The 57,554-nt window shown below is 51.1% G+C and carries 54 protein-coding genes and 2 pseudogenes (1 of these 56 cut by a window edge); 31 read left to right on the top strand and 25 right to left on the bottom strand.

The genetic code is table 11. The features are described 5' to 3' along the window. Positions 1–616: 616 nt before the first annotated feature. The 5 genes from cmoB to EAH77_RS17325 form a co-directional block, all read right to left on the bottom strand. On the bottom strand, positions 617–1,588 hold the full coding sequence (gene cmoB, locus EAH77_RS17345) for a tRNA 5-methoxyuridine(34)/uridine 5-oxyacetic acid(34) synthase CmoB (RefSeq protein ID WP_140474062.1): 972 nt from the start codon (positions 1,586–1,588) through the stop codon (positions 617–619). Then, positions 1,585–2,328 (bottom strand): carboxy-S-adenosyl-L-methionine synthase CmoA, encoded by a 744-nt coding sequence (gene cmoA, locus EAH77_RS17340; protein WP_140474061.1) that lies wholly within the window; start codon positions 2,326–2,328, stop codon positions 1,585–1,587. Before cmoA ends, cmoB begins: the two co-directional genes overlap by 4 nt. A gap of 138 nt (positions 2,329–2,466) precedes the next feature. Then, on the bottom strand, positions 2,467–2,865 hold the full coding sequence (locus tag EAH77_RS17335) for an MAPEG family protein (protein ID WP_140474060.1): 399 nt from the start codon (positions 2,863–2,865) through the stop codon (positions 2,467–2,469). A gap of 212 nt (positions 2,866–3,077) precedes the next feature. Next, positions 3,078–3,896, bottom strand: coding sequence for a DUF72 domain-containing protein (locus tag EAH77_RS17330; protein ID WP_140474059.1), 819 nt, complete (start codon positions 3,894–3,896; stop codon positions 3,078–3,080). A gap of 89 nt (positions 3,897–3,985) precedes the next feature. Beyond that, complete coding sequence (locus tag EAH77_RS17325) at positions 3,986–4,561, bottom strand: hydrolase (RefSeq protein WP_140474058.1); 576 nt, start codon at positions 4,559–4,561, stop codon at positions 3,986–3,988. A 357-nt stretch (positions 4,562–4,918) separates the two neighbouring features. On the opposite strand from EAH77_RS17325, the gene aspS reads away from it, so the two are divergent. The 6 genes from aspS (at position 4,919) to ruvB (ending at position 10,300) form a co-directional block, all read left to right on the top strand. Beyond that, entirely contained in the window at positions 4,919–6,727 is a 1,809-nt protein-coding gene (aspS, locus tag EAH77_RS17320) for an aspartate--tRNA ligase (RefSeq protein WP_140474057.1), read from the top strand. Beyond that, entirely contained in the window at positions 6,727–7,173 is a 447-nt protein-coding gene (gene nudB, locus EAH77_RS17315) for a dihydroneopterin triphosphate diphosphatase (RefSeq protein ID WP_140474056.1), read from the top strand. Before aspS ends, nudB begins: the two co-directional genes overlap by 1 nt. A gap of 19 nt (positions 7,174–7,192) precedes the next feature. Then, entirely contained in the window at positions 7,193–7,936 is a 744-nt protein-coding gene (locus EAH77_RS17310) for a YebC/PmpR family DNA-binding transcriptional regulator (RefSeq protein WP_140474055.1), read from the top strand. A 109-nt stretch (positions 7,937–8,045) separates the two neighbouring features. Then, positions 8,046–8,567, top strand: a complete 522-nt coding sequence (ruvC, locus tag EAH77_RS17305) for a crossover junction endodeoxyribonuclease RuvC (RefSeq protein WP_140474054.1) — start codon at positions 8,046–8,048, stop codon at positions 8,565–8,567. Between the two features lie 105 nt (positions 8,568–8,672). Beyond that, positions 8,673–9,287 carry a Holliday junction branch migration protein RuvA gene (ruvA, locus tag EAH77_RS17300; protein ID WP_140474053.1) on the top strand — a complete coding sequence of 205 codons (615 nt, stop codon included), beginning with the start codon at positions 8,673–8,675 and terminating at the stop codon, positions 9,285–9,287. An 8-nt stretch (positions 9,288–9,295) separates the two neighbouring features. Further along, positions 9,296–10,300, top strand: coding sequence for a Holliday junction branch migration DNA helicase RuvB (ruvB, locus tag EAH77_RS17295; RefSeq protein WP_140474052.1), 1,005 nt, complete (start codon positions 9,296–9,298; stop codon positions 10,298–10,300). A gap of 102 nt (positions 10,301–10,402) precedes the next feature. Here ruvB and znuB read toward each other — a convergent pair whose 3' ends face one another. Together znuB and znuC are read right to left on the bottom strand one after the other, a co-directional pair. Next, positions 10,403–11,188 carry a zinc ABC transporter permease subunit ZnuB gene (znuB, locus tag EAH77_RS17290; protein WP_140474051.1) on the bottom strand — a complete coding sequence of 262 codons (786 nt, stop codon included), beginning with the start codon at positions 11,186–11,188 and terminating at the stop codon, positions 10,403–10,405. Next, the gene (znuC, locus tag EAH77_RS17285; RefSeq protein ID WP_140474050.1) at positions 11,185–11,943 is read right to left on the bottom strand and encodes a zinc ABC transporter ATP-binding protein ZnuC; all 759 of its coding nucleotides are present in this window, start codon (positions 11,941–11,943) and stop codon (positions 11,185–11,187) included. The genes znuB and znuC overlap by 4 nt, the downstream gene beginning before the upstream one ends. Before the next feature lie 95 nt (positions 11,944–12,038). Between znuC and znuA the strand changes: the two genes are divergently transcribed. From znuA to lpxM, 3 genes are all read left to right on the top strand, one after another. After that, on the top strand, positions 12,039–12,971 hold the full coding sequence (gene znuA / locus EAH77_RS17280; protein WP_140474049.1) for a zinc ABC transporter substrate-binding protein ZnuA: 933 nt from the start codon (positions 12,039–12,041) through the stop codon (positions 12,969–12,971). A 20-nt stretch (positions 12,972–12,991) separates the two neighbouring features. Then, positions 12,992–14,308 carry a murein DD-endopeptidase MepM gene (mepM, locus tag EAH77_RS17275; protein WP_140474048.1) on the top strand — a complete coding sequence of 439 codons (1,317 nt, stop codon included), beginning with the start codon at positions 12,992–12,994 and terminating at the stop codon, positions 14,306–14,308. Positions 14,309–14,488: 180 nt separating this feature from the next. Continuing rightward, positions 14,489–15,460 carry a lauroyl-Kdo(2)-lipid IV(A) myristoyltransferase gene (lpxM, locus tag EAH77_RS17270; protein WP_140474047.1) on the top strand — a complete coding sequence of 324 codons (972 nt, stop codon included), beginning with the start codon at positions 14,489–14,491 and terminating at the stop codon, positions 15,458–15,460. Between the two features lie 74 nt (positions 15,461–15,534). Here lpxM and EAH77_RS17265 read toward each other — a convergent pair whose 3' ends face one another. From EAH77_RS17265 to EAH77_RS17240, 6 genes are all read right to left on the bottom strand, one after another. Further along, entirely contained in the window at positions 15,535–16,758 is a 1,224-nt protein-coding gene (locus EAH77_RS17265) for an MFS transporter (RefSeq protein ID WP_140474046.1), read from the bottom strand. Between the two features lie 87 nt (positions 16,759–16,845). After that, positions 16,846–19,227, bottom strand: a complete 2,382-nt coding sequence (locus EAH77_RS17260; RefSeq protein ID WP_140474045.1) for a GNAT family N-acetyltransferase — start codon at positions 19,225–19,227, stop codon at positions 16,846–16,848. Between the two features lie 10 nt (positions 19,228–19,237). Continuing rightward, on the bottom strand, positions 19,238–20,542 hold the full coding sequence (locus EAH77_RS17255) for a lysine N(6)-hydroxylase/L-ornithine N(5)-oxygenase family protein (protein ID WP_140474044.1): 1,305 nt from the start codon (positions 20,540–20,542) through the stop codon (positions 19,238–19,240). A 12-nt stretch (positions 20,543–20,554) separates the two neighbouring features. Next, a complete protein-coding gene (locus tag EAH77_RS17250; protein ID WP_140474043.1) occupies positions 20,555–22,099 on the bottom strand; it encodes a pyridoxal phosphate-dependent decarboxylase family protein in 1,545 nt (514 codons plus the stop codon). A gap of 634 nt (positions 22,100–22,733) precedes the next feature. After that, positions 22,734–24,176, bottom strand: coding sequence for a pyruvate kinase (gene pyk, locus EAH77_RS17245; protein WP_140474042.1), 1,443 nt, complete (start codon positions 24,174–24,176; stop codon positions 22,734–22,736). A gap of 73 nt (positions 24,177–24,249) precedes the next feature. Further along, the gene (locus EAH77_RS17240) at positions 24,250–25,119 is read right to left on the bottom strand and encodes a MurR/RpiR family transcriptional regulator (RefSeq protein ID WP_140474041.1); all 870 of its coding nucleotides are present in this window, start codon (positions 25,117–25,119) and stop codon (positions 24,250–24,252) included. Between the two features lie 359 nt (positions 25,120–25,478). Between EAH77_RS17240 and zwf the strand changes: the two genes are divergently transcribed. From zwf to EAH77_RS17225, 3 genes are all read left to right on the top strand, one after another. Then, the gene (gene zwf / locus EAH77_RS17235) at positions 25,479–26,954 is read left to right on the top strand and encodes a glucose-6-phosphate dehydrogenase (protein WP_140474040.1); all 1,476 of its coding nucleotides are present in this window, start codon (positions 25,479–25,481) and stop codon (positions 26,952–26,954) included. 10 nt (positions 26,955–26,964) lie between these two features. Further along, complete coding sequence (gene pgl, locus EAH77_RS17230) at positions 26,965–27,660, top strand: 6-phosphogluconolactonase (RefSeq protein WP_140474039.1); 696 nt, start codon at positions 26,965–26,967, stop codon at positions 27,658–27,660. 181 nt (positions 27,661–27,841) lie between these two features. After that, entirely contained in the window at positions 27,842–28,483 is a 642-nt protein-coding gene (locus EAH77_RS17225; RefSeq protein ID WP_140474038.1) for a bifunctional 4-hydroxy-2-oxoglutarate aldolase/2-dehydro-3-deoxy-phosphogluconate aldolase, read from the top strand. Positions 28,484–28,543: 60 nt separating this feature from the next. Here EAH77_RS17225 and EAH77_RS17220 read toward each other — a convergent pair whose 3' ends face one another. Then, positions 28,544–28,888, bottom strand: coding sequence for a RidA family protein (locus EAH77_RS17220; RefSeq protein ID WP_140474037.1), 345 nt, complete (start codon positions 28,886–28,888; stop codon positions 28,544–28,546). A 142-nt stretch (positions 28,889–29,030) separates the two neighbouring features. Here EAH77_RS17220 and EAH77_RS17215 point away from each other — a divergent pair, with 142 nt between their 5' ends. From EAH77_RS17215 to rnd, 11 genes and pseudogenes are all read left to right on the top strand, one after another. After that, positions 29,031–30,944 carry an ATP-dependent DNA helicase gene (locus tag EAH77_RS17215; RefSeq protein ID WP_140474036.1) on the top strand — a complete coding sequence of 638 codons (1,914 nt, stop codon included), beginning with the start codon at positions 29,031–29,033 and terminating at the stop codon, positions 30,942–30,944. A gap of 90 nt (positions 30,945–31,034) precedes the next feature. Continuing rightward, the gene (gene tsaB / locus EAH77_RS17210; RefSeq protein WP_140474035.1) at positions 31,035–31,736 is read left to right on the top strand and encodes a tRNA (adenosine(37)-N6)-threonylcarbamoyltransferase complex dimerization subunit type 1 TsaB; all 702 of its coding nucleotides are present in this window, start codon (positions 31,035–31,037) and stop codon (positions 31,734–31,736) included. A 63-nt stretch (positions 31,737–31,799) separates the two neighbouring features. After that, positions 31,800–32,420 carry a Slp family lipoprotein gene (locus EAH77_RS17205; RefSeq protein ID WP_140474034.1) on the top strand — a complete coding sequence of 207 codons (621 nt, stop codon included), beginning with the start codon at positions 31,800–31,802 and terminating at the stop codon, positions 32,418–32,420. A 430-nt stretch (positions 32,421–32,850) separates the two neighbouring features. Next, the gene (locus tag EAH77_RS17200) at positions 32,851–33,126 is read left to right on the top strand and encodes a tlde1 domain-containing protein (protein ID WP_140474094.1); all 276 of its coding nucleotides are present in this window, start codon (positions 32,851–32,853) and stop codon (positions 33,124–33,126) included. Next, positions 33,107–33,373, top strand: coding sequence for a hypothetical protein (locus EAH77_RS17195; RefSeq protein ID WP_140474033.1), 267 nt, complete (start codon positions 33,107–33,109; stop codon positions 33,371–33,373). The genes EAH77_RS17200 and EAH77_RS17195 overlap by 20 nt, the downstream gene beginning before the upstream one ends. A gap of 1 nt (position 33,374) precedes the next feature. Then, positions 33,375–33,501 (top strand): annotated as a pseudogene (locus tag EAH77_RS17190) (type VI secretion system tube protein Hcp); the annotation flags it as partial. A 361-nt stretch (positions 33,502–33,862) separates the two neighbouring features. Continuing rightward, positions 33,863–34,114, top strand: coding sequence for a hypothetical protein (locus EAH77_RS17185; RefSeq protein ID WP_140474032.1), 252 nt, complete (start codon positions 33,863–33,865; stop codon positions 34,112–34,114). Next, positions 34,095–34,385: a hypothetical protein gene (locus EAH77_RS17180; RefSeq protein WP_140474031.1), complete on the top strand. Its 291-nt coding sequence runs from the start codon at positions 34,095–34,097 to the stop codon at positions 34,383–34,385. Before EAH77_RS17185 ends, EAH77_RS17180 begins: the two co-directional genes overlap by 20 nt. 1 nt (position 34,386) lies before the next feature. After that, positions 34,387–34,643, top strand: a pseudogene (locus EAH77_RS17175) (type VI secretion system tube protein Hcp); the annotation flags it as partial. Between the two features lie 364 nt (positions 34,644–35,007). Further along, positions 35,008–36,705 (top strand): long-chain-fatty-acid--CoA ligase FadD, encoded by a 1,698-nt coding sequence (gene fadD / locus EAH77_RS17170; protein WP_140474030.1) that lies wholly within the window; start codon positions 35,008–35,010, stop codon positions 36,703–36,705. Positions 36,706–36,859: 154 nt separating this feature from the next. Next, positions 36,860–37,981, top strand: a complete 1,122-nt coding sequence (gene rnd, locus EAH77_RS17165; protein WP_140474029.1) for a ribonuclease D — start codon at positions 36,860–36,862, stop codon at positions 37,979–37,981. A gap of 365 nt (positions 37,982–38,346) precedes the next feature. Here the strand turns inward: rnd and minE are convergent, their stop codons facing one another. From minE to minC, 3 genes are read right to left on the bottom strand one after another with little or no spacing between them, the layout of a single operon-like run. Then, on the bottom strand, positions 38,347–38,616 hold the full coding sequence (gene minE / locus EAH77_RS17160; RefSeq protein ID WP_140474028.1) for a cell division topological specificity factor MinE: 270 nt from the start codon (positions 38,614–38,616) through the stop codon (positions 38,347–38,349). Positions 38,617–38,619: 3 nt separating this feature from the next. Further along, complete coding sequence (gene minD, locus EAH77_RS17155; protein ID WP_140474027.1) at positions 38,620–39,432, bottom strand: septum site-determining protein MinD; 813 nt, start codon at positions 39,430–39,432, stop codon at positions 38,620–38,622. Positions 39,433–39,456: 24 nt separating this feature from the next. Continuing rightward, positions 39,457–40,146 carry a septum site-determining protein MinC gene (gene minC, locus EAH77_RS17150; RefSeq protein ID WP_140474026.1) on the bottom strand — a complete coding sequence of 230 codons (690 nt, stop codon included), beginning with the start codon at positions 40,144–40,146 and terminating at the stop codon, positions 39,457–39,459. A gap of 136 nt (positions 40,147–40,282) precedes the next feature. On the opposite strand from minC, the gene EAH77_RS17145 reads away from it, so the two are divergent. The 5 genes from EAH77_RS17145 (at position 40,283) to EAH77_RS17125 (ending at position 44,170) form a co-directional block, all read left to right on the top strand. Then, positions 40,283–40,555: a YcgL domain-containing protein gene (locus tag EAH77_RS17145; protein WP_140474025.1), complete on the top strand. Its 273-nt coding sequence runs from the start codon at positions 40,283–40,285 to the stop codon at positions 40,553–40,555. Between the two features lie 120 nt (positions 40,556–40,675). Next, positions 40,676–41,848, top strand: a complete 1,173-nt coding sequence (locus EAH77_RS17140) for a lytic murein transglycosylase (RefSeq protein ID WP_140474024.1) — start codon at positions 40,676–40,678, stop codon at positions 41,846–41,848. 22 nt (positions 41,849–41,870) lie between these two features. After that, a complete protein-coding gene (locus EAH77_RS17135) occupies positions 41,871–42,527 on the top strand; it encodes a fumarylacetoacetate hydrolase family protein (protein WP_140474023.1) in 657 nt (218 codons plus the stop codon). 119 nt (positions 42,528–42,646) lie between these two features. Further along, complete coding sequence (locus EAH77_RS17130) at positions 42,647–43,096, top strand: YcgN family cysteine cluster protein (RefSeq protein WP_140474022.1); 450 nt, start codon at positions 42,647–42,649, stop codon at positions 43,094–43,096. Between the two features lie 615 nt (positions 43,097–43,711). Continuing rightward, on the top strand, positions 43,712–44,170 hold the full coding sequence (locus tag EAH77_RS17125) for a membrane lipoprotein lipid attachment site-containing protein (protein WP_140474021.1): 459 nt from the start codon (positions 43,712–43,714) through the stop codon (positions 44,168–44,170). A 73-nt stretch (positions 44,171–44,243) separates the two neighbouring features. Here EAH77_RS17125 and dsbB read toward each other — a convergent pair whose 3' ends face one another. Genes dsbB through nhaB form a run of 3 tightly spaced genes read right to left on the bottom strand, consistent with a single transcriptional unit; the run spans position 44,244 to position 46,539 of the window. Further along, entirely contained in the window at positions 44,244–44,774 is a 531-nt protein-coding gene (gene dsbB, locus EAH77_RS17120; RefSeq protein ID WP_140474093.1) for a disulfide bond formation protein DsbB, read from the bottom strand. Beyond that, entirely contained in the window at positions 44,758–44,910 is a 153-nt protein-coding gene (locus EAH77_RS25250; protein ID WP_162541441.1) for a hypothetical protein, read from the bottom strand. Before EAH77_RS25250 ends, dsbB begins: the two co-directional genes overlap by 17 nt. 51 nt (positions 44,911–44,961) lie before the next feature. Continuing rightward, positions 44,962–46,539, bottom strand: a complete 1,578-nt coding sequence (gene nhaB, locus EAH77_RS17115) for a sodium/proton antiporter NhaB (RefSeq protein WP_140474020.1) — start codon at positions 46,537–46,539, stop codon at positions 44,962–44,964. 241 nt (positions 46,540–46,780) lie between these two features. Between nhaB and fadR the strand changes: the two genes are divergently transcribed. Beyond that, a complete protein-coding gene (gene fadR / locus EAH77_RS17110) occupies positions 46,781–47,500 on the top strand; it encodes a fatty acid metabolism transcriptional regulator FadR (protein ID WP_140474019.1) in 720 nt (239 codons plus the stop codon). A gap of 81 nt (positions 47,501–47,581) precedes the next feature. Here fadR and EAH77_RS17105 read toward each other — a convergent pair whose 3' ends face one another. Next, positions 47,582–49,117, bottom strand: a complete 1,536-nt coding sequence (locus EAH77_RS17105) for a SpoVR family protein (RefSeq protein ID WP_140474018.1) — start codon at positions 49,115–49,117, stop codon at positions 47,582–47,584. A gap of 578 nt (positions 49,118–49,695) precedes the next feature. Between EAH77_RS17105 and EAH77_RS17100 the strand changes: the two genes are divergently transcribed. After that, positions 49,696–50,997, top strand: a complete 1,302-nt coding sequence (locus tag EAH77_RS17100; protein ID WP_140474017.1) for a D-amino acid dehydrogenase — start codon at positions 49,696–49,698, stop codon at positions 50,995–50,997. A gap of 7 nt (positions 50,998–51,004) precedes the next feature. On the opposite strand, the gene EAH77_RS17095 is transcribed toward EAH77_RS17100, so the two are convergent. Continuing rightward, positions 51,005–52,198: a multidrug effflux MFS transporter gene (locus EAH77_RS17095; RefSeq protein ID WP_140474016.1), complete on the bottom strand. Its 1,194-nt coding sequence runs from the start codon at positions 52,196–52,198 to the stop codon at positions 51,005–51,007. 151 nt (positions 52,199–52,349) lie between these two features. Further along, a complete protein-coding gene (gene nadE / locus EAH77_RS17090) occupies positions 52,350–53,180 on the bottom strand; it encodes an ammonia-dependent NAD(+) synthetase (protein WP_140474015.1) in 831 nt (276 codons plus the stop codon). Positions 53,181–53,669: 489 nt separating this feature from the next. Here nadE and EAH77_RS17085 point away from each other — a divergent pair, with 489 nt between their 5' ends. Beyond that, entirely contained in the window at positions 53,670–54,434 is a 765-nt protein-coding gene (locus EAH77_RS17085) for a DUF481 domain-containing protein (RefSeq protein ID WP_140474014.1), read from the top strand. 122 nt (positions 54,435–54,556) lie between these two features. Here EAH77_RS17085 and EAH77_RS17080 read toward each other — a convergent pair whose 3' ends face one another. Beyond that, positions 54,557–55,831: a YeaH/YhbH family protein gene (locus EAH77_RS17080; protein WP_140474013.1), complete on the bottom strand. Its 1,275-nt coding sequence runs from the start codon at positions 55,829–55,831 to the stop codon at positions 54,557–54,559. A gap of 34 nt (positions 55,832–55,865) precedes the next feature. Beyond that, positions 55,866–57,554, bottom strand: partial view of a protein kinase YeaG gene (gene yeaG, locus EAH77_RS17075; RefSeq protein ID WP_140474012.1) — the 3' portion only. It continues 246 nt past the right edge of the window; only the last 1,689 of its 1,935 coding nucleotides appear in the window; the start codon falls outside the window, past its right edge; the stop codon is at positions 55,866–55,868.

Raw genomic sequence — 57,554 nt, 5'->3', positions numbered from 1 at the left:
TGTATGCATATGCAGTGGTTTCAATAAGATATTGATACTTAAAAATAAATAAATTGAGAGATGAACGTGCAGCCCATCATTTTGGCGGGGCTTCTTTTATGCTCATTGGCTATATAGAGGTAGGGGGAGTGTAAAAACGTCATTCATAAAGAAAATTGAAGTTTAACCTCATGAAACGCGTTATTTACCGTGCCGCACTCGCATTTTTCCCATAGTTTGGCTATCTTAAATGCAAGGAATTATTTATCTTATGAGGATTGCAATAGGCATAGTCCTAATGCAGAAAATTTATGCCTGATATGCAAATTTATTGCGATAACTGTGGGGGCGGTAGTTTCACGGTGAGTAAAACTAAGCCGATGGACGTGGCGGTGAAATCTCTTATTTGCCGCAACTGCGGAACACCTACTCATGCAGATAGCGTCGTGGTGTTCACGGAGCATACCTGGATAAGCCTGCCACCCAGCGTTGATCACGATCCGGATACCGTCCTGCAGATGAGGTAATGGCTGGAACAGGGTTAAAACCGATTTCGAACAAAAAGAAAATGGCGGTTATCTCAACCGCCATTTTCTTTTGCGTGAGATTAATTGACTGACCGCAATAATGGCGTCATTTAAGGCTTACGGGCGATCAGCAGAGCACGGCGCGGGGCTGGATAACCCTCGATGGTTTTTCCCGGATCGTTCGGGTCGAGGAATTCAGCCAATGATTCGCTGGTCATCCAGTCAGTGCGGTGCTGCTCCTCCAGCGTAGTCACGCTGACATCGGCAATCCGCACATCCACAAACCCACATTTGATTAACCAGCCTTTGAGCGCTTCTGCGGAAGGGATGAAGTAGATATTGCCCATTTGCGCATAGCGGTCTCCTGGCACCAGTACTTGCTGACTGTCACCTTCCACCACCAGCGTTTCCAGCACCAGTTCGCCGCCATTCACCAGTTGGTTTTTCAACTGATAGAGATGATCCAGCGGGGAGCGCCGGTGGTACAACACACCCATCGAAAAGACGGTATCAAATGCGTTCAGTTCGGGAAGTTGCTCAATACCCAGCGGCAATAAATGTGCACGCTGATCGCCGCCCAGCAGCTTGCGTACCGCCTCGAACTGACAAAGGAAAAGCTGCATTGGGTCGATGCCGACCGCCAGATGTGCGCCCGCGCCAATCATTCGCCACATGTGGTAGCCACTGCCACAACCGACATCCAGAATCGTGCGGCCAGCCAGCGGGGAGATATGCGGCAATACGCGATCCCACTTCCAGTCCGAACGCCACTCGGTATCAATTTCCACGCCGTAGAGTGAGAACGGCCCTTTGCGCCATGGCATCAGGTTACGCAGCAGGTTTTCAACGCCTTCGCGCTGGCCCTGTGGCAAAGGTTCCAGCATGCTGGCACTGACGCTGTGCAGCAGATCCAGTTTCTCTGGTTGCATCAGCGGCAGACGTTCAACGGCGTTAAACCACATTTTGAACTTGCCGTGCAGTGACTCTTTCTGCCAGACCGTAAGTTGTGAAGGCAGGGTATTCAGCCATGGGCTGAGCGGGCCTTTGGCGATGCGTTGGTAGAAATCACCAAATTCGATCATTTTTCCTCTCCGGCCTTCAGTGCAATAAGCGAACCAAAGTTGAAGCACTGGAACCAGACTTCAGAATGCTCAAAACCGGCCTGTTTTAACCGTGCCTTATGCACGTCAACGGAGTCGGTCAGCATCACATTTTCCAGCATGCTTCGTTTCTGACTGATTTCGAGTTCGCTGTAGCCGTTGGCGCGCTTGAAATCGTGATGCATGTTGTAGAGCAATTCACCGACGTTTTTATCTTCAAAACTGAATTTTTCCGACAGCACCAGCGCAGCACCCGGACGCATCCCCTGATACACCTGATTGAGCAGACGTTGACGATCGTCGGGTTGCAGAAATTGCAGAGTGAAATTGAGCACGACCATGGACGCGTTGCTCAGTTCGACATCCAGAATATCAGCTTCAATGACGTTCACTGGCGTATCGGCCCGGAATGCGTCGATGTGGCGACGGCAGCGTTCGACCATGGCAGGAGAGTTATCGACAGCAATAATTTCGCAACCTGTGACGTTAATATTGCGACGCATCGAGAGCGTGGCGGCACCCAGCGAACAGCCCAGGTCATAAACCCGGCTGTCAGGCTGTACAAAGCGCTCGGCCAGCATACCAATCATCGAAATAATATTGGAGTAACCCGGCACGGAGCGCTGGATCATGTCGGGGAAGACTTCGGCAACGCGTTCATCAAACGTCCAGTCGCCGAGTTTGTCTATCGGTGCAGAAAAAAGTGTATCGTGGTTAGCCATAGTGCTGAGTCAGACCAAAAATTGAAGGGGAGTAATTTTGAGGGCAGATTTTAACAGAGTCTGCGGTGAGCAGATACCGGTAAAATGTGCCCGTCGTGCGCGGCCGCAGGGTTGTCGTGCGCTATTGTGGGTAGAAAGTTACCATCGAATATTCAGAAATTGCGACCATGGCAGATAAATAATATTCACGACCACCATCAGCAGCAGGGAAATATAGGTTGCTGCCATGCCGTTGCGACGCCAGGTAAATTCACGGTTTTTCAAACCGTAATAATGGAACAGGCGGCCAATGATCAGCATCAGCCCGCAGATATGCACCATCCAGGCCTCTGCACCGTTCATTTCCATCATAATCAGTAATAAACAGCCTATCGGCAGGTATTCCACTGCATTCCCATGGACGCGGATCGCTGTTTGCAATTCATACGAACCACCGTCACCCGTGGCAATTCGGTATTGCATACGCAGTCTGACAACATCAAAAGATAATTTAATTAATAACACTGCGGCGAGCACGACATATAACGCGCTGATCATTTTACAACCTCGAAATGACAGGATTAGCCAACGGCTCCGTTCACTTGATTGAGTAACTAAAAAGTGCCGGGCAGACAAGGCCGGTTAAGCAACGGGCAAATATCGCCTGTAACATGGCCTTAATAATAACGGCGTAACAAATGACTGTCTTGAGGAATAACCGTGATGGATGCAAAAACCGCATCAAAAAGCGGAAGGCTGAAACACTTTGCTCAGAAGAGCGAATCTTGCTCCGGCCAGTCGGGTGCTGGCGGCAGTTCGGGCAGGGCGATACGCAGCTGTTGCCACAGGTTTTGTGCCTGCTGGGGGGCGTCGCTGCAATCGGGCGTGTGGATAAACAGATAGGGGTTATGCCCCACGGCGCGCCACTGCTTGAGTTTGTCAATCCAGGCGATAAACAGTTTTTTATTGTCTTCAAGCACGTCACCACCGATGAACCGCACAATCGGACGATCGGCGGTGACCAGTGCGTGCACCGGCAACACCGGCTTTTTACGCTGGGCTTCACGCACGGCTTCGGTGTGGGGTTTGGCACTATGCACCGGACGGCTGTCGAGGATCGCGCGGTTAATGCCGCGCTGATGCAGTCCCTGATTCAGTAACAACTCGTCTTCCCCTTTGGCAAAAAACAGCGGATGACGCACTTCGACGCCGTAATTAAAACCTGAAGGTAGCGCGTCGAGAAAGTGCCATAACCGGTCAAGATGCGGCGGCGAAAAGGTCGCCGGAAGCTGCAACCATAATTGCCCGATGCGCTCGCCGAGCGGTTCAAGCGTGCGATAAAAGGTATCGACTTCTTCCTGGCAGTTGACCAACGCGGCTTTGTGGCTGATGGCTGAGGGAAATTTGAAACAAAAGCGGAACGTTTCCGGTGTCATGTCGCGCCAGCGCATGACCACCTCCTGTTTGGGCAGGGCGTAAAATGTGGTATTCCCTTCGACACAATTGAAATACCGCGCATAATCAGCCAGATCGCGCAACCCGATGCGTGCCCATGCACTGTGATGCCACTGTGGTAAACCAATATACATGCCGAAGATGATCCCATTGATAAAGAAACACCGCCCCGGTGGGCGGCATTAAGGAATGTTAAAACAAAGCGCGCTGAGTCAGGGTAGCGTTACTCTGGCAGAGCGGCAAGCACATCGGCAGTCGAACGCACACGGCTGATGCGGGGGAAAATGAACTGCATACTGGACTGATGATGTTCGTTGTTGTGCGCGCTGCACGCATCTTCGGCGATCACCAGCTCATACCCGTGTTCCCACGCGTTACGTGCGGTAGATTCCACGCCGATGTTGGTCGAAATCCCCGCCAGCACGATGCTTTTGATACCACGGCGGCGCAACTGGAGATCTAAATCAGTCCCGTAGAACGCGCCCCACTGACGTTTGATCACCAGCAAATCGCTATCAGTGACGCCCAGCTGTTCTGGAAATTCCCACCAACTCGCTGGCAGGCCGCCTTCTGGCGCCGCGGCTGGAATATCAACAGGTTGTTTCAGTGCTTCATCAAACGAGTTGGACCAGCCAACGCGCACCATCACCACCAGTGCACCCAATTGACGAAAACGGTTGCCGAGCGCAGTGGCGTTGTCCAGCACCTGTTGGGCGGTGTGCGGGCCACCGGCAAAAGGCAAAATACCTTTTTGTAAGTCGATCAACACCAGTGCGGTGGTTTGTGGGTCGAGTTTCATGGGTTTTGGCTCCCGGAGTTTTCAATGTAGACGGTGCGAGATAAGGGGCGAGGTCGTAAAATTCTTTGTCTGCTACCTATAAAAGCGCCTGGCGAGTTTATGCTAAGGCATGGGCTGGAATGTGGATAATTTTGTTAAATTATGTGTGGCAGAGGTTAACGATGTAAATCAGCGGCGTGCGGCGCGTCTTCGCTCTTATCCTGAGGAGGAAATTCCTTTATAATGACCGCCTTTTTTCGACCTGTAGAAAACCTATTCCGCGTGCCGCAGTTTTTTGCGAGTGAGCGACCAGAGTGAATAACCGTTTCTGTACCCGTGTGCCATGAGGCCGGGTAGTGGGATCAAAAGGATACCGTTATGCGTACTGTATATTGTGGAAAACTGAATGCGTCCAACGTGGGCCAGGAAGTGACATTGTGTGGCTGGGTTAATCGTCGTCGTGATTTGGGCGGTTTGATTTTCATCGATATGCGTGACCGCGAAGGCATCGTTCAGGTTTTCTTCGACCCGGATCAGGGAGAGGCTTACAAGTTGGCCTCTGAACTGCGCAATGAGTTCTGTATTCAAATTACCGGCACCGTGCGTGCGCGACCTGAAAGCCAATTCAACAAAGACATGGCAACCGGTGAAGTGGAAGTGTTTGCCAGCGGCCTGAACATCATCAACCGTTCAGAATCCCTGCCGCTGGACTCCAACCACGTCAACTCCGAAGAAGCGCGTCTGAAATACCGCTATCTGGATCTGCGTCGCCCTGAAATGGCAAATCGCCTGAAAGCGCGTGCAAAAATTACCAGCTTCGTGCGCCGTTTCATGGATGGACATGACTTCCTCGACATCGAAACCCCGATGCTGACCAAAGCCACACCGGAAGGTGCGCGTGACTATCTGGTTCCAAGCCGTGTGCATAAAGGCAAGTTCTATGCACTGCCACAGTCTCCTCAGCTGTTCAAACAGCTGCTGATGATGTCCGGTTTTGACCGTTATTATCAGATCGTAAAATGCTTCCGTGATGAAGATTTACGCGCTGACCGTCAGCCTGAATTTACCCAGATCGACGTCGAAACCTCTTTCATGAGCGCAGAGCAAGTGCGTGAAATCATGGAAAAACTGGCCCGTGAACTGTGGCTGGACATTAAAGGTGTGGAATTGGGCGACTTCCCGATCATGACTTTCGCCGAAGCCATGCGTCGCTATGGTTCAGACAAACCTGACCTGCGTAACCCGATGGAACTGGTTGACGTAGCTGACCTGTTCAAAGACATCGAATTCAAAGTGTTTGCGGACCCGGCTAACGATCCGAAAGGCCGCGTTGCAGCACTGCGCGTTCCGGGTGGCGCAACACTCAGCCGTAAACAGATCGACGAATACGCTAAATTTATCGAAATCTACGGTGCGAAAGGTCTGGCTTACATCAAAGTCAACGACATCACCAAAGGTCTGGAAGGCATTTCAAGCCCGGTTGCTAAGTTCCTGAACGAAGCGTTGTTGCTGGCGCTGATTGGCCGTACTGGTGCTCAAGATGGCGACATGATCTTCTTCGGCGCAGCCAGTGAGAAAATTGTGACTGACGCTATCGGCGCGCTGCGTCTGAAAGTGGGCCGCGACCTGAAAATCACCAAAGAAGAGATGTGGGCTCCGCTGTGGGTGATTGACTTCCCAATGTTCGAAGATACCGATGAAGGTGGCCTGTCAGCCATGCACCACCCGTTCACCGCGCCGAAAGAGATGACGGTTGAAGAACTGGCGGCGAATCCGGTTTCTGCTATCGCCAATGCCTATGACATGGTGATCAACGGTTACGAAGTGGGCGGCGGTTCTGTGCGTATTCACCGCAGCGACATGCAGCAAACTGTCTTCGGCATTCTGGGTATTAACGAACACGAACAGCGTGAGAAGTTTGGCTTCCTGCTCGATGCCCTGAAATACGGTACACCACCGCACGCAGGCCTGGCCTTTGGTCTGGACCGTCTGGTGATGCTGCTGACCGGAACCGATAACATCCGTGACGTAATTGCCTTCCCGAAAACCACGGCGGCCGCCTGTTTGATGACCGAAGCACCAAGTTTTGCCAACCCGGCATCCTTGCTGGAGCTGGGTATTGCGGTTGTTGCGAAAAAAGACGCAGCAAAAGAAGTGAAGCCGGACACAGATTCAGAGAATAACTGATGAGTCCTAAGCGTCCTGAGTCGATACTGTGCGTCATCTACGCCAGCAACACCGGCCGGGTGCTGATGCTTCAACGACGGGATGACCCGAATTTCTGGCAGTCGGTCACCGGCAGTCTGGAAGGAGACGAGTCCCCGGAAGAGACCGCGCAGCGTGAAGTGATGGAAGAGGTCGGTATCGATATTGCCGGTGAGAACCTCCCGTTACTGAACTGTCAGCGCTGCGTGGAGTTTGAGCTGTTTGCTCATTTGCGTTATCGCTATGCTCCCGGCGTGACCCGTAACAAAGAACATTGGTTCTGCCTGGCAATTGCTGAAGAACGGGATGTGGAAATCACAGAACATCTCGCGTATCAGTGGCTCGATAAACCCGCTGCGGCGGCGTTGACGGTGTCCCCGAGCAACCAGCAGGCGATTGAAGAATTTGTAACTATTGAGTCTGATTAGACTAACTGGAGATATTTGTATGGCAGGTCACAGTAAGTGGGCCAACACTAAGCATCGCAAAGCGGCGCAAGATTCCAAACGCGGTAAAATTTTTACCAAGATCATTCGTGAGCTGGTGACTGCCGCGAGACTCGGTGGTGGCGATCCAGGCGCTAACCCGCGCCTGCGTGCTGCAATCGATAAAGCGCTGGCTAACAACATGACCCGCGATACCCTGAACCGTGCCGTTGCGCGTGGCGTTGGTGGTGATGATGATACCAACATGGAAACCATCATTTATGAAGGCTACGGTCCTGGTGGTTCAGCCGTGATGGTAGAATGCCTGAGTGATAACCGTAACCGTACCGTAGCGGAAGTGCGTCATGCCTTCAACAAAACCGGCGGCAATCTGGGCACTGATGGCTCGGTTTCCTATCTGTTCACCAAGAAAGGGGTGATCACCTTCGCCCCGGGTCTGGATGAAGACACGTTGATGGAAGCTTCGCTGGAAGCCGGCGCAGAAGATATCATCTCTTATGACGATGGTGCGATTGACGTCTTCACTGCCTGGGAAAGTCTGGGTGATGTGAAAGACGCGCTGGAAGCGGCAGGCTTTAAAGCAGACTCCGCAGAAGTCACCATGATCCCATCGACTAAGGCCGATATGGATGCCGACACAGCACCAAAACTGCTGCGCCTGATCGACATGTTGGAAGATTGTGACGATGTGCAGGAGGTTTACCACAACGGTGAGATCTCCGACGAGATTGCAGAAACGCTATAACGCTCTATTCAGCCGGTGACCTGTTCACCGGCTGGCTATCAACAACCCCCTCTGCGGTTTATACTCCCCTTCATTCAGGCAAAACGACAATACAAGGCGTTGATTGGCTATGGCTATAATTCTGGGGATTGACCCCGGTTCACGCGTTACCGGCTATGGCATTATCCGCCAGACAGGGCGACAACTGACTTATCTCGGCAGCGGATGTATCCGTACGGTAGTGGATGACATGCCGACGCGTCTGAAGCTGATTTATGCTGGCGTCAGCGAAATCATTACCCAGTTTCAGCCTGATTTTTTTGCGATTGAATCGGTGTTTATGGCCAAGAATCCTGACTCCGCGCTGAAGCTTGGGCAGGCACGTGGTGCCGCGATTGTGGCGGCGGTGAATCAGGATTTACCGGTGTTTGAATATGCGGCCCGTCAGGTTAAGCAAACGGTAGTCGGTACCGGTGCGGCAGAGAAGTCGCAGGTGCAGCATATGGTCCGTTCATTGTTGAAATTACCTGCCAATCCGCAATCGGATGCCGCGGATGCGTTAGCGATTGCCATCACGCATTGCCATATGAGCCAGAACGCGATTCGCCTGAGCAGCGATAAATTACAAATGACGCGCGGCAGAATGCGATAGCTGTCTGAAAGCGATTAAGCTGGATATCCATCCAGCTTTTTTTATGATATAAACCTCGCTGTAAAGTCAGGTTTTTGGCTATCAAATCAATAGAGGAAGGTGACGGTGATAGGTCGACTCAGAGGTGTTATTCTTGAAAAACAGCCCCCATTGGTGCTGTTGGAAACTAACGGTGTGGGCTATGAAGTGCACATGCCGATGACCTGTTTTTATGAATTACCGGATCTGGGTAAAGAGGCCATCATCTTCACGCAGTTTATCGTTCGTGAGGACGCGCAGCTGTTATATGGTTTTAACGATAAGCAGGAACGTGCGTTGTTCCGTGAACTGATTAAAGTGAATGGTGTGGGGCCAAAATTGGCTCTGGCGATTCTGTCCGGTATGTCTGCGCAGCAGTTTGTCAGCGCTGTCGAGAAAGAAGAAATAACAACACTGATCAAATTACCTGGTGTGGGTAAGAAAACCGCGGAGCGGTTGGTGGTCGAAATGAAAGATCGTTTTAAAGGATTAAACGGTGATCTATTTAACAATAATACTGATATCTCGCTACCTGCATCGACGTCGCAAGCAAAAGAGTCTGATGCAGAAGGCGAGGCCGTCTCAGCCCTGATTTCCCTCGGGTACAAACCACCTGAAGCCAGCAGAATGATCAGCAAAGTGGCTAAACCGGGCGTGGATTGCGAAACGTTGATTAGAGACGCGTTGCGCGCGGCTCTGTGAGGTAAGAGATGATAGAAGCCGACCGTCTGATTTCACCTGATGTGATCACCGAAGAAGAAGTCATCGACCGGGCGATACGCCCCAAGATGCTTTCTGAATATGTCGGTCAGCCCCATGTCCGCTCGCAAATGGAAATATTCATTCAGGCGGCCAAACAACGCGGCGATGCGCTTGATCACCTGTTGATCTTTGGCCCCCCGGGTCTGGGTAAAACCACGCTGGCGAACATTGTTGCCAACGAAATGGGCGTGAATTTACGCACCACCTCTGGACCTGTGCTGGAAAAAGCCGGCGATCTGGCGGCGATGCTCACCAACCTTGAACCGCATGACGTGCTGTTCATTGATGAGATTCACCGTTTGTCACCAGTTGTCGAAGAGATTTTATATCCGGCGATGGAAGATTATCAGCTGGATATCATGATTGGCGAAGGACCCGCGGCGCGCTCTATCAAGCTTGATCTGCCACCGTTTACGCTGGTGGGGGCAACCACCCGTGCCGGTTCCCTGACATCACCGTTGCGTGACCGCTTCGGTATTGTTCAGCGTCTGGAGTTCTATCAGGTTGCTGATTTACAGCACATCGTCGGGCGCAGCGCCAATTGTCTGGGTTTGCAACTTTCCGAAGAAGGGGCGCATCAGATTGCCCGCCGTTCACGCGGTACGCCACGTATTGCTAACCGACTGCTGCGCCGTGTGCGTGACTTCGCCGAAGTCAAAGGCGATGGCACGATCAACGGTGATACGGCCAACGGCGCTCTGGATATGTTGGACGTGGATGCCGAAGGTTTCGATTATATGGACCGTAAACTGCTGCTGGCGATTATCGACAAATTTACCGGCGGTCCGGTGGGCCTTGATAACCTCGCTGCCGCCATTGGCGAAGAGCGTGAAACCATCGAAGATGTGATTGAACCTTTCCTGATCCAGCAAGGTTTTATCCAGCGCACGCCGCGCGGTCGTATGGCGACCAATCATGCTTATAAACACTTTGGTATGACGCGGCCCGAATAGGCCTCAAGTGCTGGCACATCATTAAAAAAGCGGACGCCACATTGGGCGTCCGTTTTTTAATGATGCTTAGCAGCAGGCAGCGATTTTCATAAAGAGACGGAGTTACGCCACCTGTTTTTTCGTCAGGCTCAGCATAAACATGATGGCCGCACTGAGCACGACCGACGGACCCGCTGGTGTGTCGTAAAACGCAGAGAAGGTCAGCCCGCCGGTGACGGCCAAAATGCCGACGGCAACAGCGGCCAGCGCCATCTGTTCCGGCGTTTTAGCGAAGCGGCGTGCGGTGGCCGCAGGAATGATTAACAGCGAAGTGATGATCAGTGCCCCGACAAACTTCATGGCTAAGCCGATGGTCAGCGCGGTAACCAGCATCAGAATAATGCGCGAACGCTGAAGATTTACACCGTCGACGTGTGCCAGTTCAGGGCTGATGGTCATTGATAACAGTGAACGCCATTGCCAGCACAGCACAGAAATCACAATCACTACGCCAACGCCAATCATCCAGATGTCGCTGAGGGTAACGGAGAGTAAATCACCAAATAGATAGGCCATCAGGTCAACGCGCACATTGGACATCAGGCTGACCACCACTAAACCCAGCGACAGTGCGCTGTGAGCCATAATACCGAGCAGGGTGTCGACGGGGAGATGGGGTTTACGCTCCAGAATCACCAGCAGCAGCGCCAGTAATAAGGTCACGACGATCACCGCGTAAAACGGATTCACGTTCAACAGCAAACCAAAGGCTACGCCGAGTAGCGAGGCGTGGGCGAGGGTGTCACCAAAATAAGACATACGGCGCCAGACCACAAATGAGCCGAGCGGGCCCGCCGCCGTTGCCAGCAGAATACCGGCCAACCAGCCGGGCAATAATAATTCAATCATGCGTCACGGCCTCCGGTATTACGCAAAATAACTTTTCCCTGTAAATCGTGACGATGATTGTGATGATGGCGATAAATAGCCAGTTGCTCCGCACCCCGGTTACCAAACATGGCAATAAATTCAGGGTGCATCGACACCACTTCCGGCGAGCCAGAGCAGCAAATATGTTCATTCAGGCATAAAACCTCGTCGGTTTTCGCCATCACCAGATGCAGGTCGTGGGAGACCATCAGCACCGCGCAGTCCAGTTCGCAGCGCAGGCTGTCAATCAGGTTATACAGCGCCAACTGGCCGTTAACATCAACGCCCTGAGTGGGTTCGTCGAGAACCAGAAGTTGCGGGCTGTTCATTAATGCGCGGGCCAGTAGAACGCGCTGGTTTTCACCACCGGAAAGTTTTTGCATCGGCTGGTCAAGCAGATGTGCGGCCTGCACGCGTTTCAGCGCCGGTAAGATATCCTGGCGTTTAACGCCTGGTTTCAGGCGCATAAAGCGGCTGACGGTCAGCGGCATAGTGGCATCAAGATGGAGTTTCTGTGGCACGTACCCAATGCGCAAATCGGATTGACGGGTCAGGGTGCCGCTGGTTGGCGCGACCAGGCCGAGCACCACGCGCACCAGGGTAGATTTCCCTGCACCGTTAGGGCCGAGCAGGGTAAGAATTTTGCCCGGTTGCAGCGTCAGTGAAATATCCGACAGCACGCGCCGGGAGCCGAAAGTGACCGAAATATTGTCTAGTGTGGCTAAAGTAGGCATGTCAGTGATGTCTTGCAGAACAAATCGAATGTTATAATATTGCGTTTTCGCATAAATAACCAGTTTTCACCTTAATGATGATGAGTTAACGCCAGATGATACAGAACATAAATACCGTTAAACGGATGCTATTAGCCGCTGCGTTAGTGTCTAGCTTTGCAGCAACGTCGGCCCATTCCGCAATCGTAGCGTCCGTCCGTCCGCTGGGGTTTATTGCTTCAGCCATTGCTGATGGCGTAACACCTACCGAGATCCTGCTGCCAGATGGTGCCTCGCCGCACGATTTTGCCCTACGCCCATCAGATTTACAAAAGATGCGCCGCGCAGATTTAGTGGTGTGGGTCGGGCCGGAGATGGAAGCGTTTATGACCAAGTCTGTCGCACAGTTGCCGCCAAATCGTCAGGTAACCATCGCCACACTCAGCACAGTTACACCACTTTTACAGAAAGGCGATCATGACGAGGATGCGCATGATCAGGGCCACGATGGGGCGCACGATGAGCACCATCACGGTGAATACAATATGCACGTGTGGATGTCGCCAGAGATTGCCAAACAGACGGCGATCGCAATTCATGCAAAGTTATTGGAACTAATGCCACAAAAGAAAGACAAATTAGACGCCAACTTAAAACAGTTTGAAGAAAGCTTGACAAAAGTTGACAAAAACCTTGGTAAGATGCTGCAGCCTGTGCAGGGTAAGGGATATTTCGTTTTTCATGATGCTTATGGTTATTTTGAAAAACATTTCGGCCTTTCGCCACTTGGCCACTTTACGGTCAATCCCGAGATTCAACCCGGTGCGCAGCGATTACATCTCATTCGAACTCAGTTGGTTGAGCAGAAAGCAGTCTGTGTTTTTGCTGAACCACAATTCAGGCCGGCCGTAATTAATGCCGTTGCCCAGGGAACAACAGTGCGTATGGGCACATTGGATCCGCTGGGGAGCGGGATCGCATTGGGTAAGGACAGTTATGTGAACTTCCTGTCACATCTGACTGACCAGTACGTGAGCTGCCTGAAGTAAGATTAAAAGGACAGATCTAAGTGCAGCTGATAGCCCGTTCTATCGCTCTGGCGTATAACAACCTTCCACGGCCCCACCGCGTCATGCTGGGGTCGCTTACCGTCGTCACGCTTGCCGTGGCCGTCTGGAAACCGTTCGTTTACCACCCAGAACAAAACCCCATAGTTAAACACATTGAGCTCGACAGCGAACAAGTGCGTTCACTGCTTCCCGAAGCCAGTGAACCTATCGACCAGTCACCACCTGCTGAAGATATTCCGCAAGATGATCTCGACGAAAAAGTCGAGTCAGAGACCGGCGTTCACGAATACGTTGTCTCCACCGGCGACACGCTGAGCAGTATTCTGAACCAGTACGGTATCGATATGTCCGATATCGCTGCGCTGGCCTCCGCCGACAGCGATCTGCGTAACCTGAAAATCGGTCAGCAACTGTCATGGACCATTAATGACGATGGCGAGTTGCAGCGCGTGACCTGGGAGAAATCCCGTCGCGAAACCTACACCTATGACCGCTCCGGCACCGGCTTTAAATCCAGTCTGCAAACCATGACGGGTGAGTGGAAAGACAACGTGCTGAAAGGGCGTCTGGATGGCAGTTTTGTCACCAGCGCAAAAGCCGCCGGGCTTTCCAGCGGAGAAATCAGCTCGGTCATCAAAGCCTTGCAGTGGCAGTTAGATTTTAAAAAATTGCGCAAAGGTGATGAGTTCGCCGTGTTGATGTCGCGTGAAGTCCTGGATGGCAAAAGCGAGCAAAGCCAGTTGCAGGGGGTGCGTATGCGCAGCAGCGGCAAAGATTATTATGCTATCCGCGCCGAAGACGGCAAATTTTATGACCGCAACGGCAGCGGGCTGGCGCGTGGCTTCCTGCGTTTCCCGACCATCAAGCAGTTCCGTATCTCCTCTAACTTTAACCCGCGTCGTCTGAACCCGGTCACTGGCCGCGTTGCGCCGCACCGGGGCGTTGACTTCGCGGTGCCTGTCGGAACACCGGTGTTGGCAGTCGGCGATGGTGAGGTTATGGTGGCGAAAAACGGGGGAGCGGCGGGTAATTACGTGGCGATTCTCCACGGCCGCCAGTACATGACCCGCTATATGCATCTGCGTAAAATTTTGGTCAAACCGGGTCAGAAGATCAAACGCGGCGATCGCATTGCATTGTCCGGTAACACAGGCCGTTCGACCGGGCCTCACCTGCACTTTGAAATGTGGATTAACCAGTTAGCGGTCAATCCGCTGACGGCTAAATTGCCACGTTCTGAAGGGTTGACCGGTAAGGATCGCAGTGAATATCTGGCAAACGTGAAACAGGTTATTCCTCAATTGAAACTGAACTGAGTTGTAGACTCTGTCGTTTCTGACTTCCGTCGATGGGCAAACGCACGGATTATGCGTGCTGTTTTGCCCGTTATTGGCGTTTCCTCATTAAAACAACATCGTGAGTTTGTTTGCAAATTGATGCGCTGCACTTATCATTGAACGATTGTTGTCTTTAGAACACTGTAGCCAGAGCCGTTTATGCAGCCAGAAAAAAAATCGACCGTCGAATTTATTCCACAATTCCAGAAAGCTTTTTATCACCCACGTTATTGGGGGGTATGGCTGGGTGTGGGCGCTATGGCGGGAATGGCGTATGTTCCCGCAAAAATCCGTGACCCTATTTTAGCCACGCTTGGCCGTCTGGCCGGGAAGCTGGCGAAAGGTGCACGTCGTCGCGCGCGGATCAATCTGCTGTACTGCATGCCGGAAGTGGCCGAAGCCGAACGTGAGCATATTATTGACCAGATGTTCGCCACCGCCGCGCAATCAATGGTGATGATGGCTGAGCTGGCCTGCCGAAAACCTGAAAAAGTGCTCGATCGCGTACACTGGCATGGCAAAGAGATTGTCGACCAGATGCAGGCCGAGGGTAAAAATGTCATTTTCCTGGTGCCACATGCCTGGGCGGTGGATATTCCTGCCATGTTACTGGCGGCCAGCGATCAGCCGATCGCGGCAATGTTCCATAATCAAAAAAACCCGCTGACCGACTATCTGTGGAATAGCGTGCGTCGCCGTTACGGTGGGCGTTTACATGCGCGTAATAACGGTATTAAACCGTTTATCAGCTCTGTCCGTCAGGGGTACTTGGGCTATTATCTGCCTGACCAGGATCACGGCGCAGAACACAGCGAATTTGTGGATTTCTTCGCCACATACAAGGCGACGTTGCCGGCCCTCGGGCGTTTGATGAAAGTCTGTCGCGCATCTATTGTGCCGTTGTTCCCGGTTTATAATGGGCGTGAAAGTCGTCTGGATATTTATATCCGTCCGCCAATGGATGATCTGGCGACCGCCGATGACCATCAGATTGCGCGTCGCATGAATGAAGAAGTTGAGCTGTTGGTTGGGCCAAACCCGGAGCAGTACACCTGGATTCTCAAATTACTGAAGACGCGTAAGCCGGGCGAGATTGAGCCATATTCTCGTGATGAGCTTTACCCTAAGTAACCGGCAGATTTAACACAAAAGGCTGAGATAAACTCAGCCTTTTGTGTTTTTAGTGATGAGTAGAAACAGGCTTTCTATGGTGTTGCTGCCACCCTTGAACGCAGGAACACCATGATCAACAGCGCAGCGATAATGCCACTCACCCATCCAAACTGATTGAACGCGTCATTCCCCGCAGCAAAATAGACCTGCTTCGCCACTTCGATACCGAGCGCAAACACCAGAATAGTCATCAGCCCCAGCGCTGCTGCCACAGTGCCTTTGCCCACCGGGCTGGCAAACAGCGTCAGGCGATAAAGTCCGGCGTTGACCAGACCCGAACCCAGCGCATACAGGCTGAGTCCGGCAATGATGCCACTCCAGGCATGTTCGAAAAAGGTTGCGCTAATGGCCGTGATACCCAGCCCCGCCACCACGGGAATAACACCAAGCCTGATGGGGGTGCTGATGTTCACCTTGCCACTCAGTTTGCTCAGTAGCAGATTACCGGCGATCAGCCCGGCAAAAATAGGCACCTGCAACCAGCCGTACTGGAGAGGTGACATTCCCGCATCCTGAATCAAAATCACCGGCGACTGTGCCACCCATGCCAGCAGCGGTAATGTCACAAAACCAATCGCCAGTGAACCCAATACCACGCGTTTATTGGTCAGTACCTGCTGGTAATCCGCCAGCACGCGGCGAAGTGAAAAAGGCTGACCGTCGCGCGGTGCAGTTTCCGGCATACTGCGCCACAACCCCCACCAGGCAATGAGCGACACCAGCGCAAACAGGGCAAACATAGTTTTCCACGGCGCATAGTGAATAAAGGCGGCCCCTGCCAGCGGCCCGAGCAACGGGGCTATCAGCGTAATATTGGCCATCAGTGCCATCAGTTTGATACTCAAACTTTCGCTGAAGGCTTCCTGAATAGCGGCGTAACCCACCGCGCCAATAAAGCACAGACTCATACCTTGTAAAAAGCGCATCAGGATAAATTGCTCAATACTTTGCGTTAGCAAGGTTCCCAGACAGGTGACGATAAAAAAGCCCACGCCGGTCAGCAACACAGGACGGCGACCCATACGGTCAGACAGCGGGCCAAGCAGCCATTGCAGCATGATACCGCCACATAAATAGGCCGTCAGTGAAGTGGAAACCCAGTCTGCGCTGGCGCTGAAGTCACTGATCACCTGCAACATGCCGGGTTGGATCATGTCATGGGCAATATAAGTGGCGAATTCGAACAACACCAGCGATAACGGGAACAGCCATTGACGACGGTTTAGCTGCTCAACCGGTTGGAATACGGATGACATAGGGACACTCTCGTTTGTGTTTCCAATAAAATTAAAAAACGCGGCCTGGGAAAACCGCGCTGAAAATAACGTCAAAATGATGAACGATCAGTTTTTATAGCGGGCAATCGGGTTATCCAACGTACCGGCAAATTTGAGGTTTTGCGCCGGGTCAGACAGATTGATCATCTGCTGGTTGTTCGCCAGTTGCAGCCGGTTCAGGCACGAATGGGTGAACGCCGGGCAGAACAGATCATAGCGGGCAAATTTCTCTGCCAGTTGCGGATACTGCTGCTGGTAGTCATGCACGGTATCGGCCACCACGCGCCAGAAATCCTCAGCGGGCATGACGTTCTGTTCTTCCAGAATGCGCGAAATAAAGCGGAACACCCCGGCGAAAACGTCGGTGAAAATCGACAGGATTTTCAGCGCTTCCGGCACATCCACGGCCAGACGTTTGGCCATTTCCGGTAAATCAGCATCCGGGTTCATCACCGCAATCTCCTCGGCGATATCTTTCATGTAGGCTTTGACCGGCACGTTGTTTTCGAACAACAGGATCAGGTTTTCGCCATGTGGCATAAACACCAGGTCATAGTGATAGAAGCAGTGCAGCAGCGGGCTGAGGTAAGCGGTGGTATAGCGTTTAAGCCAGCCGGCGGCTTCAAGACCGGATGAGCGGATCATCTCAACAATCAGTGCGTCGCCGTTGAAGTCGGTATGTAACAGGGCGGCCATGGTCATCAGACGCTGATTGGGCTGTAACCATGCCACTGGGTTTTCACGCCACAGTGCGGCAAACATCTTTTTGTAAGCACTGTCACCTTTGATCGCCTGCTCAAAGTAGTGGTTGTGATAACCCAGCGACGCCACTTCCTGCAGGATGCTGAAACCGTTGGCCTGCAGGTAGGCGTCGTTTTCCACCAGTTTGGCCAGCCATGCGTTAATGCCTGGCGTGGTCGCCATGTAATACGGCGACAGCCCGCGCATAAAGCCCATATTGAGGATCGACAGGGCGGTTTTCACATAACGATGCGTCGGCTGGCTGGCGTTAAAGAAGGTGCGGATCGACTGCTGCGCCAGATAGTGATCCTCACCTTGACCCAAATAAATCAGGAAATTGCGCGCAATATCCGGTGCAAAGACGGTGAGCAGTTTGTTCTGCCACTGCCAGGGATGTACCGGCATGAAGTAATAGTTTCTCGGATCCAGGCCACGACCGGTCAGCGTTTCGGTAAAGATGCGGATCTGTGCTTCGCCTAACTCTTCGGCAATCAGCTTCTCATACGGCAAATTCTCTACGCTGGCGAAATGCGCTTTGTCATGATGCACCGCCACCCACACCAGTTTCATCGGGCTGGCGGCTTCCGGTGTGTATCGCACGTAGTCAGCGGCGTCAAAACCAATCCTGCCGTTGTTGGCGATAAAGCTCGGGTGGCCTTCGGTCATGCTGCTTTCAACAGTCTGAAAATCCGCCTGGCTTAGCTCTCTGGCGGTGGTGCGGTTGTTCTCCAGCTTCCACGCGCTGCCATACAACGTGCTGGAAATCTCTTCCATGTAGGTCGGTAACATGGCCTGCGAAATACCGATCTGTTCGGCGAACTCAATGATGAACTGCAAGGCATCCAGCGGCTGTGGCGACAGGTTATCGAGGCGTTGAATACTATCGACGGCAATCAGCCAGTCGTTGAGCGGTAACTGGCGTGCGCGGAAACGGTACTCGGTTTCGCTGCCCGGTGCGGCGAGCTGATAGTTGCTCCATTCTCCTGACTGGCTTATCAGCGTCGGCTCGATGAGGCGTTCATGAGCCAGTTCGGACAAACATTTACGCAGCAACAGCGCGTTGGCTTTGGCCCAGTGCTGCGGTTGTAGATGCTGACCGGTTTGCATGGCAGATTGCGTATTCATGAGGTTTTTTTCCTTCTGGCGGGCCAATAAATAGTCTTCGCGCTGGCAGAATGCCAGCCAGGCAGTTTTATGCGGCAGCCTGATTTGGCGCTGATAGCGGAAACCAGCGCGTTTGTTCAACCGGTGGATTTTGTCATTGCGCACGTCAGGCTCTACCACCACGCGCAGTACGTCCGGCAGGCTGAACAGGTATTCCATCACGGTGGAAAAGACCTGCCAGCTGAAACCCGCAAGAGGTTGGTCAGGCGGTGATAGCAAAATGTGCATACCGATATCACCAGGCTGTACGTCGTAATGCGCATGCAGCGGATCGTCCTGCACCGGATAGCACTCGATCAAAAATGCCGGTTTGCCGTCGTGCTCGCCGATCAGGGCGGCGCGCGGATTATTGATAGTCAGGTCGCGGTAGAAGGTTTCAACTTCGTCACGGTGGCTCTCCTGCATGCCCCAGAAATGAGCGTAAGGCTGGCTCATCCAGCCGTGCAGCAGGTCGGCGTCGTGTGGGAAAACCAACTTACGCAGCGTTAATTCACCCACCTCACATGAGCGCGAAAACAGCGCTTTGGTTTGCGTTTCAAACATTGTTGGCTCCTTAAAGTCCGCGGGCGCAGAAGGTCTGGAAGGCAATAGCCTGTTCAATCGGGTAGACGTCTTCACCCAGCATGGCGCGGATAATGCTGCTGTTGCGATAACAAGCCATACCAAGATCGGGCGTGACGAAGCCATGAGTATGGAGTTCGGCGTTCTGCACGAAGATTTGGTTATCGGCATCGATGCTGTAGTTGCGGTTAACCGCGTAGCGACCGGCGTCGTCCCATTGAATTCGCGAGTGGATCCCTTCGATACACTGCGGCGGTTGATAGCCGTAGCCGGTGGCCAGGATCACCGAGCCGGTGGTGTGGCTATATTGCTGCTGTTGTTCCTGCTGCAGGAAGGTCATCTCCAGTTCACCGCTGTGGCTGCGACCCATTCCGGTCAGTTCGGAATGGGTATACAGGTTGACGTTCAGTGGGCCGTCGAGACGTTTGGTGTACATCAGATCATAGATATCATTGATTAAACTGATGTTGATGCCTTTGTAGAGGCCTTTCTGCTCGCGGTTTAGCTGGTCGCGTTTGCTCATCGGCAGCTCATGGAAATAGTCGATGTACTCCGGCGAGGTCATTTCCAGCGTCAGTTTGCTGTACTCCAGCGGGTAAAAGCGCGGTGCGCGGGTGACCCAGGTCAACTGGTAGTCATGCTTTTCAATATCTGAAAGCAGGTCATAGAAGATTTCAGCTGCGCTCTGGCCGCTGCCCACCACGGTGACGGATTTGGATTGCTGTACCTGCTCTTTGTTGGGCAGATAGGTACTTGAGTGATGAATATGGCGGCCGACGTCGCGGGCGCAGGCGGGTAACCATGGCGAAGGGCCCGTACCGAGCACCAGTTTTCTGGCGCGATAGTGCAACATTTCGCCGTCTTTGGTTGACCGCGCCTGTACCAGATAGCACTGCGCCTCGTCGCTCCAGGTCACCAGCTCCACCCGGGTAGAGAATTGCAGGTTGGTTAGTTGCTGGCAGGCCCACTGGCAATACTGGTTAAACTCTTTACGCATCATGAAGAAGTTCTCACGGATGTAGAACGAGTAGATTTTCCCTTTCTGCTTGAGGTAATTGAGAAAACTGAAATGGCTGGTGGGGTCCGCCAGCGTCACCAGATCGGCCATAAAAGGCGTTTGCAACATGGCACTTTCCAGCATCATGCCGGTGTGCCAGTCGAAGCCCTCATTTTGGTCGAGGAACAGACCGTCCAGCCCTTTCACCGGCTCGGTCAGGCAGGCCAGCCCGAGGTTAAACGGACCAATGCCGATGGCGATAAAATCATAGGTTTTGTGACTGCTGTTAAGATTTGGCATGGTGAATTCCTGTTATTGACCTTGTTCTGCGTTCAGTGCAGCACGGGTTAATTCTTTGCCGTAATGCACAATCAGGCTGATGACGTCAGCGATGTCTTCCTGCGTGGTCATCGGGTTGAGCAGGGTGAATTTCAGATACTGGCGTTTATTCACTTTGGTCCCCGCGATCACTGCGCTACCGGCGCGGAAGATGGCTTTACGAATGTCGGCATTCACGGCGTCAATCTGCTCATCGGACAGTGACTGACGGGGGAGGAAGCGGAACACCAGTGTGCTCAGTTCAGGCTGGTGCAGGGCCTCAATATTGGGATGGTTAATCAGTTGCTGATGGGCGTTGGTCGTCAGTGCCAGCAGGGTATCGAAGGATTCACCCAGAGCCTGCTGCCCCATGATGCGCAGCGTCAGCCACATTTTCAGCGCGTCAAAACGGCGGGTGGTTTGAATGCTTTTATTCACCAGATTCGGCGTGCCTTCCAGTTTTGCGCTTAACGGGTTGAGGTAATCGGCGTAGCAGGTGACGTGCTCAAAATGTTTCTGATCATTGAGCAGGAAGGCGCTGCAACTGACGGACTGGAAGAAGGATTTGTGGTAATCGACTGTCACAGAATCGGCCAGTTGAATACCGTCGATGCGCTGGCGGTGCAGAGGGGATACCAGCAGGCCACAGCCGTAGGCGGCGTCTACATGCATCCAGATATGTTCATGGCGGCATATCTCTGCGATGCCGTTCAGAGGATCGATGCTGCCGAAATCTGTGGTACCTGCGGTGGCGACGATAGCAATGGGGATCAGCCCTTCGGCGTGGCAGCGGGCGATCTCTTGTTTCAGTGCGTTGATGTCCATACGAAATGCGCTGTCACAAGCGACGGGCACCACGGCGTCATAGCCGAGGCCGAGCAGGGCAGCTGATTTTTGAATGCTGAAATGGCTAACCTGCGAGCTGAAAATACGCCAGCGGTTGGCTTCCTGTGGCAGGCCCTGATATTTGATGCTGTGCTCAGGCAAGGTACGTTTGCAGTAAGCGTCACGTGCCAGCAGCATGGCCATCAGGTTTGACTGCGTGCCGCCGCTGGTGAAAATGCCGTCAGATTGCGACCCGAACTGAATACGTGCCAGCGTCCAGTCGATCACCTTCTGTTCGATCAGCGTGCCGCCTGCACTTTGGTCCCAGGTATCAACGGAAGAGTTAATCGCGCTGATAAACAGCTCTGCCAGTTGGGCAGGAAGCACGGTGGGGCAATTAAGATGCGCAAGGTATTTTGGGTGATGGAAATAGACCGCGTGTTGCAGATATAAATCGTCCAGCTCCTCAAGTGCCAGCCTCGTACCGGGTAAAGGTTGAGTGAGATCGATATGGCGAAATTGTTCGGCTAATTCTGAAGGTGTAACACCAGAAAAAGGTTTCTCCTTGCTGTTAATATGGCCTTTGATTATTTCAAGGCCATTTTCAATCTGTGCCTGCCACTCTTCAGTACTATTTTGATTGAAAATAAAATCCTGATTGTGATGTATTAACGACGATGAAGGCACCGTTGCAGAATAATTTATTTGGCTCATGCTGATTCCTGTCTTGTCCCTTTTTGGCTTTACGTGGCATGGGGAGGCCGCCGGCCATTGTCGAGAGAGTTAAGTGAGGCTGATTTATCATCAGGCAGGGGAGCTCCCTGCCTGGATGCAATATGAATTTTTAAATGCTTTATTAAATAAAATTAGCAGACGTTAGTTTTGTGTAAATTCCTTTGCGCGGAAATTAGCAGGTGTTTAACCAATGAGAGTCATTATAAATGCAAATCATTATCATTCAATGTCAGTAATGATCATTCGCCGGAAAGAAGTAAAGTTAATGTTTTTATGTGATGTGTATCACATAAATTTGAGAGCATTGTGGCTGCATACATAAACCCCATCGGATTACTCCGTATTTATTATTCCAAACAGGGGGCTGGCGAGGCTGAAATAAAGCCAATTTGGAATATTTACCCTTATTTAAAATAAGACAATTGATATTGTTATGAACACTACCCAATGAGATTGGCGTCTTATTTATTGTCGATGTTGAAATAAATGGCTGAGGAGAAAATAAATGAGGCTTAAAAAAGAAAATAAAAAAGCCAGTTCAAATGAACTGGCTTAATCATGCTGTAAATAGACTAAAAACGAATTAACCCATCCACTTTATATGGGCATCGGATTAATCAACCCGTAATACGCGGCTGGTATTGGTGGTGCCGATGGTACTCATGACATCACCCTGCGTTACGATAACCAGATCACCGGAGAGCAGGTAACCTTTGTCGCGCAGCAGTTCGATAGCATCGTGGGCGGCAGCTACGCCGTCACTGTGACTGTCAAAGAACACCGGCGTCACGCCACGGTAGATTGCGGTGAGGTTAAGCGTATTTTCGTGACGGGACATGGCGAAAATTGGCAAGCCTGAGCTTATGCGAGACATCATCAGGGCGGTACGGCCAGATTCGGTCATAGCGATGATCGCGGTGACCCCTTTCAGGTGGTTGGCGGCATACATGGAAGACATTGCAATGGCTTCTTCGATGTTGTCGAATTCCACGTCCAGGCGGTGTTTTGACACATTAATGCTTGGGATTTTCTCAGCACCCAAACAAACACGTGCCATGGCAGCTACGGTTTCAGCCGGATACTGGCCTGCCGCTGTTTCTGCCGACAACATCACGGCGTCTGTGCCGTCGAGCACGGCGTTAGCGACGTCCATCACTTCTGCACGTGTTGGCATTGGGTTGGTGATCATTGACTCCATCATCTGCGTCGCCGTGATAACTGCACGGTTAAGCTTACGGGCGCGGCGGATCAATTTCTTCTGGATGCCGACCAGTTCAGGGTCACCAATTTCAACGCCCAAGTCACCACGGGCTACCATCACCACGTCAGAAGCCAGAATGATGTCATCCATGGCTTCGTCAGAAGCAACCGCTTCGGCGCGTTCGACTTTAGAGACGATTTGCGCATTACAGCCAGCATCACGTGCCAGACGGCGTGCGTAGTTCAAATCTTCACCCGTACGCGGGAAAGAGACAGCCAGATAATCGACGCCAATTTTGGCCGCAGTGATGATATCTGACTTGTCTTTTTCGGTCAGCGCTTCGGCAGACAGACCGCCGCCGAGCTTGTTGATCCCCTTATTATTGGACAGAGGGCCGCCCACGGTCACTTCGGTGAACACTTTCATGCCCTGAACTTCGAGCACTTTCAGTTGTACACGTCCATCATCGAGCAGCAGGATATCGCCGGGGACCACGTCAGCAGGCAAACCTTTATAGTCGATACCGACTTTTTCTTTGTCGCCTTCGCCTTTGCCCATGTTGGCATCGAGCAGGAATTTATCACCAATATTGAGGAAGACTTTGCCTTCTTTAAAGGTGGAAACACGAATTTTTGGTCCCTGGAGGTCACCGAGGATCGCCACGTGGCGGCCAAGACGTGCCGCGATTTCACGCACTTTATTGGCGCGAATGATGTGGTCTTCAGCGGTACCGTGGGAAAAATTCATGCGAACGACGTTGGCGCCGGCAGCAATGATCTTTTCCAGATTATTGTCACGATCCGTGGCAGGACCGAGGGTACAAACAATTTTGGTTCTTCTGAGCCTTCTGGACATGTAGTACTCCGTTGACTGGTGAACAAGTGTGTTGCAAAAAACTGCGAGAACTTCTTTATCATTCAGACTACGCTTAGTCGAAAACATTGGGAACGGGTGCGCCTTTATCAAAGCGCGATTCTTTCAACGCGTCTTTGACACGCTTCAGGTTATCTCTGAATTTTGCTCCGCGACGCAATGTAAAACCGGTCGCCAGCACGTCTATCAGCGTCAGTTGGGCGATGCGTGAGACCATTGGCATGTACACGTCGGTGTCTTCGGGAACGTCAAGCAGCAGCGCCAGCGTTGCCTCATGGGCGAGCGGGGTGTTTTGCGACGTAATGGCGATCACCGTGGCGTCATTTTCGCGCGCAAGCTGTGCCAGTTCCACCAGACTTTTGGTGCGTCCGGTGTGGGAAATCAGCACCACCACATCGCCTTCGGTACAGTTCATACAGCTCATTCGTTGCATGACGATGTCATCAAAGTAGACCACCGGAATATTGAAGCGGAAAAACTTGTTCATGGCGTCATGCGCGACAGCAGCCGAGGCACCGAGACCGAAGAAGGAGATTTTTTTCGCCTGCGTCAACAGGTCCACCGCGCGGTTAATCGCGCTGATGTCCAGGGTGTTTTTCACCTGATCCAGCGTCGCCATGGTGGATTCAAAAATCTTGCTGGTATAGGCGTCAGCACCATCGCCTTCATCCACGTTACGGTTCACATACGGCGTGCCATTGGCCAGACTCTGGGCCAGGTGTAATTTAAAATCAGGAAAGCCTTTGGTGTCGAGGCGACGGCAAAAACGGTTTACAGTGGGTTCACTGACATCGGCCATGCGGGCCAGGGTGGCAATGCTGCAATGGATGGCAGTCTGGGGCGAGGCAAGAATGGCCTCGGCAACTTTTCTTTCAGACTTGCTCAGAATGTCCAGATGGCTTTGGATTTTTTCTAATGTATTCATTAGCGTGCCACTCATAGGTTTCAACGATTTCTATGAAAAGAGGAAATCATGTCGGTTTGGTGAAAATATACTACGAGCCTGATTGGGTTGGCATAAGCAATATGGTGAATTTTAAGCTTTTATCCTCAGAGTATGACCGGGATCTCCATTTCAGTATGGTAAATCTCCGTCATATTTGTCATAAAATTACATAACTCAGCGCTTTTTTCTGACCGATTTAACATCTATGACAAAATATGTGGTTTTTATTCATCTATTAACGTTTTAGATCGAGGTTTACGGGCGCTAACCAATCAGAGTACATTGTTGCTGAAATAAAATTACAATATATCCTGCACTCTTGCATTAAGGAGAAGATCATGGCGGTAACCCAGACAGCCCAGGCCTGTGACCTGGTTATTTTCGGTGCGAAGGGCGATCTTGCGCGCCGTAAACTGTTGCCTTCCCTGTATCAGTTAGAAAAGGCTGGCCACATTCATCCTGACACCAAAATCATCGGTGTTGGCCGTGCAGAGTGGGACAAAGCGGCATATACCGAAATTGTCAAAGAAGCGCTGACCACCTTCATGAAGGAAAAAATGGAACCCGAGCTATGGGATAAACTCAGCGCTCGTCTCGAATTTTGTAACCTTGATGTCAATGATCTCAAGCATTTCAAAGTGCTGGGGAAAATGCTCGACCAGCAAAACCGCGCCACCATCAACTATTTTGCCATGCCGCCGAGCACCTTCGGTGCCATCTGCCGTGGTCTTGGTGAGGCCGGTTTGAATAAAGAACCGTCACGCGTAGTGATGGAAAAACCGCTCGGTAACTCCCTTGAGTCTTCTCAGGTGATCAACGACCAGGTTGCTGAGTACTTCTCTGAGTCCCAGGTTTATCGTATTGACCACTATTTGGGTAAAGAAACCGTTCTGAACTTGCTGGCCCTGCGTTTCGCCAACAATTTGTTCGCCAGTAACTGGGATAACCGCACCATCGACCACGTGCAGATCACCGTGGCGGAGGAGGTGGGTATCGAAGGCCGTTGGGGTTACTTCGACAAAGCTGGCCAGATGCGCGACATGATTCAAAACCACCTGTTGCAAATTCTGACCATGATTGCCATGTCACCACCGGCCGATCTCAGTACTGACCGCATCCGTGATGAAAAAGTAAAAGTACTGCGTTCACTGCGCCGTATCGACCAATCCAATGTGCGCGAAACCACCGTCCGTGGTCAGTACACCGCCGGTTTTGTTCAGGGCAAAAAAGTGCCGGGCTACCTTGAAGAAGAGGGTGCCAACAAATCCAGCAGTACAGAAACCTTCGTTTCCATTCGCGTGGATATCGATAACTGGCAATGGGCCGGTGTGCCGTTCTATCTGCGTACCGGTAAACGTCTGCCATCCAAATGTTCAGAAGTCGTGGTCTATTTTAAAAACCCGGCGCTGAACCTGTTCCGTGATTCCTACCAGCAACTGCCGCAGAACAAACTGACCATTCGCCTGCAACCGGATGAGGGCATTGAGATCGAAGTGCTGAATAAAGTGCCGGGTCTTGAACACAAACACCGTTTGCAAACCACCAAGCTGGATCTGAGCTTCTCCGAAACGTTCAACGAGCAGCACATTGCTGATGCTTACGAACGTCTGCTGCTGGAAACCATGCGCGGTATTCAGGCGCTGTTTGTTCGCCGCGACGAAGTGGAAGAAGCCTGGAAATGGGTCGACTCCATCATGAATGCCTGGGCTGCAGAAAGTGAAGCACCAAAGCCTTACCAGTCCGGTACCTGGGGTCCTGTCGCCTCCGTGGCAATGATCACCCGTGACGGTCGCTCCTGGAATGAGTTCGAGTAAAGGGAAACTGATGGCCAATTTTGTCGAATTTTCCGGCGCGATGGCGCTGAACCAAAACTTCGCCGGAAAGATTGCGGATGCCCTTCGTCAGGGTATTGCGGCAAACGGCAAAGCCAGTCTGGTGGTGTCGGGCGGTCGCACACCGCTTGACCTGTTCATACAACTGACACGTCAGGAACTTGACTGGAGTAACGTTGTGATCACGCTGGCCGATGAGCGCTGGGTCAGCCCGGAAAACGGTGCCAGCAACGAAAAGCTGGTGCGTGATCATCTCTTGCAAGGTCTGGCCGCGTCGGCCACGTTTATTGGCCTGAAAAATGCGGCTACTTCGCCTTTTGAAGGGGCGGCTGAAGCTGAACAGGCCCTCAAGGCCTTACCGCGCCCTATCGACGTGGTGATCCTCGGCATGGGCGATGATGGCCACACTGCATCACTGTTCCCCGGCGCCACTAATCTATCCGCCGCGCTGGCGCTCGATTCAGACCGTACCTGTATGGGCATGACGCCGCTGACTGCACCGCTAGACAGGATCACCCTGACGTTGCCGTTACTGCTCGACAGCCGCAATATCTATTTGCATCTGATGGGCGAGGCGAAGCGTGAAGTGTATGAGCGCGCGGAAAAAGGCACCGACGTAAATGAAATGCCCGTGCGTGCCGTACTCAACCAGCAGCAAACGCCGGTCAGTGTTTACTGGACAGCGTGACCGAAGAGTTTAAAACCGTTGCTTACGCTGCGGTTTTTTATTGATATTTTTTTATACCCCACATCATTCAGATCGACGGGTAGGCTAATGGGTGTGGTCGGTAACCTGCATAGTTGCAGGCCCTGTGGCAGGGGCGCGCCATCAATCACAACGATGCCCACGGGCATGAATGGAGACAAAAATGAAAAATTGGAAAACTAGCGCGGAACAGATTCTGACGTCCGGCCCGGTTGTTCCGGTGATCGTTATCAACAAACTTGAGCACGCGGTTCCACTGGCGAAAGCGCTGGTTGCGGGCGGTGTTCGCGTGCTGGAAGTCACATTGCGTACCGCTTGTGCCATTGACGCAATTCGTGCAATTGCCAAAGAAGTCCCGGATGCCATTATTGGTGCGGGTACCGTGCTTAATCCTGAACAACTGGCACAAGTGACCGAAGCCGGTGCCCAGTTTGCCATTAGCCCTGGCCTGACCGACTCGCTGTTGAAAGCGGCAAACGCCGGTTCTATTCCATTGATTCCAGGTATCTGTACCGTATCTGAACTGATGATGGGTCTGGACGCGGGTCTGCGTGAGTTTAAATTCTTCCCGGCGGAAGCCAACGGAGGAGTGAAAGCCTTGCAGGCTATTGCCGGCCCGTTCCCGCAGGTCCGTTTCTGCCCAACCGGTGGCATTACACCGAACAACTACCGTGATTACCTGGCGCTGAAAAGCGTACTGTGCATCGGTGGTTCGTGGCTGGTACCGGCTGACGCGCTGGAGAGCGGTGACTATGCGCGTATCACGCAGCTGGCTAAAGACGCGGTTGCAGGCGCTAAAGCGTAATATCGTCTCTAAAATAAAAAACCTCCCACCGGGAGGTTTTTTTATGCCTGAAATCAGCGCTTAACGGGCAGCGATGATTTTGATTTCAATCTTATATTTCGGGTTCATCAGATTGGCCTGAACCGTACAACGCACCGGTGCGTTGCCTGGAGAAACCCACGCATCCCAGGCCTCATTCATGGCTTTAAAATCTTCCTTGTGAACCAGAAACAGCGTGGCATCGAGGATTTTGCTCTTGTCAGAACCGACTTCAGTCAGCACGGCGTCGATGATGGCCAGCGTTTCTGCGGTCTGATCTTTGGCATTAGCCTCCAAATTTTCCGGTACGGCAGTGTAGTAAATCGTCTCGTTGTGGATAACCACATCGGACATCCGCGGCTCAGGCCTGACTCGTTCGATGGTCATAGTGTTTATGCTCCTTCAGTCACTTTTTAATGATGGTGAAGGGTATCACAAAGGCTGATTGTGTTGGATTGACAGATGACGGTAGCCGTAGAGGCGCGGGGTTGGCATAATCACTGCTGATCCGTACAGGTAGAGAGACAGCGTGACAGACGATTTTGCACCAGACGGCGCCTTAGCGCAGAAAATTGAAGGTTTTAAACCCCGGGAACCTCAGCGTCTGATGGCGCAGGCCGTGAGTCTTGCGATCAGCCACAAACAAGGGTTAGTGGTGGAAGCGGGTACCGGTACCGGCAAAACTTACGCCTACTTGGCACCGGCATTACGCTCCGGTAAAAAAGTGATTATTTCTACCGGTTCAAAAGCCCTGCAGGATCAGCTCTATTCCCGTGACTTACCCAAAGTCGCCAGTGCACTGAAATTCAAAGGCAAACTGGCCCTGCTGAAAGGGCGATCGAACTACCTGTGTATTGAACGCCTCGAACAGCAATCCCTCTCCGGCGGTGACCTTGCCAGCCAGTCTTTAAGTGATTTGGTTCATCTGCGTAACTGGTCAAGCATGACCGAAGAGGGTGACATCAGCACCTGCGCGGTGGTGGCCGAAGACAGCTATGTCTGGCCGCTGGTCACCAGCACCAATGACAATTGTCTGGGCAGCGACTGCCCGGCCTATAAAGATTGCTTCGTTGTCAAAGCCCGCCGTAAGGCGATGGATGCCGATGTTGTGGTGGTCAATCATCACCTGTTTATGGCTGATATGGTGGTCAAAGAGAGCGGGTTCGGTGAGTTGATCCCGACCGCCGATGTGATGATTTTCGATGAAGCGCATCAAATCCCCGACATCGCCAGCCAATATTTTGGCCAGCAGGTCACCAGCCGACAACTGCTGGATATGGCCAAAGACATCACCATTGCCTATCGCACCGAAGTGCGTGATTCGGTCCAGTTGCAAAAGAGCGCTGACCGCCTGAGTCAAAGCACCATGGATTTCCGGCTGGCGCTGGGTGAACCTGGTTTTCGTGGCAACCTGCGCGATGTACTCAACCAACCGGCCATTCAGCGCGCGCTGCTGCTGCTCGATGACGCCCTCGAGCTGTGCTATGACGTGGTGAAACTGTCCCTTGGGCGCTCAGCCCTGCTGGACGCTGCTTTTGAGCGGGCGACGGTGTATCGCAACCGCCTTAAGCGCCTCAAGGATGTCACCATTCCCGGTTACAGTTACTGGTATGAGTGTAATTCACGCCATTTTGTGTTGGCGCTGACGCCTTTATCGGTGACCGATAAATTCAGTGAAATGATGGCCGATAAACCGGGCGCCTGGATTTTCACCTCCGCCACGCTGTCGGTGAACGATCAGCTTCATCACTTCACCGCCCGTCTCGGGCTGGATAACGCTGAAACCTTATTACTGGCAAGCCCGTTCGACTATGCGAATCAGGCGTTGCTGTGCGTGCCGCGCTTCCTGCCGTCGCCCAATGAGCGCGGTGGTTCTCGTCAGTTAGCTAAAATGCTGCTGCCGCTGATTGAAGCCAACAAAGGGCGCTGTTTTTTCCTGTGTACCTCTCACCTGATGATGCGTGAACTGGCTGAAGAGTTTCGCGCCAGCACCACGCTGCCCGTGCTGGTGCAGGGCGAAACCAGCAAAGGCCAGTTACTGGCCCAGTTCGTTGAAGCCGGTAATGCCTTGCTGGTGGCAACCAGCAGTTTCTGGGAAGGGGTGGATGTGCGCGGCGAAGCGCTCTCCTGCGTCATCATCGACAAACTGCCGTTTACCTCACCCGATGATCCGTTGCTGAAAGCGCGTATTGAGGATTGTCGCCTGCGCGGCGGGGATCCGTTCAATGAGGTGCAATTGCCCGATGCGGTGATCACGCTTAAACAGGGGGTGGGTCGTTTAATCCGCGATACGGATGACCGTGGTGTGATGATCATCTGTGACAATCGCCTGGTGATGCGCCCGTATGGCGAAGTGTTCCTGAACAGTTTGCCGCCTGCGCCGCGTACCCGTGATTTAGCCAAGGCGATCCGCTTTCTGCAAAACGTTGAACAGCAGAAATAGCCTGTTGGTTATGCTAGAATTCCGCCCCGAAAAAGGCCTTTAACGACGTATTTATGGCCTTTAACTACTTTTCCCCGCCTGAGGTTTGGCATGTCCACGCGAATTTTAGCAATTGATACGGCGACAGAAGCCTGCTCAGTTGCGCTTTACAATGATGGCGAGACGCTCGCTCATTTCGAACTGTGCGCCCGTGAACATACGCAGCGCATTCTGCCTATGGTGCAGCAAATACTTTCCGAAGCCGGGCTGACGCTAAATCAGCTGGATGCGTTGGCCTTTGGTCGCGGTCCGGGCAGTTTTACCGGTGTGCGCATCGGTATTGGTATTGCCCAGGGGTTGGCGTATGGCGCTGAACTGCCGCTGTTACCGGTTTCAACCCTGATGACCATGGCGCAGGGTGCTTATCGCCTGACTGGCGCCAACCGCGTATTAGCGGCCATTGATGCGCGTATGGGCGACGTTTACTGGGGTGAATATTATCGCAGTGAAGAAGGCAACTGGCAGGGAGAACAGAGCGAAGCGGTGATTAAGCCAGAACAGTTGCAACTGCGCGCCGCCGACTTCATCGGCCGTTTTGCCACCGTGGGCACCGGCTGGGGAACGTATCCGCATTTATTGGGAGAATCATTAGTCGCTGAATTATTTGATGGCGAAACGTGTCTGCCTCAGGCCGAAGACATGCTGCCACTGGCGCTGCAAATGTGGCAACGCGGTGTGCGCGTCACCCCGGAGCAGGCGGAACCTGTCTATCTGCGCAATGAAGTGACCTGGAAAAAGCTTCCTGGCCGGTAAGTTATGGCAACTTGTACCACAAACCGTGGTCAAAACTAGCAGTGTCGTTCAGGAGTTTTCGTTATGCGTAAGTGGTCAAATTTTCCACGGTTTCCAGGCCTGGCGTTAAGCGCCATTGGCCTGAGTGTTTTACTGTTATCCGGTTGTGTGACGGTTCCCGACGATATTCGCGGGACCACCGATACGCCGCAGATGAATCTGCAAGTGGTGCAGGGCGCGCCGCAGTTGTATGTTGGCCAGGAGTCCCGTTTCGGCGGGAAAGTGGTGGGGATCACCAACGAGAAAAATAAAACGCGCCTTGAGATAGCCACTATGCCGCTGGACGATAGTGCAAGACCGATCCTCGGCGCGGCATCACTCGGACGCATTCATGCTTATGTGAACGGCTTTGTCGACCCTGTGGATTTCAAGGGGCAGTTGGTGACTGTTGTTGGGCCTATCACCGGGGCTGAAGATGGCACTATCGGTGAGACGTCGTATAAGTTTGTCACCGTGAACGTTAACAGCTTTAAACGCTGGCACCTTACCCAGCAGGTGGTGATGCCACCACAGCCTATGGGTCCATGGGGCTGGGGATACGGAGGCCCTTATGATCCACGCTGGGGGCGAGGCTATGGGCCCGGCTGGGGGCCCGGTTGGTATGACACACAACCGGCACGGGTCGAGACCGTCGTCACCGAATAAACCACCGCCGCCGGCGAGAGGGAAATCTCCACCACCCCCTCCTCCGGCGAACAAGAAGTAAGTAAGGTTTTATAGGCGGCTCTGGCCTAATGCCGATCAGTTAAGGATCGGTTGACCGATCCAGTGGCTGTGTAAGAATCCGTGATCTCTCCAGAGGTTACGGATTTTTTATGTTACTCCGCCAGGCTTTAGATCCCGCCCACAAATTTACTCCGCAAGAATTCACTGTCCTTGCTTTCTCACCCTGTTTTTTATCCTGAGCCCGTGGGAACAAGTTCCCGCCAGCAGTGGAACATTTCTACTCAAGGAAATCAGTGAGTGACGCGTCACAAGGCGAAACGTTGTTACAATTAAACCCGCACTAATTACGCGGCTTTATGCCTAGAATATCCCTTAACTCAAATTTTAATGAAGGGATTGAGATGGCAGGATCTTTTACTACCATGTTGACCACTCCGAATGGTTTGCACTATACCGTGCAGATGACAAAATTGACGACCAAACATTCTTCAATAAAGTCGCCAGGGGAGGGTTTAGGCTACATCCCGGCACTATCTCTGATGGCTGTATTACCCTCGGCAACCAATCTGATTACAACATGATTAGAAACGCCCTATACAGAGCAAGCACGATTGATGTTCCAGGGACCAATTTAAAGGCATATGGAGTTATCGAGGTGATCACCTATGGCGACACTTGTCCGTAGAGTTTCCAAGGTGGTGTTTTTCATACTGCTTTTGGTCGTTGTTGGCCGCTGCATGGGGGATCCCTTCTATTGGCTCAGCTATGACTTTGTTTTAAAGGTTGGTCATTTAATTTATGGCGCTGGGGAGATTGGTGCTGAAAACATAGATGACACTTATTTTTATATTGATCTTGTTATAGCGGTGAGCGTTACCACTGCAATTTATTTATTAATAGTGACTTTAATTAAAAAAATCATGAGCAAATAAAATGCCTATTCCTCCATATATGTGGCTTAAAGATGATGGCGGTGCAGATATTAAAGGGTCTGTTGATGTTAAAGACCGAGAGGGGCAGCATTGAGGTCATCGGCATGAGTCATGGACTTAACCTACCATTCTTTATACAGACGCGTGGACTGAAAGAAACACAGCGTAAAGTGTGAATAAAAAGAAATAACCTAATAAGCATAATGCCGGTCACCTTAAGTGACCGGCATTATGCTTAAGCATTTTTTTGTGGCGCCCTTAATTCGATCAATAAATTGGCGCAGTGCTATCAGCCGTGCTTTCTCACCCTGTTTTTTATCCAGCTCCAGTGCGAACAAGTCCCCGCCAGCAGTCGGAACATGTCTACTCAATAAAATCAGTGTGTGACGCGTCACAAGGCGAAACGTTATTATCATTAAATCCATATTAATTATATGGATATGCGCTTAAAATATCGCTTAACTCAAATTTTAATGCTAAGGGATTGGGATGGCGCTACAGGGAAAGTTTGTAATTAACGATGCTGATTATTCACCGTTGAGTTTTCCGGGCGTGGAGATATTTTTGGCATTCTCAGGTGACGGTGTTTATCGCAACCGTGGCGCGTGTGGAACGATTCAGACTTTGCGCGTACTGAGAAACGTGCTGCTAAGAACTCAACTGATCGATATTCCTTGCATGAAAAAGTTAAAGGCTTACGGCAGCATTGAGGTGATCGTTAATGGTAATATTTGCCCGTAATTTAAAGAAGCGACTTGAATATTTAATTATTAAGTTGGCGAAGTTCGCTTTATTTGTCGGTCTGCTTTATTTGGGTGGAACGATAATAAATCCTGAAAGTTTCATTAGCCTTGATGCAACTGAAAGATTCGCGAAATGGGAAAGTGGTCTTGTAAGTCAAGAGAATTTTGATGATCTATGGGTCTTGATGTGGGTGGTTTTCTCACTGCTTACCGCTATTTTGGGATATATCGCGATAATGAAATTAATTAAAAAAATCAGGGGCAAGTAAAATGCCAATCCCTCCGTATATGTGGATATGGGGCTTAAAGAGGGGGGTGGTGCAGATATTAACGGGTCTGTTGATGTTAAAGACCGCGAGGGCAGCATTGATATCATCGGCACAGGGTCACATTCCCCCTTCATGTTTGAAAAAGAGTTCAATAGTTCCAGTCCCTATCGCTGCAAAACCGTTGCCACCGGTCAGACGCTGAAAAGCGCTGAGGTTCGTTTCTGCAACATCAACGATGCAGGACCGGAGGTTTGTTACTAAAACAATCGGGGCCTAAACAAGTTGCCTTCCAGTGGATTCTTTAGTTAGTACCTTTCCCGTCTGACTAGGACCGGTGGTCTGCCAATCATTTGGAACTGCCGTGAGCCATGCATTGTCAGGTAGTTTCACTTCCGTATAGAAGGTAAAATAGATCAATCAACGGAATTAAAGTCTCTATCTTTGGCGGCCTTTGCCGCCTTTTTCTTTTTTGAGCCATGGATGCTCAAAAAATTAGTGACCGGCCTCTCAACCTCAACATTGTTTAAAACGCAACTGGTAAGCTGAGTTAAAATATTGTTAAAGACGTGATAAAACTCGTCACATTGAGATGGCAACAGCACATGATTTCAGGAGTATTACCTTGGAAAAGGTTTGGCTAAAACGTTACCCGTCGGATGTTCCTGAGAACATCGATCCGGATCGCTACAGCTCGCTGGTGGAGATGTTTGAGAATGCCGCGCTGCGTTATGCCGACAGCCCGGCGTTTATCAACATGGGCGAGGTGATGACGTTTCGTAAACTTGAAGAGCGTAGCCGCGCATTTGCCGCTTACCTGCAAAATGAATTAGGGTTGAAGAAGGGCGATCGTGTCGCGCTGATGATGCCCAATTTGTTGCAGTATCCGATAGCTCTGTTTGGCGTATTGCGCGCCGGCATGGTGGTGGTCAACGTCAATCCGCTGTATACCCCGCGTGAACTTGAGCATCAGCTCAACGACAGCGGCGCGAGCGCAATTGTTATTGTGTCCAATTTTGCGCATACGCTGGAAAAGGTCGTCTACAAAACGCAAATTAAACACGTGATCCTCACCCGTATGGGAGACCAGCTCTCTGCCGCCAAAGGTACGCTGGTAAATTTCGTGGTCAAATATGTCAAAAGGCTGGTGCCGAAATATCATCTGCCTAACGCGATTTCTTTTCGCAGCGTGTTGCAGCAAGGTCGCCGGATGCAGTACATCAAGCCAGATGTGATTAATAGCGACTTAGCGTTTTTGCAATATACCGGCGGTACCACTGGCGTGGCGAAAGGGGCAATGCTGACCCACCGTAATATGCAGGCGAATCTCGAACAAGCAAAAGCCGCTTATTCGCCGCTGCTAATCCCTGGCCATGAATTTGTGGTGACGGCGTTACCGCTTTACCATATTTTTGCGTTAACCGTGAACTGTCTGCTGTTTATTGAACTCGGTGGGCGTAGCTTGTTAATTACCAACCCGCGCGATATTCCAGGCATGGTGAAAGAGCTGGCGAAGTATCCCTTCACCACCATCAGCGGTGTGAACACCCTGTTTAATGCGTTACTCAATAACGAAGATTTTCGCGAACTGGACTTCTCTACGCTGCGCCTGTCGGTAGGCGGTGGTATGTCGGTGCAGAAATCAGTGGCGGATAAATGGGAAAAACTCACCGGCAAGCATTTGCTTGAAGGCTACGGTCTGACAGAATGTTCCCCGCTGGTGGCGGGAAATCCTTATGATCTGAAGCACTACAGCGGCAGCATTGGCTTGCCGGTGCCCTCTACAGAGGTAAAGCTGGTTGATGACAATGGTCATGAGGTCGCTGAGGGCGAACCGGGTGAACTATTGATCCGCGGGCCGCAGGTGATGTTAGGCTACTGGCAACGCCCGGCGGCGACGGATGAGGTACTAAAAGATGGCTGGCTCTCAACCGGTGATATCGTTACAGTGGACGAGCAGGGTTTTTTACGTATCGTGGATCGTAAAAAAGACATGATCCTGGTTTCAGGTTTCAATGTTTATCCTAATGAGATTGAAGAAGTGGTCTCACAGCATGACAAAGTGCTTGAAGTGGCGGCTATCGGTGTTCCGAGCGACTCGTCTGGCGAAATCGTCAAGATTTGCGTGGTGAAAAAGGATCCATCGCTGACCAGTGAGGAGTTGCTTGCCCACTGTCGCCGCATGCTGACAGGTTACAAAGTCCCGAAGATTGTTGAGTTCCGCGATGAGCTGCCAAAATCGAATGTGGGTAAAATTCTTCGTCGTGAACTTCGTGACGAACAGAAAACCCCCAAGGTCGATCCGAAACAGGATGCTGCGTAGCAGTTAGCACGTGTTTCAGTCGTGGTCAGATTCACAACGCCGGCGATGTCCGGCGTTGTCACGTTATAACGCAATGATATCCAATTCATTCAAGTTGCAGTCAACAACGATGCCGCTTGAAGGATAATGGGTATATGAAGAAGAGAATCAAAGTTTGAACTATCAGTTAATCACCACCAACGACGCGCTTGAGCGAGTTTGCCTTCAGGCAAGAGCGTACAGCCAGATTGCCCTGGACACCGAATTCGTCAGAACCCGCACTTACTACCCGCAATTGGGTCTGATCCAATTGTTTGACGGTGAGAATCTGACCCTGATAGACCCGCTGCCCATCACCGCCTGGCAGCCCTTTATTGATCTGCTGACGAATCCTGACGTGGTGAAGTTTCTGCATGCGGGCAGTGAAGATCTGGAAGTGTTCCTTAATGCTTTTGGCGTGATGCCGGTGCCATTAATCGACACCCAAATCCTTGCCGCCTTCAGCGGGCGTCCACTCTCATGCGGTTTTGCCCGACTGGTGGCAGAAACAACCGGTGTGGAGCTGGACAAAAGCGAATCACGCACCGACTGGATTGCCCGTCCATTGAGCGAAAAGCAGTGTGTATATGCCGCCGCTGATGTCTGGTATTTATTGCCTCTGGCAAAACAGCTGATGCGTGAAACCGAGGAGGCAGGCTGGATGGACGCCGCGCTGGATGAATGTTTAGCGTTATGTCGCCGACGCGCAGAAGTGCTGCAGCCGGAAATGGCCTATCTTGATATCAGCAATGCTTTCCAACTGCGACCGCGTCAATTGGCTTGCCTGCAAAAGCTGGCCTCATGGCGTTTAATACAGGCGCGTCAGCGTGACATCGCAGTGAACTTTGTGGTGCGCGAAGAAAACTTATGGCAGGTTGCCCGGTATCAGCCGACGTCACTGGGTGAGCTTGAATCGCTTGGTCTGAGTGGCCCGGAGATTCGTTATCATGGCCGCACATTGCTGGCGCTGGTAGCCGAAGCTAACCAAATGGATGACGCCGAACTGCCTGCGCCACTGTCTAACCTGATTGACCAGTCGGGTTATCGCAAAGTGTTTAAAGACATTAAAGCGCTGATCCAAATCGTCAGCGAAGAGACTGGGCTCAGCGTTGAATTATTGGCGTCGCGCCGTCAAATTAACCAATTGTTAAACTGGCATTGGCAACTGAAAACCAAAGAACATCAGCCTGAACTTATTAGTGGATGGCGTGGAAAACTGTTGGCCGAGAAATTAAACGAAATATTAAAAGAGTATTGAAATTTAAATCTGTTTAACACTGATCCGCTGTTATTACGATGGTAAGCAGTGAGAATAAGCAGAGAGATTAAAAGGGCGGACAGCAGTCTGCCTTTTTTATTGTCTATTTTTGGTTAAAGGAAATTAATTCGCTACGGACGTATTTTCTTGTCCAGGATGACCAACAATATCACCCTATACGTGCGAGTAACCACAGTAAATGAGAGGAATCTCACTCACTCTTTTCCATACCAGGAATAGTTTTAAAGAAATAGAAGAGGGGGTAAAACAGGAAAGGGTATTGTATATTTATACAGTTACCCCCTGAAGGCCAGGGGGCCACTATTTTGCAGAAAACACCGGCAAACAGAACATTTCCATCTCTGTCATTTAGGTGTTTCTTCCGATTCCGGTAATGTCACGTTAAGTTCCAGTACCGAAATATCATCACCTTTTTGCTCGAACTGAACCTGGAGCATCTCCGGGTCAATCTTAATATATTTGCAAATCACCGCAAGAATATCGCGCTTAAGCTCCGGCAAATAGGAGGGTTCGTTGTCCCCCCTGCGTCGCTCTGCTACGATGATTTGCAGCCGTTCCTTGGCTATATTGGCTGTCGGCTTTTTGCGGGACAGAAAGAAATCTAACAAGGCCATGGTTTATCCCCCAAAAAGGCGTTTCAGGAAACTCTTCTTCTCTTCTTCAATAAAACGGAACGCACGTTCTTCACCAAGCAGACGGCTGACGGTGTCATCGTAGGCTTTACCCGCATCGGACTCCTGATCCAGAATCACCGGTTCGCCCTGGTTGGACGCGCGCAGTACAGACTGATCTTCAGGGATAACACCCAACAGCGGAATGCGAAGAATTTCAAGGACATCCTCCATACTGAGCATGTCCCCGCGGCTAACACGGCCCGGATTATAGCGGGTGAGAAGCAGGTGTTCTTTAATCGGCTCTAAGCCTTGTTCCGCACGGCGGGATTTTGATGACAAAATGCCTAAAATGCGGTCTGAGTCACGGACTGAAGAGACTTCAGGGTTAGTGGTGATCACCGCTTCATCAGCGAAATACAACGCCATCAGCGCGCCGGTTTCAATTCCCGCTGGTGAATCACAGACCACGAAATCGAATCCCATCTCGTTCAGATCATTAAGAATTTTTTCTACGCCTTCGTGAGTCAGCGCATCTTTATCACGCGTTTGCGAAGCCGGAAGAATAAACAGATTGTCAGTGCGCTTGTCTTTGATCAGCGCCTGATTCAGTGTGGCATCACCCTGGATCACATTGACAAAATCGTAAACAACGCGGCGCTCGCAGCCCATGATCAGATCAAGGTTACGCAAACCGATGTCAAAGTCGATGACCACGGTCTTCTTGCCTTTTTGAGCTAAACCGGTAGCAATGGCTGCGCTTGAAGTGGTCTTGCCAACGCCCCCTTTACCCGATGTAACAACTATAATGCGTGCCATGAAAGGATTCCTTGTCAAAAGGGCTTAGTTTAAAGGTTGTATGGTTAACACGTTATTCAACAGGCTGAGGCGTGCTGCCTGTCCGTAAAAGTCGGACGGGATTTGGTCACTCAACCAGTACTGCCCTGCGATTGAGACTAGCTCAGCCCCCAGATGTGTGCAAAATATCTGACAATTTGCATCACCTGCGGCACCGGCCAGCGCACGGCCTCGCATCATGCCATAAATATGGATATTGCCATCGGCAATAAGTTCCGCACCGGCGCTCACACTGCTTGTCACAATGAGATCGCTGTTACGGGCATAAATCTGTTGGCCAGAACGGACTGGCGTGCTGATGATCCGGGTTTTGGCTGGCGCGTTGTCGGGAACGACCGGTACCGGCGGCTCTGCGGCAATACGCTGTGCACGGCCTTCACTCAGCAGCGGTAAACCGGTGCGGGAAATGGCGCGTTTCTGCCGTTCATCCTTGCAACCACTGATGCCAACCACGCGAAAACCAGCAGAAGCCACCGCCTGTTGAATGTCTTTCCAGTTCGCTTCGCCTGTTAGCGCTGCGACGTTAATAACAACAGGGGCATTTTTCAGAAAAGCGGGGGCTTGCTCCACTTTGTCCTGTAATGCCTGATGAATAACCTCAGGTTGTGAACTATGTAAATGAACAACCGATAAGGTAAAACTGCTGCCTTTTAGTTCTATTGGCGATTGTGACATCTATCCTGACTCAGTCTCAGCAACTTCTAATCCCCGGAATACCACTCGGGGGGCGATATTCCGATGTACGATAAGCATGTTATAGTTACAGTTATATCTAGGCAAGCCACCGTTTCAATAAAGTAGAGTTAAAAAAATGTTTTGTGCCATCTATAGAAGTAACAAACGTGATCAGACATACCTGTATGTCGAAAAAAAAGACGATTTCTCACGACTTCCTGAAGAATTATTGCAAGGTTTTGGTAAGCCACAGTTCTCAATGGTGATAAACCTTGGTCAGCGTAAAAAGTTAGCCTCCGCGGATATTGAGAAAGTGAAGCAGTCACTTCTGGAGCAAGGTTATTATTTACAAGTCCCACCGCCAGTGGAAAGTTTATTGAATATGCACCTGCAAAACGGTGAAAAATAAACCGAGGCTTATCGTTATTCGTGTGTTTTTGTAAATTCGGCGCTGTCGTATTGCATTCATCTCTGCGCTCCCTCAGGTTGTTTAAGGATGATGAATGAAGAGATAATAAGGAGCAGAGTGATGAAATTGTCGGTATTGGCTGTGTTAGTGACCAGTGTGATCCTCAGCGGTTGCGCCAAAGAAAGTGTCGCCACTGAACCCCAGGCTGCCGCACCGGTGGCCACGGTTCCGGCCAGCGAAACGCCAGCTAAAACTACCCTTGCAGATCAGGGGCGTGACCCGGCTGAGTTCCCGGCTTATGTTGAACAACTTAAAACTCAGGCCCGCCAGCAGGGCATCAGTCAGCAGACTATCGACAGCGCTTTTATAAATGTGCACTTTATTGATCGGGTCATAAATTCTGACCGTAATCAGTTGGAAAAGAAAATCACGCTTGATGATTATCTTGCCCGTGTCTTGCCTGCGGCAAAAATCGAGCAAGCGAGGATCCAGTATCACGAGAACCTCTCTGCCCTAACTCAGGCCAGTGATCGTTACGGCGTACAACCGCAGTACATTGTTGCCTTGTGGGCAATGGAAAGTAACTTTGGCAAAATTCAGGGTAAGGAAGATGTCTTCTCCGCGCTGGCAACGTTGGCCTTTGAAGGACGCCGTGAGGCTTTCTTTACGAAAGAGCTGATGGCGGCACTGAAAATTGTTGATTCCGGCCACGCTACCAGCGATATGATGAAAGGCTCCTGGGCGGGTGCAATGGGCCAGTCGCAGTTTATGCCGACATCCTATCTGAACTACGGTGCTGACGGCGACGGCGACGGGAAAATTGATATTTGGAATGACACCAGTGATGTTTTCGCCTCTACCGCCAATTATCTCTCGACCGAAGGCTGGAAGGGGGATCAGGGCTGGGGACAAGAAGTGAAATTGCCTGCTGGTTTTGACGCCAGCCTGGCCGGGCTCAAAAACAACCAAATGCATACTGCCAGCTATTGGCAGCAGAAAGGGGTCACACAGGCGGACGGCAGTGCACTGGCCTCGACGGCCACCCGCGCCTGGGTCATCACTCCTGATGACCTCCAGGGCCGTGCTTTCCTGGTCTATGATAACTTTCGTACTATTATGCACTGGAACCGCTCGACCTATTTCGCGCTGAGCATTGGTATGATGGCGGACGCCATTGTGGCTGAGCCGGCTCAAACTCAGACGCCAGCCCCTGCGCAGACGCAAACGGAGCCTGAGGCGCTTGCCACTCCGGCTCCTGTGGCGCCCGCGGGTAAAAATCCCTTTGGCGGTTGACTGACACTTTCAGGAGTTTTCCATGTATCAACACAGAGACTGGAACGGCGCATTACTCGACTTTCCGGTGAACAAAGTGGTGTGTGTAGGCAGCAATTATGCTGATCATATTAAAGAGATGGGCAGTCAGGTTGCTGCTGAACCGGTGCTGTTTATCAAACCAGAAACCGCACTGTGCGATATTCGCCAGCCTATCGCGATCCCTAAAAATTTGGGTTCGGTTCATCATGAGGTTGAGCTGGCGGTATTAATTGGCACGCCGCTAAAACAGGCCAGTGAAGATAGAGTCGCGAATGCCATCGCCGGTTACGGTTTGGCGCTGGATTTGACACTGCGTGACTTACAAGCCGGGTTTAAAAAAACGGGTCAGCCATGGGAAAAAGCCAAGGGTTTTGATGGTTCCTGCCCGATCAGCGGTTTCATTCCGGTGAGCGAGTTCGGTGATGCCGAGGCTGCAGAACTGCAGCTCATCGTCAATGGTGAAATACGCCAGAACGGTAACAGCTGCGATATGCTGACCAAGATCCTGCCGTTAATTGCCTATATGAGCCGTTTCTTTACCTTGCGCGCCGGGGATATCATCCTCACCGGTACGCCGCAGGGCGTCGGGCCAATGGCGGTAGGGGATGTGATTGAAGCTTCACTCAATGGCAAAAGCGTGACTACCCGCGTTATCTAAACCTTTCTGATCTAAGCAATGACCTGACACTGCCCGGTTTTTTCGGGCAGCTTTACTTGCATCTCTGCACTAAAATGTTTATATAGGCCCCCTCGTTTTACTTAACCCGGATACCCACCATGACTGAGCCCAATTTTTGGCAGCAAAAAAAACTGTCTGAAATGACAGATGAAGAGTGGGAAGCGTTGTGCGACGGTTGCGGGCAATGCTGCTTACATAAGTTGATCGACGAAGACACTGAGGAAATCTATTTCACCAACGTGGCTTGTAATCAACTGAATATTAAGTCCTGCCAGTGCCGTAATTATGAACGTCGTTTCACACTGGAAGAAGACTGCATCAAACTGACCCGCGAAAATTTGACCACCTTTGACTGGTTGCCACCGACCTGTGCGTACCGGTTAGTTGGTGAGGGTAAACCTTTACTGCCCTGGCACCCGTTACTCAATAAGTCCTCCAAATCCGCGATGCATACCGAGCGCATTTCAGTACGCTACATCGCCGTGCGTGAAGATGATGTTGAGGACTGGCAGGACCACATTATGAATAAGCCGAGTTGGGCTAAGTAACCACTTGAAGTGAATGAAGAAATTTATCACTGTGAAATGGCGCGGGGCATATACGGGGCATCACCTGTAAATCCTGCGTTTAAAATGACCATTTAGTTGCTGATGTTTTTGCCCTCGCCATTCTCATACATGCTTTAACCCTCTGAACAAAAGTATGCCCTTTGAGTTTGCAATGACGTTTGGATTTGCCCATTTGATGGTGTGATTGGCGCTTGCGTGTTTCTGGGCTAAGTGGTTAACACCGGCCATAGGGGCTATCTGGTGATCAATACTGATGCCGAAATGCAGGTGGGAAGGCGCAAAAAAGAAAAAGCCCCGAGTATTTTTAAATACCCGAGGCCTTACCAATCATTGCTACATGAAGTGGACGGCGATTATGTCTAATGCCATGGCATTAGTAAACAACTAAATCAATGTCTGGTAAGTGTTTTTTGATTAGCGGTCATGCGAGCCTGGTCAATCCTGTAACAGAACCCGCCGCTGCGTTTTTTGCTGTTGAAAAAGACGGAAAGTCGACATTCTCTGTTTGATGCATTGCCTTAGTTTCTCTCGCTGCTATCATTTGCCTATCAATTATTTGTATATCAATTGGTTCGTCAATTCAGGAAGACAACAATGAAAAGAACGTTTATTGCGCTGGCCGTGCTGATGTTAGCCGGTTGTTCAGGGAAGAATCCGTATCAGCCAGCACCGCAAGTCCTCAACGCCGCGGTTGTGACTGAAAACCAGACTAATAAAACGCAAAGCGCCGAGCAGAGTAAGGCCGAACAAGATAAAGCAGAGCAGGGTAAAACTATTGTCCGTCTTCACCGCATGGACCAGTGGACCGTGATTCCTTTCGAAAGAACCTGTCCGCTGTATGTGCGCGTCGATGGCAAACTGGTTGCTGCACTGCAGTTTAACGAATATGTCGACCTGCGCCTGGTCAACGGGCAACGGAAGGTTAAAGTGAGCCTTGCCTGTACGATGACCGGCCGTTCTGCAGAAGAGATCATTGACGCGAATGGCACGCATCAGGAGTACGAAACTGACAGCGGTTGGTATGGTCAGCTGCGTTTGTGGCGTACAAAGTAACGGTTGAAGCATAAAAAAGAGGCGCCCGTTGAGGCGCCTCTTTCGTTTTAAATCTTGTCAATCAGAGCGAGTCTTAGCGACCAAACAGATCACGACGCTTAGGTTTTACAAACTGAGCAATCAAGACCAGCAGGCCAATCAACATAAACACGCTGAAGACGACGACCAGCCACTGAGGCATACCGAGGCTCAGGAATTCCCACTGTTTTTCCGCGCAATCGCCCGAAGCAACAAACACCGCCGGGAACCATTTATCTAACGGTAACCAGGTTGGGAAGCGGGCCGCGAAATCACAGGTCGCGAAAGGTGAAGGGTGCAGCTGAATCATGGTGTGTTCCCATGACAGGCGGATCCCTTCATACGCACTGTAGATCCAAATCAGAATACCGGCATAACGTAACCCCGATTTTGGGGCAATGGCACCCACAATCCCGGCGCCCATAATACCAAACAGTGCGCAACGTTCATAAATGCACATGACACAAGGTTTTAATAACATGACATGCTGAAAATAAAGAGCAACGAGTTCAAGAACCAAAGCGGTTAATGCCATCAGAAGCCAAGCACCGCGCCCTTGAGAGCAACGGTTAAGATATTGCAACATAGTTTTGTTTTCCATGCAGTAAGCTACTGGCAGGCAGTGTAAACCAATTCACCCGTGCTGCCAGCCCGTTGATTTCAAAATTAGTCAAAAATAGTGCATAAGCATCACTCTTTGGCGCCGAATAGGGTGATTTCATTTAATGCGACGCCTTATAGAATCCTTTATTTTGATGTTCAGAAATACTCGGTTAATGGTTCGGTACAACCTCGTTAACATGAGGTAAAGATATCCACTGCATCGAACTGAACCACGCCGTCATATCGGGCAATAAAAATTGGACACATAGCCAACCCGCCAACGTCATTACCACAGTATAAGGCAGCGCCATCCATACCATCCGGCCATAAGAAAGGCGAATAAGCGGCGCGAGCGAGGACGTCAGCAGGAACAGAAATGCAGCCTGACCATTTGGCGTCGCCACCGACGGCAAGTTAGTGCCCGTATTGATGGCAACCGCCAGCAGCTCAAATTGTTGCAGCGAAATGGCACCACTTTGCAGGGCGGCCTTAGCTTCGTTGATATAGACCGTGCCGACAAACACGTTATCGGAAACGGACGAAAGCAGTCCGTTAAACAGATAAAATAGGGAAAGTTGGTTGCCAGGTTCAGCCTGCAAAACGAAATGCACAATCGGGCTAAAGAGATGCTGCTCGATTATCACGGCCACGATGGCAAAAAATACGGTCAATAATGCGGTAAACGGCAGGGCATCCTGGAAGGCTTTGCCGATGGCGTGTTCGTCGGTTACGCCGCACAGTGCAGTAGCAAAGATAATGACCGACAAACCAATCAGTCCTACTTCAGCCAGATGGAAAGCCAGCGCGACAATCAACCAAACACCAATAACCGCCTGCACAGCCAACTTAATTCGCTCTTGTTTATCGCGCTGGGCCGTATTTTTCTGGTCGTATTGCTTGAGGACGTCGTAAACCGGCTCGGGTAATTGCGCGCCATAACCAAATAAACTAAAGCGTTCTACCGTAAAACAAACCAGCAGTCCGCAGATGAATACGGGTACGGAAACCGGTGACATGCGCAGGAAGAAGTCGGCAAATTGCCAACCCGCTGATTTAGCAATGATCAGATTTTGCGGTTCACCGACCATCGTCATTACACCGCCCAGTGCGGTGCCCACTCCAGCATGCATCATCAGGCTGCGCAGGAAAGCACGGAACTGTTCAAGAATGGCATGATGTTGTTGATTGCCGCTGAAGCTGCTGTCGTCATTGACATCGTTTTGTTCGTCGCTGCTCGACGACACCCGGTGGTAAATAGAATAAAAGCCGACGGAGACGCTGATCACCACGGCGATCACTGTCAGGGCATCAAGAAACGCGGAAAGAAACGCGGCAGCCAGACAGAAAGCGAGCGAAAGGGCGACTTTACTGCGAATATTTAGCAGTAATTTGGTGAAGACAAACAGCAGTAACTGCTTCATGAAGTAGATACCGGCCACCATGAAGATCAACAGCAGGATCACTTCCAGATTCGAGGCAATCTCTTCACGGATTCGGTCCGCGCTGGTCATGCCAATCATCACCGCTTCAATGGCTAGCAGACCGCCTGGTTGTAACGGATAACATTTCAGCGCCATCCCCAGGGTAAAAATAAACTCGACCACCAACAACCAGCCGGCCAGAAAGGGGCTGACCAGGAAATAGATCAAGGGATTGATAATAAGAAAGGCAATGATCGCCAGCTTGTACCAGACAGGTGACTGGCCAAGGAAGTTTTTGACAAATGCGTGTCTGAAAGTCATGTCCATGATGCTGTCGTTCTCCTGATTGTAATTCAATAAAATCAATAGCCTGGGCTAGTCACTTCAGCCATTCAAGGCGGAGTGAATGAATAAATTGTGCTAAAACTGCTTATTTAAGGGAAAATAGTGCCAAGCTATGCACAGTTTCAATATAAGTTCCGAAAGGGCGCTATAACATGCCATTTTCGTCTGGTATGATGAGCCGAATTACATCGCTTATAAAAAGTCCTAAACGGAACGTAAAAACATGGTTATTAAGGCGCAGAGTCCTGCCGGTTTCGCCGAAGAGTACATCATTGAAAGTATTTGGAACAGCCGCTTTCCACCGGGAACTATTCTACCTGCCGAACGTGAGCTTTCAGAATTAATTGGCGTTACACGTACCACATTACGTGAAGTTTTACAGCGGCTTGCGCGCGATGGCTGGTTGACTATTCAGCATGGTAAGCCGACCAAGGTCAATAACTTCTGGGAAACCTCAGGGTTAAATATCCTGGAAACCCTGGCGCGTCTTGATCACGACAGCGTACCGCAGTTGATTGATAATCTGTTGTCAGTCAGAACCAACATCGCCACGATATTTATCCGTAAGGCCATGCGCAGTAACCCGGAAGAAACCCAGAAGGTCCTGGCGAAAGCGCAGGATGTCTCTGACAGTTCCGAGGCCTTTACCGAACTGGATTACGGCATATTCCGTGGCTTAGCGTTTGCGTCCGGCAATCCAATTTACGGTCTGATTATTAACGGATTGCGTGGTTTATATACCCGCGTTGGTCGTTATTATTTCTCCAACCCTGAAGCACGTAAACTGGCGATCACTTTTTATCTGAAGTTGTCACAAATTTGTGATGAAAAAAGCCATGATCAAATTGTTGATTGCGTGCGTGATTACGGCCGTCAGAGTGGTGAAATCTGGCACAGCATGCAAAGCGCCATGCCTGGTGACCTGACCGATAAAAAACGCTGATCAGCAACATCCGTAAACGTAAACCACAGGAAAGGGCGCCGCAGCGCCCTTTTTTAATAGCCTGAATCGGCCTTGTTTGGCTCACAACGGTGTTGGGCGAGGCGGGCAACGCTCCAGTAATTCTACGCCACCGTCTTCATTGAGTTGCTCCATAAACACATCAAAGCCCCACAGGCGATGAATATGCTTCATCACTTCCCGACGACTTTTATCCAGAGGCGCACGGTCCTGCGGGATGTAGCGCAGCGTTAGCGAACGGTCTCCACGTAAGTCCACATTCCAGATCTGAATATTCGGTTCATGGTTGCTCAGATTGTATTGGGCCGATAACTCCTGACGAATCGCCCGGTAACCTTCCTCATTATGAATCGCCGCGATTTCCAAATAATTATTGTGGTCGTCATCGAGCACGGTGAAGAGTTTGAAATCACGCATGACTTTCGGCGACAGGAACTGGCTGATAAAGCTCTCATCTTTGAAATCGCGCATAGCAAAATGCAGCGTCTCCAGCCAGTCAGATCCCGCAATGTCCGGGAACCAATAACGGTCTTCTTCCGTCGGTGACTGACAAATACGCTTGAGGTCCTGGAACATGGCGAACCCAAGCGCATAGGGGTTAATTCCGCTGTAGTAGGGGCTATTATACGGTGGCTGGAAAATCACATTAGTATGGCTATGGAGGAATTCGAGGATGAATTTTTCCGACACTTTCCCTTCGTCATACAGATGATTAAGGATGGTGTAATGCCAGAAGGTAGCCCAGCCCTCGTTCATGACCTGCGTCTGTTTCTGTGGGTAAAAATACTGGCTTATTTTGCGCACAATACGCAAAATTTCACGCTGCCAGGGTTCCAGAAGCGGCGCATTCTTTTCCATAAAGTAGAGAATGTTTTCCTGCGGCTCGGACGGAAAGCGGCGGATTTGTTCTGGCGCATCGACATTGTCTTTGCGCGGCAGTGTTTTCCATAGCGAATTCACCTGACTTTGCAGATAGGCTTCGCGGCTTTCCTGCCGTGCTTTTTCTTCAATCAGCGAAATCTTTTGTGGTCTTTTATAGCGGTCTACGCCGTAATTCATCAGCGCATGGCACGAATCGAGCAGCCGCTCTACCTCTTCCACGCCGTAGCGCTCTTCGCACTGGCTGATATAGCGGCGGGCGAACAGCAGATAATCCACAATTGAACTGGCATCGGTCCAGCTGCGGAACAGATAATTGTTCTTAAAGAAAGAGTTGTGCCCGTAGCAGGCGTGCGCCATCACCAAAGCCTGCATGGTCATGGTGTTTTCTTCCATCAAATAGGCAATACAAGGATTGGAGTTGATGACTATTTCATACGCCAGCCCTTGCTGTCCGTGCTTATAACGCTGCTCGGTTTCGATGAATTTTTTGCCGAAAGACCAGTGCGTGTAGTTGATCGGCATGCCGATGCTGGAATAGGCATCCATCATTTGTTCGGACGTGATGACTTCAATTTGGTGTGGGTAGGTATCAAGTCGGTAAGACTTCGCAACCCGATCAATTTCTTCGAGATAAGTCTGCAATAATTCAAACGTCCAGTCCGGTCCATCGCTCAGGCGTTTGTTTTCAGTGGTATGTTCCTGGGTCTTTGTCGTCATAAGCCGCCACCCTCATTCAGTTACGGACGCAACAGAGTGTTTGATTCAGAACTGTTTCTTACTAATTTGCGCGCCCCTACATAATCGTAGCTCAATCCGGGGTTTATGCTGAATCAGTCTGAAGTCATACGCTTTTTTAGGCTTTCGCGCCGCAGTAAAAGGGCCGGACCGGGGACGCGAAAGGGACAGTTCCATCATTCGCCACGGCCGCGAAACAGTCAATGCATAAACGGAAATGAGGGAATATTACCCAATAACTTTTTATCGGAATAATGTTCTGTGAAATTGCGATTATATCAGAATTAAATAACGAAAGAGTTGCGCCTTTAAACGCTAATGCTGAGCGATGATTAATTATTGCCACAATAGTCACACGGCTGTTTTTACGTCATGACAGAGCGAATGTTGCGCGGTATTGTTATTTTTAAGCAGCTATTGAAAAACATCGTCAGATCAAGGATAAATAATTGTGAAATGAGTCACAGTTATGGCCGTTGATGTTGGCAGTTTTCCTTCGTCAGGTTAATTTCCTGTGCACAGAATATTATGCTTTATATTGCCTTGGACTGGAGTCGAGTATGCGTGTGGTAATTTTAGGCAGTGGTGTCGTCGGTGTCGCCAGTGCCTGGTATCTGGCGAAAGCCGGTCATCAGGTCACCGTTATCGACAGACAAGCCGGTCCTGCGGAAGAGACCAGTGCGGGTAATGCCGGGCAAATATCCCCTGGCTATGCCGCGCCGTGGGCAGCGCCGGGTGTTCCCCTGAAGGCCATTAAATGGATGTTTCAGCGCCATGCACCGCTGGCCATTCGCCTTGATGGCAGCCGCTTCCAACTGCAATGGATGTGGCAGATGTTGCGTAACTGCAATATGGATCACTACCAGACTAACAAAAGTCGCATGGTCAGACTGGCAGAATACAGCCGTGACTGCCTGAAAGCGCTGCGCGAAGATACCGGCATTCAATACGAAGGGCGTCAGGGCGGCACATTACAGTTATTCCGCACCGCGCAACAGTTCGACAGCGCGTCCAAGGACATCGCTGTTTTGCAGGAAGCCGGTGTGCCTTATCAGTTACTGGAAGCTAACCAATTGGCGACCGTTGAACCAGCCCTGGCGCAGGTTGCCCATAAGCTGACAGGCGGTCTACGCTTACCCAATGATGAAACCGGTGATTGCCAGCTGTTTACCCGTCAACTGGCTGAAATGGCGCGTCAGGCCGGTGTGGTATTTGAATTTAACCGCAGCGTAGACAAGTTACTGGTGGAGAACGGACAAATCACCGGTGTACAGTGCGGTCCTGAGGTGGTGAAGGGGGATACCTACGTGGTGGCCTTGGGTTCTTACTCTACCGCGTTGCTGGCCGATCTGGTGTCAATCCCGGTCTATCCGCTGAAAGGCTACTCGCTGACCATCCCGATAACCGATCCTGCCTCTGCGCCATATTCCACCGTGCTGGATGAGAGCTACAAAATTGCCATTACCCGTTTCGATGACCGTATTCGTGTCGGCGGGATGGCTGAAATTGTCGGCTTCAATACCCAGCTGGCAAAAGCGCGGCGCGAAACGCTGGAAATGGTGGTCCGTGATCTCTATCCGAATGGTGGCAACATCGAACAAGCCACATTCTGGACCGGGCTGCGTCCGATGACGCCGGACGGCACGCCAATTGTGGGCAAAACCCGCATCAAAAACCTGTTCCTCAATACCGGTCACGGGACGCTGGGCTGGACCATGGCGTGTGGCTCAGGCCAGCTGCTGGCAGACATTATGTCCGGCGTGACACCGGCAATACCGGCCGATGATCTGGGCGTTGAGCGTTACAGTGCGGACTTTGCGGCAACGCATCCGACCAGCCACAAAATGCACCCGATCGGTTAATACAAGATTAATCCAGGCGGGTCAGGCGGCCCGCCGAGGCTTTACTGGCACGACGAGCCAGCAGAGCCAGCACGCCTCCCGCCAGCATGACCAGTGCGAGGCTGAGCTTCGGCTGCAATGGCAGCGCCATCGCAATAAAACCGAACAGCGCCCCTCCGGTCATTTGTACCGATCCGACTAACGCTGATGCCACGCCCGCTTCATTGGAGAACGGCTCCAGCGCATAACTGGTGGCTGGGCCAATCAGGAATGCCAGACCGGCACAGGCACAGGCAACCGGCATCATGTACAGCCATGTCGCGTGTTGCGCCTCAGGGGCTACCAGCGTCAGGCCAGCCACCAAGCCTGCACATCCCGTAAACATCAATACACCGCCCGTCGCCAGACACAGCGGTCTGCCCACTTTTTGGATAATACGATTGGCGATAAAGCTGACTGCCATGATCCAAAAACCGTTGGCACCGAATACCAACGAAAATTCAAACGGCGTCAGCCCGGCCTGGCTCATCAGCACCGTTGGAGCCAGAGAGACGTAGGTTAGCGCCATGCCCATCGCGCCTGCATTGACAGCCGCAAAGGTAATGAAACGCTTATTGAGCAAAATCCGTGCATATTGCTTAAACGGCAGGGCACCGCCGGATTGTGTATCGGCAGGGCGGGTTTCTGGCAGTTTACACAGAATCAGGATCAGCACTGCGATGGTGTAACCGCACAGCGCCCAGAAAGGAGCGCGCCAGCCATAGTACTGCGCGATCAATCCGCCAATCAGCGGCGCTAACGCCGGGATAATATTCAGCGTACCGTTAAGGAAGCCGTAAGCCCGTGCGGCATCATTGCCGCTCATGCGGTCACGCACGCCGCTGAAAATGACTACTGACGTACAGCAGACCGCCAGCCCCTGGACCACCCGTGAAAGCATAAACATCAGCGATGTCACCGAAGTGGCAGCAATGGCTGCACCGACCAGATACACCACCACACCGATGATGGCCATCGGCCGGCGGCCAAAGCGGTCAACCAGCGGACCGGCGATCAATTGGCCCAAACCCATCACCAGAATGAATAACGAAATGGAAGACTGAATCACTTCTTCAGAGCTGTTCAGACCGCTGGCGATGGCAGGAATGGCAGGGAGATAGAGGTCGATCCCCAGAGGTCCCAGCAGGACTAAACTCAGCAGCAGGAAAAGGAATTTTTGCATAGAAAACATCATAGTCCGTGTTCGAAGGGAGGCTAAGGGTAATGATTTCATGCCGGGATGGAAAGAGGTTGTTAAATGTTAGAGATAAAATGATTAATAAACAACGGACCCACCAGGGCGCCCGTTGTTTTTATCGGGTTAACTCAGGGCGTTATTTTTTCTTCCAGAAGTCGTCAAACACGGTAATTGGCGGCTGACGCTTATGTTCAGTGCGGGTGTACCAGCCCTCGATAATAGCCGCGGACGTATCGTCAACTTTTTTGCCTTCAAGATAATCGTCGATCACCTCGTAGGTCACGCCCAGCGCCACTTCATCTGGTAGTGAAGGGCGGTCCTCTTCCAGATCGGCAGTCGGCACTTTGGTGTACAAATGAGCCGGGCAACCAAGGTAATGAAGAAGCGCTTTCCCCTGACGTTTATTCAGACGAAATAGCGGATTGATATCAGTGCCGCCGTCACCGTATTTGGTGAAGAATCCGGTCACGGCTTCTGCTGCATGGTCAGTGCCAACCACCACCCCTTTGCGCATTCCGGCGATGCTGTACTGTGCTTTCATGCGTTCGCGTGCTTTTTCATTGCCCTTGATAAAGTCGCTTAATTCCATGCCAATCGCGCGCAGAGTGGCTTCACTGGCCAGCACGGCATCTTTGATATTCACGGTAAGAACTTGATCGGGTTTGATAAAGTTGATGGCGTCAAGGCAGTCTGACTCATCTGCCTGCACGCCATAGGGCAAACGCACCGCGATGAACTGATAACTGTCGTCTGCGGTTTGTGCACGCAATTCACTAATTGCCGTTTGGCAAAGTTTACCGGTGAGAGTAGAATCCTGCCCGCCGCTGATGCCCAGTACCAAAGATTTGATAAAGGGATGGGCCAGCAGATAATTTTTAAGAAAGTCGACGCTAACGCGCACTTCTTGTGCAGTATCGATGTGCGGTTTAACGTGCAGAGCCTGAATAATCTCTTGTTGTAAAGCCATGACCACTCCTCCTGAAGGCAGCCTGCGAGGAACTCGCGGCGCAATAAGATGTTATCAACTGGTCTAAAGCTAACTCGCCCCGGTCAAAAGGACAAGATACCGCGTAGGGTTCGGCCGAAATCTGCTCAGTGAAGGGCGCAGACATTTGCCACGGTCCCTTTTAGGCGAGTGAATAAATCATCATTCAGGGCTGAATTTAAAGAACAGGGAAATAAAGTGTAATGATTTTGGTTGTTTCCATGTCAGGAGATAACTGTCACTCGGAACTGTCTAAAAGATCCCGTTAAAAAAGGATATCAGCCTCAAGGTGCTGTATATTCGTACGAGTTTTTCGATGTTTGAATAAGTCCGTGCGTCATCGAAGGGAGTTGCCAGGCTTGGTTAAGGGAACTTAATGAATGGCAGAGTTATTTCGATGAGTGCTGTTTTTTTGAGTAAAGCGCTAACGTTATGGCGTGTTATTTGCCTTAAGTCTATTGGGGAAGCAAAATGTTTTTTCAGGTTGTACGTCGTTTACCCGCTTATGCCGTAGTTTGCGGTGCAGCGTTGTTCAGTATCTCAAGCCTTGCAGACACCACCATTTTTACGTCGCTGGATGATCCTTCCACGGCTAAAAAACCCTTTGATGGTAACATCCAGGCCGGTTACACCGCGCAGACGGGTAACACAAGTAACTCATCACTGAGTGCAGATACCACCATGACATGGTTTAACACCAATACTGCCAACAGTATCTGGGGTTCTGCGCGTAACACCTCGTCATCAGGTGTGCGCTCATCTGAAAAATATCAGGCCGGTGCCCGTAGCCGTTATAATTTGGACGATAGCAACTACGTATTTGGTCAGGGCAGTTGGCTCAGTGACCGCTACAACGGCTATCGCGCGCGTGATGTCGGTGCGGTGGGTTATGGTCGCCAGATCTGGAACGGTCCGGTTCATACCCTCAACCTTGAAGCGGGTCCTGGTGTTCGTCATGATGAATTCGAGCAGGGTGGTCATAATACCCGGGCTCTGGCTTATGGCTCTGGTGTTTACGGATATAAAATCAGTGATACGGCTCAGTTTACGCAAGCCTTCTCCGTGTTAGCGAATGATGAAACCACCTACAACTCAGAGACTGCGCTGAAAGTGGCTATCAACAAGAGCTTCTCGCTGAAACTGGCTTATGACGTGACCTATAACACCCAGCCGCCAGCCAGTGCGCCGGATAAAACCGATACGGTGACCTCAATAAACCTGGTTTACGGTTTGTAATTTTGTCGCACGTGCGGTGTTAAGCACATTAAATAAAAAGAAAGCCAGTGGATTGCTCCATTGGCTTTTTTATTGTCTTAAAATTGGCGCGTGGAAAATAACCACCGTACTGGATATAAGAATCAATTATCTGCAGTTTGCTTATGAAAAAGTTCCCGGAATACCGGGTAGATATCTTCCGGTTCACGTATATGCTGCATGGCGAAATTACCAAATTTCTCCTGCAATACTTCATATTCGCGCCACAGTGTCTGGTGAGCGCGACGGGTTATCTCGATATAGCTGTAGTAGCGCACCATCGGTAACAGTTTTTGTGCGAGTATCTGATGACACAGCGGGGAGTCATCTGCCCAGTTATCGCCATCGGATGCTTGTGCAGCGTAGATATTCCACTGCGCCGGATCATAACGTTCCTGGATGACCTCATCCATCAGCTTCAAGGCGCTTGAAACGATGGTCCCACCAGTTTCCTGTGAGTAGAAAAACTCCTGTTCATCCACTTCTTTCGCTTGTGTATGGTGACGGATGTAGACCACGTCCACGTTTTTATACGTCCTGCTCAGGAACAGATAGAGCAGGATATAGAAACGCTTGGCCATATCCTTGGTTGCCTGATCCATGGAGCCAGAGACGTCCATAAGGCAGAACATCACCGCCTGGCTGGAAGGCTCAGGGCGACGTTCATAGTTTTTGTAGCGTAAATCAAAGGTATCGATAAACGGTGTTTTGGCTATTTTCTGCCGCAACTCGGCAATTTCTTTGCGTAGCCGTTCCTCTTCCAATAGCTGCGCCGGTTCGCTGTTCTCCACTTCACTCAGTGTGGACTCCAGCGCGCGCAGTTCCCGTTTTTTCCCTGCGGTCATCGCCGTGCGGCGGGCGAGGGAGTTTTGTAGTGAGCGGACAACACTGATATTGGCCGGGACACCGTTAGAGGTGTAACCGGAGCGATGCGTTTTGTATTCGGTCAGTTGCCTGAACTGATTTTTTTGCAGGTTAGGCAGCGCCAAATCCTCGAACAACAGGTCAAGATATTCATCTTTGGAGATCTGGAAGGAAAACTCGTCCTCGCCTTCGCCATCTTTACTGGCATCACCCTGACCACTCCCGCCGCCACCGCCGCCGGGGGGCCTCTCGATACGGTCGTTTTGCACGAAATGATCATTGCCGGGATGAACGCGGTGACGCAATCCCCCCCGGCCCTGATGGAACATAGGTTCGTTGATATCTTCGATGGGGATCGAAACAGACTCCCCACTGTCTACGTCGGTAACCGAACGCTTGTTGATGGCCTCGGCAATCGACTGTTTGATTTGCGACTTATAGCGGCGCAAAAAGCGCTGGCGGTTAACCGCGCTTTTATTCTTGCCATTCAGTCGTCGGTCAATAAAGTACGTCATATTTCCCCCAAACGACGTTGCCATCGATCCTCTGTTATGAGGATTTTCTTACGCGCAGATACCATTCACACAGCAGACGAACCTGTTTGCGTGTATATCCTTTCTCCATCATTCTGTCGACAAAGTCATCGTGTTTCTTCTGCTCATCGGTCGACGTTTTGGCGTTGAACGAGATAACTGGCAGTAATTCCTCGGTATTTGAGAACATTTTTTTCTCAATCACCGTGCGCAGTTTTTCGTAACTGGTCCAGTTCGGATTGCGCCCGCTGTTTTGCGCACGGGCGCGCAGCACAAAGTTCACGATCTCGTTGCGGAAGTCTTTTGGATTACTGATCCCAGCCGGTTTTTCAATTTTCTCCAGCTCGGCATTTAGCGCTTCCCGGTCAAACAACTGGCCGGTATCCGGGTCACGGTATTCCTGATCCTGGATCCAGAAGTCAGCGTAGGTAACATAACGGTCGAAAATATTCTGTCCGTACTCTGAGTAAGACTCCAGGTAGGCGGTCTGGATCTCTTTACCGATAAACTCGGCGTATTTTGGGATCAGATAGCCTTTCAGGTGTTCAAGGTATTTCTCTGCGATGTCCTGCGGGAACTGCTCACGCTCAATTTGCTGTTCGAGGACATAGAAAAGATGAACAGGGTTAGCGGCCACTTCTGCATGGTCAAAGTTAAATACCCGTGACAGAATTTTGAAGGCAAAACGGGTCGACAGACCATTCATTCCTTCATCTACCCCGGCATAGTCACGATACTCCTGATATGACTTGGCTTTCGGGTCCGTGTCTTTGAGGCTTTCACCGTCGTACACCCGCATTTTGGAATAACTGCTGGAGTTTTCCGGCACTTTCAGTCGCGACAGAATGGAAAAGCGGGCCAGTGTTTCCAGCGTTCCCGGCGCACAGGGGGCATGCACCAGCTCACTGTTGCTGAGTAACTTGTCGTAGATCTTCATCTCTTCCGACACGCGCAGGCAGTAAGGCACTTTAACGATATAAACACGGTCCAGGAAAGCTTCGTTATTCTTGTTGTTACGGAACGTCACCCACTCGGATTCGTTGGAGTGCGCAAGAATAATGCCGTTGAACGGCAGGGCGGAGATCCCTTCAGTACCGTTATAGTTACCTTCCTGCGTGGCAGTTAGCAGCGGATGCAGCACTTTAATTGGCGCTTTGAACATCTCGACGAACTCCATCACACCCTGGTTAGCGCGGCACAGAGCACCGGAATAACCGTAAGCATCAGGGTCGTTTTGCGCATGGTTTTCCAGTTTACGGATATCCACTTTACCGACCAGCGCGGAGATGTCCTGATTGTTCTCATCGCCGGGTTCAGTCTTAGCGATAGCAATTTGCTCAAGGATAGAGGGCCAGACTTTGATGACTTTAAATTTAGTGATATCCCCGCCAAACTCGTGCAGGCGTTTTGCTGCCCACGGGGACATGATGGTGCCGAGATAACGGGTAGGGATGTTGTACTCTTTTTCAAGAATAGTGGCATCTTCCTGTGGGTTAAACAGGCACAGAGGATGATCATTAACCGGACTGCGGTCGCCATTCGCGCTCAGAATGTAGATAGGAACACGCTGCATTAAGGCTTTCAGGCGTTCAGCCAGCGAGGATTTACCGCCGCCCACCGGGCCGAGTAAATAAAGGATCTGTTTCTTTTCTTCCAGCCCTTGCGCTGCGTGTTTCAGGTAGGAAACTATCTGCTCGATAGCATC

The organism is Ewingella americana, from assembly GCF_006438725.1.
Taxonomy (GTDB): Bacteria; Pseudomonadota; Gammaproteobacteria; order Enterobacterales; family Enterobacteriaceae; genus Ewingella; species Ewingella americana_A.
The sequence above is the reverse complement of the archived record's forward strand: the minus strand, read 5'-3'. Positions and strand labels throughout refer to the sequence as shown.

Bases quoted from the DNA above. Each gene is read 5' to 3' on its own strand.
- cmoB (WP_140474062.1), bottom strand. From the start codon at position 1,588: ATGATCGAATTTGGTGATTTCTACCAACGCATCGCCAAAGGCCCGCTC.
- cmoA (WP_140474061.1), bottom strand. From the start codon at position 2,328: ATGGCTAACCACGATACACTTTTTTCTGCACCGATAGACAAACTCGGC.
- EAH77_RS17335 (WP_140474060.1), bottom strand. From the start codon at position 2,865: ATGATCAGCGCGTTATATGTCGTGCTCGCCGCAGTGTTATTAATTAAA.
- EAH77_RS17330 (WP_140474059.1), bottom strand. From the start codon at position 3,896: ATGTATATTGGTTTACCACAGTGGCATCACAGTGCATGGGCACGCATC.
- EAH77_RS17325 (WP_140474058.1), bottom strand. From the start codon at position 4,561: ATGAAACTCGACCCACAAACCACCGCACTGGTGTTGATCGACTTACAA.
- aspS (WP_140474057.1), top strand. From the start codon at position 4,919: ATGCGTACTGTATATTGTGGAAAACTGAATGCGTCCAACGTGGGCCAG.
- nudB (WP_140474056.1), top strand. From the start codon at position 6,727: ATGAGTCCTAAGCGTCCTGAGTCGATACTGTGCGTCATCTACGCCAGC.
- EAH77_RS17310 (WP_140474055.1), top strand. From the start codon at position 7,193: ATGGCAGGTCACAGTAAGTGGGCCAACACTAAGCATCGCAAAGCGGCG.
- ruvC (WP_140474054.1), top strand. From the start codon at position 8,046: ATGGCTATAATTCTGGGGATTGACCCCGGTTCACGCGTTACCGGCTAT.
- ruvB (WP_140474052.1), top strand. From the start codon at position 9,296: ATGATAGAAGCCGACCGTCTGATTTCACCTGATGTGATCACCGAAGAA.
- znuB (WP_140474051.1), bottom strand. From the start codon at position 11,188: ATGATTGAATTATTATTGCCCGGCTGGTTGGCCGGTATTCTGCTGGCA.
- znuC (WP_140474050.1), bottom strand. From the start codon at position 11,943: ATGCCTACTTTAGCCACACTAGACAATATTTCGGTCACTTTCGGCTCC.
- znuA (WP_140474049.1), top strand. From the start codon at position 12,039: ATGATACAGAACATAAATACCGTTAAACGGATGCTATTAGCCGCTGCG.
- lpxM (WP_140474047.1), top strand. From the start codon at position 14,489: ATGCAGCCAGAAAAAAAATCGACCGTCGAATTTATTCCACAATTCCAG.
- EAH77_RS17265 (WP_140474046.1), bottom strand. From the start codon at position 16,758: ATGTCATCCGTATTCCAACCGGTTGAGCAGCTAAACCGTCGTCAATGG.
- EAH77_RS17260 (WP_140474045.1), bottom strand. From the start codon at position 19,227: ATGTTTGAAACGCAAACCAAAGCGCTGTTTTCGCGCTCATGTGAGGTG.
- EAH77_RS17255 (WP_140474044.1), bottom strand. From the start codon at position 20,542: ATGCCAAATCTTAACAGCAGTCACAAAACCTATGATTTTATCGCCATC.
- EAH77_RS17250 (WP_140474043.1), bottom strand. From the start codon at position 22,099: ATGAGCCAAATAAATTATTCTGCAACGGTGCCTTCATCGTCGTTAATA.
- pyk (WP_140474042.1), bottom strand. From the start codon at position 24,176: ATGTCCAGAAGGCTCAGAAGAACCAAAATTGTTTGTACCCTCGGTCCT.
- EAH77_RS17240 (WP_140474041.1), bottom strand. From the start codon at position 25,119: ATGAATACATTAGAAAAAATCCAAAGCCATCTGGACATTCTGAGCAAG.
- zwf (WP_140474040.1), top strand. From the start codon at position 25,479: ATGGCGGTAACCCAGACAGCCCAGGCCTGTGACCTGGTTATTTTCGGT.
- pgl (WP_140474039.1), top strand. From the start codon at position 26,965: ATGGCCAATTTTGTCGAATTTTCCGGCGCGATGGCGCTGAACCAAAAC.
- EAH77_RS17225 (WP_140474038.1), top strand. From the start codon at position 27,842: ATGAAAAATTGGAAAACTAGCGCGGAACAGATTCTGACGTCCGGCCCG.
- EAH77_RS17220 (WP_140474037.1), bottom strand. From the start codon at position 28,888: ATGACCATCGAACGAGTCAGGCCTGAGCCGCGGATGTCCGATGTGGTT.
- tsaB (WP_140474035.1), top strand. From the start codon at position 31,035: ATGTCCACGCGAATTTTAGCAATTGATACGGCGACAGAAGCCTGCTCA.
- EAH77_RS17205 (WP_140474034.1), top strand. From the start codon at position 31,800: ATGCGTAAGTGGTCAAATTTTCCACGGTTTCCAGGCCTGGCGTTAAGC.
- EAH77_RS17195 (WP_140474033.1), top strand. From the start codon at position 33,107: ATGGCGACACTTGTCCGTAGAGTTTCCAAGGTGGTGTTTTTCATACTG.
- EAH77_RS17185 (WP_140474032.1), top strand. From the start codon at position 33,863: ATGGCGCTACAGGGAAAGTTTGTAATTAACGATGCTGATTATTCACCG.
- EAH77_RS17180 (WP_140474031.1), top strand. From the start codon at position 34,095: ATGGTAATATTTGCCCGTAATTTAAAGAAGCGACTTGAATATTTAATT.
- minE (WP_140474028.1), bottom strand. From the start codon at position 38,616: ATGGCCTTGTTAGATTTCTTTCTGTCCCGCAAAAAGCCGACAGCCAAT.
- minD (WP_140474027.1), bottom strand. From the start codon at position 39,432: ATGGCACGCATTATAGTTGTTACATCGGGTAAAGGGGGCGTTGGCAAG.
- minC (WP_140474026.1), bottom strand. From the start codon at position 40,146: ATGTCACAATCGCCAATAGAACTAAAAGGCAGCAGTTTTACCTTATCG.
- EAH77_RS17145 (WP_140474025.1), top strand. From the start codon at position 40,283: ATGTTTTGTGCCATCTATAGAAGTAACAAACGTGATCAGACATACCTG.
- EAH77_RS17140 (WP_140474024.1), top strand. From the start codon at position 40,676: ATGAAATTGTCGGTATTGGCTGTGTTAGTGACCAGTGTGATCCTCAGC.
- EAH77_RS17135 (WP_140474023.1), top strand. From the start codon at position 41,871: ATGTATCAACACAGAGACTGGAACGGCGCATTACTCGACTTTCCGGTG.
- EAH77_RS17130 (WP_140474022.1), top strand. From the start codon at position 42,647: ATGACTGAGCCCAATTTTTGGCAGCAAAAAAAACTGTCTGAAATGACA.
- EAH77_RS17125 (WP_140474021.1), top strand. From the start codon at position 43,712: ATGAAAAGAACGTTTATTGCGCTGGCCGTGCTGATGTTAGCCGGTTGT.
- dsbB (WP_140474093.1), bottom strand. From the start codon at position 44,774: ATGTTGCAATATCTTAACCGTTGCTCTCAAGGGCGCGGTGCTTGGCTT.
- EAH77_RS25250 (WP_162541441.1), bottom strand. From the start codon at position 44,910: ATGAAATCACCCTATTCGGCGCCAAAGAGTGATGCTTATGCACTATTT.
- nhaB (WP_140474020.1), bottom strand. From the start codon at position 46,539: ATGGACATGACTTTCAGACACGCATTTGTCAAAAACTTCCTTGGCCAG.
- fadR (WP_140474019.1), top strand. From the start codon at position 46,781: ATGGTTATTAAGGCGCAGAGTCCTGCCGGTTTCGCCGAAGAGTACATC.
- EAH77_RS17105 (WP_140474018.1), bottom strand. From the start codon at position 49,117: ATGACGACAAAGACCCAGGAACATACCACTGAAAACAAACGCCTGAGC.
- EAH77_RS17100 (WP_140474017.1), top strand. From the start codon at position 49,696: ATGCGTGTGGTAATTTTAGGCAGTGGTGTCGTCGGTGTCGCCAGTGCC.
- EAH77_RS17095 (WP_140474016.1), bottom strand. From the start codon at position 52,198: ATGCAAAAATTCCTTTTCCTGCTGCTGAGTTTAGTCCTGCTGGGACCT.
- nadE (WP_140474015.1), bottom strand. From the start codon at position 53,180: ATGGCTTTACAACAAGAGATTATTCAGGCTCTGCACGTTAAACCGCAC.
- EAH77_RS17085 (WP_140474014.1), top strand. From the start codon at position 53,670: ATGTTTTTTCAGGTTGTACGTCGTTTACCCGCTTATGCCGTAGTTTGC.
- EAH77_RS17080 (WP_140474013.1), bottom strand. From the start codon at position 55,831: ATGACGTACTTTATTGACCGACGACTGAATGGCAAGAATAAAAGCGCG.